This is a genomic window from Cupriavidus sp. 01L43, assembly GCF_056399925.1.
The window spans coordinates 56,520-111,877 of sequence record NZ_JBFTSH010000020.1; the positions used below are offsets into that span (position 1 = coordinate 56,520).

Here is a 55,358-nt window from a genome sequence, read left to right on the forward strand (position 1 = left end):
ACCGCGGATGCCATTGATCGCCAGCGATCCGTAGTAGATCGCGCCGTCCTTGCGGCGGTTCCATAGTTCTCCCCGCCACTGACCCCGCTCACGGAGCGCCTGCCACATGTCGCGATAGAACTCGGGCGAGTGTCGCCCTGAACTGAACAGACGCGGCGTGCTGCCGATCAGCTCCGATTCACTGTAGCCGGTAAGGCGTACGAACGCCGGGTTGACCTTTTCGATATTGCCGCGTGCATCGGTGATCATCACGCCATCCTGCGTGAGCTCGAATGCCTGCTCCACCAGCCAAAGGCTGTAACGCGATGTCCTGCGCGCGTCGTCGCGCTCCCGCAGCAGTCGCACGGTGAAGGCGAAGAATACGGCAAGGCAGATGCCGAGCAGCGCCACTGCGATCTCGAAGCTTCGCTCCAGCATCTGCGCGCTGTCTCGCGCCAGCCTGCCTGCTTGCTCGACATTGGCCTCGACGACCTCCAGCATCAACCGGTCGATCTGCTCCAGGAACTCGAGGTGCCCGTCCAGGTAGGTACGCGCGGCGTCATGCTGGCCAGCGGCAATCAGGTGCGCCGTCGTCAGGATCAGCTCGCGAAACCGTGGCAATCTGTTGAGTAGCGCGGCCGCGGCCATCTTCTCGCGATCGCTGCTGACGCCGGCGGGGAAGTATTCGGTCCAGGCGGTGTTCATTGTCGCCAGAGCACTGCTGACGGCTGGGACAATGGCGCGGTCATCGTGGGGACTGGGCTTGGCGATGGCTCTCCACAGTTGCCGACGCGCGTCAATACAACTCGCGCGCAGCACCGCAAGCTCGCCTACTGGCAACGTGTTGCTGATATAGATGGCGTTGACGTAGCTGTCGAACCGCTTCATGACCACAAGCCCGCCGGCCACGAGCAGCGCCGTGACGAGGACACCGCACGCCATCGTGCGGATCAACCCAAACCGAAGTGAGTAGAGATATGTCGTCTTCATTGCCACGCGCCGTGTCGATAGTGGCCATGACTTTCGACATTGGCCCGCAGAGACATTGCAAGTTAGCGACAAACCGCTGCACCCCCTATATGCCGGATTGACACAAGTCATAGGTCAGAAGTGTTTCAGCGTTGCGGGGCAAGCATCGTCCGGGAGCTATGGAAGACGTCTCACTGAAATCGTCACAACTTTGCGTGAGGTCAATCTTGACAATCCTTCTGCGCCGGTGGCTACCGTTAGAACAGGCATGACGACTGACTTCGCCGATGAAATGCCAGGAACAGTGACTGAACATGCCGAGATGAACGTGAGCGGACCAGACGATCGTCCCGCCACTGCGCGGCAACTGCTGGACGGAGAACTTGTCCGTAGCATCGAGATCCTCGCCAACACGTCGATACAACAGGGCGCCCACCTGCTCGTGATGCGGCAATTGTTGCTCGTGCTGTGCGATCACGCTCCCGCTTCCCTCAAGGCAGAGATCACGCAGGCATTCCGCTGCGGTATCGAGGACGTCCTGTCGAGGACGGACGACAAGGCAATGCCGGCGAGCTTCTACAGCACGCTGCTGGGGGAATTCAACGCCTATATGCGTTGCCTTTGAGAGCCTTCCATCCGGCGATCCTGCCCTGACGGCCACGATACACGGATTGTCCTGCAGCGCCGAAGTACTATGATCTGACATATGCACAACGTTAATGTCAGAACCTTCGACCTGAACCTGTTGGCCGTCTTTGTGGTGCTCTGGGAGACCCGCAGTGTCACGCGCGCGAGCGAGAAGCTGTCGCTGACGCAGCCTGCTGTCAGTCACGCGCTGCGCAGACTGCGTGAGGCCATTGGCGATGAGCTTTTCGTCAGCACGAAAGCGGGGCTGGTGCCGACCTCACGCAGCGAAGCCCTGATCGCGCCAATCCGGGCCGCCCTGGAGCAGATCGGAACGGCACTCAAAGCGCAGGCGTCTTTCGACCCTGCCCTCGCGCAACGCGCCTTCCACATCGCTGCGGGTGATCTGTTCGAATTTTCGGTCATGCCGCAGCTCGTGGAGCATGTGGCAGCGCAAGCGCCGGGTATCGTGATACGGCTCGCGCCGGTTCCCGAACACGGACAGGCGGCGCAAATGCTGGAGTCGGGTGAGCTCGATGCCGTGATCGGGGCGGAGCCGTTAGACGGGATGGGCTTTTGCAGCGAGATTCTCGACCAGATCAGCCTGACCACCATGATATGGAAGCGCGAGCACCTCACGCGCCGCCGTTTTCCCCTGCCGCTCTACCTGAAGCGGCCCCACGTCATCATCCGATCGCGGCAAGCCACAATCGTGGACCAGACGCTGGCCGCACGCGGAGAGCGCCGGCAGATCGGTGCAGTCGTTCAAAATTTCATGGCGATGCCCATGATCGCAGCGAGGACGGGATACATCTGCAACGTCCCGTCGCGCATGGCAGTGACCTTCGCCGAATTGTTCGACCTGAGCATGCACGCGCCGCCCATCGACTTCAGCCCCTCACCGCTCTACATGTCTTGGCACAAGCGCCATGAGTCCGACCCCGCTCACGCGTGGCTGCTCGCGCAGGTGCGCGCCATGGTGCCTGGCGACTGATTGTTCGGCTGAAAGCAAAACGAAAGCCATCGACAGATAACGATAGGCAATCTTATTCGTTGGCATCCCGCGCACCCGCGCCTACGATGGCGCCTTCTTAAGTGTTGCACGGCTGAAATCGCGCGTTGCGGTCACGCGCTGACCAATCCGCGCTGCAGCGCTGTTTTAAGCATCGAGAAGACATGACGCGCGACGGGATTGACCGCATTGGGACGTGCCCAAAGGTAATAGGTGACATCGGGCAACCGCGGCAGGCCGTCGGCTTCGCCGAGGATGCGCATGTCCGCCGCCAGCAGGTCGATGCTGCGTGCGGTGATGCCCAGCCCGCCGCGCAGCGCCGCCTTGATGCCGATCAGGCTGGGCGCCAGATACGCAATGCGCCAGGGCACGCCGGCCTGCGTCAGCGCTTCGAGCGACAGCTTGCGAAACAGGCTCGGCTCGTCGGCCAGGATCAACGGCACCGCCGTACCACGCTCGTAGACGAAATCCGCCGAGCAGACCCAGATCGTCGGGGTGGTCCGCAGCACGATGCCGTCGAGCGTGTTGTCCTCGCGCGTGGAAACGGTCAAATCGATCTCCCCGCGTCGCAGGGAATCCATCAGGAATGGGCTTCGCCCCACGTGGATCTCCAGCCGCAAGGCGGGCGAGGATCGCGCGATGTGCGACAGCAGCCCCGGCAGGATGGTGTCGGCCACGTCATGCGGCGCGCCGATGCGGAGGGAGCCGGTCAGGTCGCCCTCGCGCAGCATGCGCAGGGCTTCGTCGTTGATCGTCAGCAACTGCCGCGCGTACTCCAGCAGCTTCTTGCCATGACGCGTCAGGTGCTTGCCACGCCCCTGGCGTTCGAACAGCGGCAGCCCGATCTGCTCTTCCAGCCGCTGCATCTGCTGGGTCACGGCCGATTGGGTGCGCTGCACGGTTTCGGCGGCAGCGCCAAAGGTCTCGTGGTCGGCGATGGCCACCAGGGTGCGAAGCAAGTCCAGGTCAAGATTACGCATTCATTAGACCTGCTAATGGATTTTCGTTGCGCATTAAGTGGTTTTCAGGACAGGTGTTCATTACAGTGAAACTCGACACACCGTTCTACCCGTCAAAAACAACGATTGCAAGGATTGATCGCAACATGTCCATCGCACAACAGCGCCAGGCAGCCGTCGGAGACACCATTGAATCCATTAGGAAAATCGTAGACAGGGGCGGCGTGACTCGCGCCAGTCTGGCCGATGTCCTGACCCATGTGGAAGACCTGGCCGCGCACACCGAATTCTGGGCCGAGGCCGATTACCCGCCCCCGGAGCCCGGCGAGCGCCAGGCGCGCTACCTCATCGCCGAGGATCCGGACAAGACCTACGCGCTTTACCTGAACGTCATGCGCCCCGGCAAGCGCATTCCGCCGCACAACCACACCACGTGGGCCTGCGTGGCCGGCGTCAGCGGCGTGGAATTCAACGACGTCTACGCGCGCACGGACGATGGCAGCCAGCCAGGCGTGGGCACGCTCGAGCACTCGCGCACGGTAGAGGTGGGGCCGCGCCACGGCATCGCCCTGCTGCCGGATGACATTCACTCGGTCGAGATCCGCGGTGACGACGTCATCCGCCACCTGCATATGTACGGCCGCGCGCTGGAAACGCTGACCGACCGGCTGACGTTCGACCTCGAGACCGGACGCTGCCAGATCATGAACATGGGCGTACAGACCCGCCGGTAACCACAGCCGCCTGAGGGGGGCCTGCGCCAGACAAGGCCGCCCCCCGACTCCTGACACAGCACGCCGAATTTTCCTCTCTGCGGAGAGGACGGCCCCCTATCGCCCGGAATTTCATGAGCCATCCACACTACACCGCTGTCGACGCCGCCACCCTGAAAGGCTGGCTGCACGATGCCGACGAAATCGCGCTGTTCGACGTGCGAGAGCACGGCCAATACGGCGAAGGCCATCCGTTCTACGCCGTGCCGCTGCCATTCAGCCGCCTGGAACTCGATGTCGGGCGACTGGCGCCGCGCACTGACGCGCGCATCGTGCTGGCCGACAATGGCGACGGCGTGGCGCAAGCCGCCGCCAGTGCGCTGGCGCGGCTCGGCTACACGGCGCTGTTCGTGCTCGACGGCGGCATGCCGGCATGGCAGGCCGCCGGCTACACCCTCTTCGCCGGGGTCAACCTGCCTTCGAAGACGTTCGGCGAACTGGCCGAGCATCACTACGGCACGCCGCGCGTCTCGGCGGCCGAGCTTGCCGCGATGCAGGCCGGCCCGAACGCCCCGGTTGTGCTCGATGGCCGCCCGATCAGCGAATTCCGCAAGATGAACATCCCGGGCGCCATCTGCTGCCCCAATGGCGAGCTGGCCTATCGCCTGCGCGATCTGGTGCCCGATCCCGCCACGCCGATCGTCATCAATTGCGCGGGACGCACGCGCAGCATCATCGGCGCACAGTCGCTGATCAACGTCGGTGTCAGCAACCCGGTCTACGCGCTCGAAAACGGCACGCAGGGCTGGTATCTGAACGACTTCACGCTCGAACACGGCGGCACGGCCCGGTATCCGGACAACGCCACCCCGCGCGACCTCGACGCCGCGCGCCATGCCGCACAGTCGCTGGCCGCGCGCTTCAACGTGCCGCACATCGCTGCGGCGCAGGCCATCGGCTGGCTGGCGGACCGGTCGCGCACCACCTACCTGTGCGACGTGCGCACAGCCGAGGAATTCGCTGCGCAGACCCTGCCCGGCGCGCAGCACACGCCGGGCGGCCAGCTGATGCAGGCCACCGACCAGTACGTCGGCGTACGCCGGGCGCGGTTGGTGCTGTTCGATGCGGAAGGCGTCCGTGCGACGGTGGTGGCGAGCTGGCTGCGCCAGATGGGCCACGACGCCGTGGTCCTCGATGGCGGGCTGCAGGCCGGGCTGGCGGCCGGGGTCAAGGCCGCGCAGGGGCCCGCACATGGCGCGATCTCGTCGGAGACCGTCAGCGTTGCGGCACTGGCTGCCGGTCTCGTGGACCGGTCGATGCTGGCCATCGATCTGCGCGGCAGCATGGGCTTCCGCGCCGGCCATATCGCCGGGAGCCAGTGGACCACGCGCGCGCGGCTCGCGCATGACCTGCATGGCGTGCCGCACGACACCACACTGGTGCTCGTCGGTGATGCCGATGGCGACGATCCGGCCGACATCGCCGTGCGCGACCTCCATGCGCTCGGCTATCCCGATGTGCGGCGCCTGCAAGGCGGCCTGCACGCATGGCGCGCCGCTGGCCTGCCGATCCACCAGGGCGCCGACACGCTGCCCGATGCGCGCTGCATCGACTACCTGTTCTTCGTCCACGACCGCCACGACGGCAACAAGGCCGCCGCGCGCCAGTACCTGGCGTGGGAAACCGGCCTGATCGCGCAGCTGGACGCGCAGGAACTGGCCACATTCCACTTCCCGCCCATCGCCTGATTTCATCTCACCCCTGCACCGCCGCCCTAAACCTGCCATATAAGAACGAGGTCGCCCCATGTCACGCCCGATGTCATCCCGTCTTTCGCAGTACCTGGTTGCAGCACTCGCCGTCACCGCCGCTGTCACGACGAGCCTTGCGTCGGCACAGCAGCCGCTGGCCCCGGTGAATGGCTTCCCGACGCAGCCGCTGCGCATCGTGTCGCCCTTCCCCGCCGGCGGCGGCAACGATGCCGTCTCACGGGTGGTGGCCACGCGCCTCTCGCAGGTACTGGGCCAGAGCGCCGTCATCGACAACCGTGGCGGCGCGGGGGGCAACATCGGCACGCGCTATGCGGCGGAATCGAAGGCGGACGGCTATACGGTGCTGACCTCGCAAGTGTCGATCATGGCGGTGAACCCGACGCTCTATCGCTCGCCCGGCTTCGACCCCGTCAAGCAGTTCATCCCCGTCACGCAGATCAACGCGGCACCGCTGGCTATCGTGGTATCGGCCAACGCCCCGTGGAAGACCTTCGAAGAGCTGGCCACCCAGGCCAAGGCGCAGCCACAGAAGATCACTTACGCCACGCCCGGCAACGGCACGCTGTCGCATCTGGTGGGCGTGGTGCTGGACAAGGACAGCAACGTGTCGCTGCAGCATGTGCCCTACAAGGGGGCGGGGCCGGCCATCAACGACCTGCTTGGCGGACAGGTGGATGTGCTGATCACGTCGACCTCCTCGGTGGCGGGCTTCATCCAGACCGGCCGCATGCGGGCATTGGCCGTCACCAGCCCGCGCCGTCTCGGGGTATTCACCAAGGTGCCGACGCTTGAAGACCTGGGCTATCGCAATGCACGATTCGAGGACTGGTACGGCTTCTTCGTGCCGGCCGGCACGTCGCCGGAACGCGTGGCGCTGCTGAATCGCGCCATCGTGCAGGTGCTGCAGATGCCGGACGTGGTGAAGACAATCAACGAAGGCGGCAGCGACGTGGTGGGCAACACGCCGGAGGCCTTCGCGGCGCAGTTGAAGCTGGACATCTCGCGCTGGTCGCAGATCGTCAAGCTCTCCGGCGCGCACGTCGACTGACCCCCGATCCGGCATTAGCACAACAGGGCACGGTCCTTGCGACGTCCCGTACAACCATGAGCCATCCCCCCAGGCCAACCATGACACCATCGCTTCCTACCCGCCTTGCCCATGCCGGACGCACATATGCCGTGCAAGGCGGCCAGCCCGTGAACCCGCCGGTGGTGCGCGCCAGCACCGTCCTGTTCGATTCCGTGGCGCAGCAACGCGAAATGCGTGCGCGCCGCGATACCGAGCGGCTGTTCACCTACGGCGCGCGCGGCAATCCGACGAACTTCGCGCTGGAAGACATGGTGACCATGCTCGAGGGCGGCTATCGCACGCGGCTGTTTCCCTCGGGGCTGGCCGCTGCCGCGATGACCATCCTCGCCTACGTGCGGCCGGGACAACATGTGTTGCTGCCCGATTGCGTCTACGAGCCCGTGCGCAACCTGGCCAACGGCTTCCTCCGCCARCACGGCATCGCCACTGATTTCTATGCGGCGGATGGGTCCGATCTCGACGCGAAGCTGCGGCCCGAAACGCGACTGGTCTATGTGGAAGCGCCCGGCTCGCTGGTCTATGAGATGTGCGACCTGCCGGCACTGGCCGCCCGTGCCCACGCCCATGGGGCGCTGGTTGCGGCGGACAACACCTGGGGTTCTGGCCTGCTGTACCGGCCGCTGGAACTCGGCGCCGATATCTCGCTGATGGCGGCCACCAAATATCTCGGCGGCCATTCCGACGTGATGATGGGCACCGTCTGCACCACCGAGGCGGCGTGGCCGGAACTGGCGACGATGGCCGATGCGTTCGGCATCACGGTGAGCCCGGACGACGCGTATCTGGTGCAACGCGGCATCCGCACGCTCGGCGCCCGTCTGGCACAGCATCAGCAGAGTGCCCTCGCAGTGGCCCACTGGCTGCTCGATCGCCCCGAAGTGGCCGACGTCTTCTGCCCTGCCCTGCCGCACGATCCCAACCATGCCCTCTGGGAACGCGACTGCCACGGCACCAACGGCCTGCTGTCGTTCACGTTGCGCTCACAGGCAGCGGTGGCGCCGGAGCGGTTCGTCGACAGTCTCACGCTGTTCGGCATCGGCGCCTCCTGGGGCGGCTTCGAGAGCCTGGCCGTGCTGGCCGACATGCGCCGCGCGCGCAGCGTCACGGACTGGGCCGCCCATGGCACCGTGATCCGCCTGCACATCGGCCTGGAAGGCGTGCCCGACCTGCTGGCCGACCTCGACCGGGCCTTCGCCGCGATTGCCGATATGGCCGATCTACCCCTCACACATCAGGAGTCTTCCCATGCCCATCATCGGTGACTGGCTGCGCCAGCAATCCGGCCCGGCCCGCACCAGCGGGCAACTTCCCGTTGGCTCGATGGCCTCGGGGATGTCCGTCACGCTGCCCTATGTCGCGGTGCGCGGCGCACAACCGGGCCGCACGCTATGGCTGCACGGCCAGGTGCACGGCGACGAAATCAACGGCATGGTGGCCGCGCTGCGCTTCGCGCGCAGCCTCGATCCCGCCACCCTGCGCGGCAATGTCGTGGTGACGCCCACGGGCAATCCGCAAGCGCTGGACGCGCGCCGCAAGCGCAATCCCTACGACGAACTCGATCTCGACCAGACATATCCGGGTAACGCCGGTGGACTCGTCTCGGAACGTCTCGCCCATGCCCTGATGAGCGAAATCCGTGGCGTGGCGGACGTGCTGATCAACCTCCATACGATGAACCCGCTGTTCGACGCGCGGCCCTACACGGTCTACAAGGTGCACCCGGACAGCCGCGTCACCGAGGCCGATGTACTGGCCGCAATGGCGCCGTTTCATCCGCATGTTGCCTGCCAGCAGGACGTCGGCGGCAAGGGCGAACTTCCCGGCAATATCGCTGGCGCGCTCGACTATCAGTGCCTGGCCGCCGGCGTCTGCGCGTTCATGCTCGAACTGGGCAGCGGCAGCCGCTTCGAGGCCGACAACATCGCAGTGGCGGAAACCGGCTTCCACACACTGGCCGTGCAGATGGGCATCCTCGATGCCACGCCGGACAGACCGGCCAAGCCGGCTGCCACCAGCCTGCGACGCGTCAAGCGGCGCGGCTGGATCACGGCCGACGAAGGTGGTCTGTTCCTTCCGGCTGCGCGCGCGGGCGATCTGGTCGCGGAAGGCGCATCGATTGGCGACACGCTGAAGCTCGATGCGTCGCTCACACCCGTGAAGCCGCTATCACGCGATGGCGTGCTGATCGGCCTACGTAGCGATCCCGTCGTCCATACCGGCGAGCGCCTGGCGTTCGTGGCCTGGGAATGGGACACGGTGTCGATTCCCTGACTTGCAGCGTCCCGCCATGCGGCGAAGTGAAGTTTTACTGGTTGACCGGAGTTTGATCATGTTTGCACGCGCGTTGCGCCTTCTCGTTCCCTTCCTTGCCGTCACCGCGCCGCTCGCCGCCCATGCGGCCTGGCCCGATGCATCGAAGCCAATCCGCGTAGTGGTGGGCTTCCCGCCCGGCGGCGGCGCCGATGCGCTCGCGCGCGCCATTGCGCCCGCGCTGTCGGAGCACCTCAAAGCCAATGTCATCATCGACAACCGTCCCGGCGCGGGCGGACTGATCGCCACGGATCTGGTCGCGAAGTCCGCGCCGGACGGCTATACGCTGTACGTCGCCACGCCGGGCTCGTTCACGATCTGGCCGAACCTGCGCAAGCTGAACTACGACCCGCAGAAGGACTTCGCACCGATCAGCGTGCTGGTCACGATGCCCAATGTGCTGGTCACAGGCGCCGATGCGCCCTACAAGGACGTACACGGCATGCTCGCGGCCCTGCGCAGCGCCAATGGCAAGTTCTCGTACGCGTCGGGTGGCAACGGCACCATCGGCCAGATCGCGGCCGAGCAGTTCAAGATGCTGACGGGGCTGCAGATGCAGCATGTGCCGTACAAGGGCACCACGCCCGCGCTGACCGATGTGATGGGTGGCATCGTGCCGATCACGTTCTCGGATCCCTCGGCAAAGCCGCTGATCGCCTCGGGAAAGCTGCGTGCGCTGGCCGTGACCACCGCCACGCGCTCGCCGCAGTTCCCCGGCGTGCCGACCGTCGCGGAATCGGGCGTTCCCGGTTATGACGTCACCAACTGGTACGGGCTGGTGGCGCCCGCCGGCACGCCGGCCGAGGTCATCGCGCAGTTGAACAAGGCACTCGTGAAAGTGATGGCCGATCCGGACATCCGACAGCGTCTGGCGGTTTCCGGCATGGACGCCACGTCGGACACGCCGCAGCAGTTCGCCAAGCTGCTGAATACGGAGCGCGCCAAATGGGGCGACCTGATCCGCAAGGCTGGCATCCAGGGCGATTGAGACCGTGACGATTCGCCGCTACCCGCAACTGGCGCATTGGGGCGCCTTCACGGCAGTCGTGGAAGACGGCCGGTTGATCCGCTGCGAGCCATTCGCGGCGGATCCCAACCCCTCGCCGTTGCTCGAATCGATCGCGCCGATGGTCTACTCGCCCACCCGCATTCGCACGCCGATGGTGCGGCGCGGCTGGCTCGACAAGCGCGAGGCTGCCGATGGCCACGCACGCGGACGCGATGATTTCGTCGAAGTGTCGTGGGATGTGGCGCTCGATCTCGTCGCCAGCGAGATTACGCGGGTCCGCGACGCCCATGGTCCGTCCGGCGTGTTCGGTGGATCGTACGGCTGGTCGTCGGCAGGCCGGCTGCACCATGCGCGTTCACTGATCCGCCGGTTTCATTTCAGCGGCGGCGGCTGTGTCGATCAGGTCGGCAACTACAGCTGGGGCACGGCGCAGTTCCTGTTGCCGCATGTGATTGGCACTGACCGCCCGCTGACCGGCCGCGTGACCGCATGGCCCAGCCTGATCGCGAACACCGAGATCTTCATCGCCTTTGGCGGACTGGCGCTCAAGAACGGCCAGGTGTCATCCGGCGGCGCAGCCGAGCACACGCAGGAAGGCTGGCTTCGCAAGCTGGCCGCCAGCGGCGCCACGGTCATCAACATCAGCCCCACCCGCGACGACTGCCCCGACTTTCTTGGCGCCGAATGGATTCCGATTCGACCGAACACCGATGTTGCGCTGATGCTCGCGCTGGCCTACGAGTTGCGCCGCGCCGATGCGCACGACACGGCGTTCCTGCAGACGCACTGCAGCGGCTGGGCTGAACTCGAAGGCTATCTGCTCGGACACAGCGACGGCTCGCCAAAGACACCGGCCTGGGCCGCTGCCATCACTGGCATTCGCGCGGCGCGCATCGAACAACTGGCGACGCAGCTCGCGGGCAAGCGTAGCTACATCACCTGCAGCTTTGCCGTGCAACGCCAGCACCGCGGCGAGCAGCCGTACTGGATGGCCATTGCGCTGGCGGCCATGCTCGGCCAGATCGGCCTGCCCGGCGGCGGCTTCGGCTTCGGCCATGGGTCCATGAACGGCGTCGGCAATCCGCGCGTGGCCACACCGGGGCCGGAGATGCCGGTCGGGCGCAACCCGGCCCAGCTGGACATTCCCTGCGCGCGGCTCTCGGACATGCTGCTCCATCCGGGCACCCCCTATCGCTTCCGCGGCGAAACCCGCCACTACCCCGACGTGAAGCTGATTCACTGGGCCGGCGGCAATCCGTTTCATCATCACCAGCAGCTGTCGCGGCTGCGTGAGGCGTGGGCGCGGCCACAGACCGTCATCGTCCAGGACATCTGCTGGACTGCCACGGCGCGCCATGCGGACATCGTGCTGCCCGTGACCACGGCGCTCGAGCGCAACGACATTGGCGGATCGTCGCGCGACCGCTACGTGCTGGCGATGCATCAGGCCATTGCGCCGCTGCATCAGGCGCGCAGCGATCTCGACATCTTTACCGATCTGTCGGACCGGCTGGGGTACCGTGAAGCCTTCACCGAGAACCGCGACGAGAACGGTTGGCTCGCCGCCATCTACGCGCGATGCCGGGACGCCCAAGCGCAGGCCGGCATCGAACTCCCGGCATTCGAGGCGTTCTGGCGCACCGGCTACGTCGCGCTGCCGCCGCCCACGGAGGACTTCGTGCTGTTCGACGATTTCCGTCACGACCCCGCTGCACACCCCTTGCGCACGCCCAGCGGACGCATCGAACTCGCCAGCCCGACCCTCGGAACCCTGTCGGACGATTGCGGCACGCATCCCAACTGGCAACCGCCGGTGGAATGGCTGGGCGCCCCGGCGGCCGACACGTATCCGCTGCATCTCGTTTCCGTCCAGCCCGCCGACCGGCTGCACAGCCAGCTCGATCCTGCGCCGCTGGCGCAAGCCGGGAAGATTGCGGGGGCGGAGCGGATTACGCTCCATCCCGGGGATGCGGCGGCGCGCGGATTGCATCCCGGCATGCGGGTGCGCGTGCACAACGCGCGGGGCGCGCTTTCCGCCGGACTGGCGATCAGCGACGGCGTCACGCGCGGCGTGGCCGTGATGGCCACCGGCGCCTGGTACGACCCCGATCCGGATGGCGTGGACCGCGCCGGCGCCGCAAATACCCTCACGCTGGACATCGGCACATCAGACCTGACGCAGGGACCGAATGCCATGAGCTGCCTGGTGGAGGTGTCGCGGGATAGCTGAAGCAGCGGCGCCTCGTAAGTCCTGGATACTTCGTTGCCGTCGGCATTCCAGGCCCCTAGTTGTCGTTGACCGTCAGTTCCTTGTCGGCCGAGTCGACGACGAACACAGCCAGCAGCTTCGCGGGCTTTGTCTTGCTTGCATTGCGGCTTACCGGATGACGTGAACCCGGCGTCTCGAAGAAGCTCTCCCCCGCCTTGTACACACGTTCCGGCTCGTCATTCACCTTGCTCGCAATGCTGCCCGAGACGACATATGCATAGATGAACGACGACTTGGCGTGGCGCAAGGCCGGTCGCCGCACAGGCGCGTTCAGTCGAGACGGCCTGGACGAGCCCTTGATCGTGGCGGCGCTGGACGCGCTGACCAGGGTGTGGGGCTAGCATCGGCGCACTGTTGCGGGATGCATTTCGCATCATGTGCTGCCGCGCGGCACGACCTCGAAGCCCAGGTCTTCCGTCATCGGTTGCGCGCGCTCGTCCTCCTGCCGGGACACGATCAGCTCCGCACTCCGGACGCCGATGCGATAACGAGGAAAACGCACCGTTGTGATGGGCGGCACCATATGTTGCATGAGGTCGTTGTCGTCCGACCCCGCGATGGCAATATCCCGCGGCACGCGCAAACCACGGCGCGTGCACTCGAGGATGGCGCCGGCCGCAAGCACGTCACCGGCCAGGAACAGGGCCTGTACCGAGGTGTCCCGGCGCATAAGTTCCGCTAGTGCATGGCTGCCGTTTTCCAGGCCCTCGCCCACTTCCAGCACCATCGCCGGATCGACCTCGATGCCCGCCGCGCGCAGTCCGTCGAAAAAGCCGTCGCGCCGCTCGCGCAAGCGCTCGTTATCGCTGATGGGAAGACTGGCAAATCCAAACCTGCGATATCCCCGCGATAGCAGATGGTTCGCCATGGCCCGCCCCGCTTCCCGATTCGAGTAACTGACGGCCATATCGATCGGCTGCGTCGTCAGGTTGCCAGTTTCCACGCATGGCACGCCGGCATCCTGGAGCAGGTGGCGGGCCGCTTCCGTATGCGTGGTGTTGTGCAGGATGAGGCCACATGGCCGCTGGGACAGGTAGGCCGAGATCAACGCTTCCTCGCGCTCCAGCGAATACCCGCTGTCCGAAATCATCAGGTGCAGGCCGTGGCGCTGCAGGACATCGGAGATGCCCTGGATCGTCTCCGCATACAGCGCGTTCCTGAGGCTGGGGACGATCAAGCCGACCAGGCTGGTGCGCCGCGAAGCCAGGCTGCCGGCCACGCGATTGGGTACATAACGCACCGCGCGGATGACGGACTGCACCTGCTCGAGGGTCTCGGGCTTCACGAGGTGCGGCGCGCTGAGGACACGCGAGACGGTCATCGGCGAGACGCCGGCCAGGCGTGCCACCTCCTTCATGGAGAGTTGCCCCGTCGGCTGGGGCTGCGTTGGGTCAACTGGGGCAGACATTGAGATAGTGGACGTTAGACCGCTTGCGGCTTTCGCAGTGTAGCAGCAAGGTTTATCGGGAAATCACTTATATGGTAGCGCTACCAACTATTCCTATGATAGCGCTACCATTCCCTATACACCGGAGCTTTCCATGAGTCGCAACCAGCGCTTCCGAGCCTTGTTCCAGGCCGGCGCCCCCTTTGTCTGCATGGGTGCCTACGACGCGGTTACCGCGAAACTGGCCGAAGCGGCCGGCGCCAAGGCGTTGTTTGTCAGCGGCTTCGTCGCGTGTGGCGTCGAGGCTGGCGAACCGGATATGGGGGCGCTGTCCCAGCGCGACATGTTCGAGCACATCCGCCGTGTTTGCCGTGCCACCACCCTCCCCGTCTTTGCCGACGCCGACACCGGTTATGGCGGCATGCTCGACGTGCAGCGCACGATCCGGCTCTGGGAGGAGGCCGGCGCCTCTTGCCTGCACCTGGAAGACCAGTCGCTCCCGAAGAAATGTGGGCACTACGCGGGCAAACAGCTCATCAGCCGACACGAGATGGTGCAGAAGCTGCGCGCCATGGTCGATGCACGGCAGGATCCCGATTTCTTCATCGTCGGGCGGACCGACGCCATCGCGGTCAATGGCCTGGATGACGCCATCGCGCGCCTGATCGCCTATGCGGAGGCCGGGGCAGACGGACTCTATGCCGATGCGGTCGAAAGCACGGAGCAGATGCGGGAGATCAGCCGCCAGCTCAAGCCGCTTGGCAAGCCGCTGTTGTTCAACATGGTCACGTCGGGCAAGAGCCCTCGTCTCACGCTGAAACAGATTGGGGAACTCGGCTTCGGGTTCGCACTGTGTCCCGTCGAGCCGCTGCTGGCGATGCACAAGGCCGTGAAGGACATGATGGAAACGTTCCTGCGCAGCGGCGGCGACGTGAGCGCCATCGCCCACATGCTCACGCCATTCGAGGAATACAACGATTTTGTTGGCTTGCACGAGGCAATCGCGCAAGAAGCTCGCTACACCGAGGGCTAAAGCCCCATCGACCGAGGAGACAATGTATGAAGAATGCCCTGATGCCAGCCGTGCTCGCGGGCGCGATGCTCGTCAACTTTGCTCCCGGCGTTGCGGCCCAGGAGTGGCAACCCACGAAGCCCATCCGGATGGTGATTCCGTCCACCCCCGGCGGTGGCACAGACTTTATCGGTCGCACCCTCAGCGCCAGGCTATCCGAAGTCCCCGGGTGGCGGGTGGTGCCCGAAAACCGCCCGGGCGCGGCCGGCACCCTTGGGTTGGCCGAGGCCGCGCGCGCGCAGCCGGACGGATATGAGCTGGTCATTGGCCAGACCGCCAACGTCGCGCTGGCGCCCTGGTTGATGAAGCTGACGTTCGACCCGGTAAAAGACCTGACGCCGATCGCCTTTGCCGTGGAAGCGCCGATGGTGCTGCTCGTCAACGCTTCGTCGCCGTACAAGACCTGGGCCGAGCTTGCGACTGCCGCGAAAGCAAGCGGCAAGCCAGTTTCCTTCGCGACATCCGGCACCGGCAGCGTAGCGCACGTGGCCGGGGTGATGTTGCAGAACACGGCGGGCATCAAGCTTCAGCACGTGCCGTACAAGGGCTCGTCACCCGCCATTGCCGACCTGATGGGCGGGCATGTCGACCTCGCGGGAACGTCGGTGGCATCGGCCATCAGCCTTGTCCAGTCCGGCAAGGTGCGCGCGCTCGCCGTGACATCGCAGAAACGCAGCCAGGTCCTGCCAAACGTGCCGGCGCTGGCCGAACTCGGCTACCCGAATTTCCATCAGGTCGAGTGGTACGGCGTGTTCGCGCCACCAAACCTGCCGCCGGCGATTGCGGAACGCCTCAACAAGGAGATCAACAGGGTGCTGCAGGACCCGGACGTGCGCAACACCATTGTGGTCCAGGGCCAGGAACCGCGAACGGAAACCCGCGCGGCATTCGGCGCGTTGGTGCGGAACGACAGTACGAAAGCGAAGGAGATCGTCTCGCAAGCCGGCATCAAACTCGAATGAACACGGCACTGCCGTGGCCGCGCCCAGGCTTGGATCCGTTCATCGTGATGAACGGCGCAGGTAACACTACGAGCGGCCGTCCGGTCAATCCCTGCAGTAGCCTTCGCCCTGGCGAACCGTCAGACAGTTCTTCTTCTCGGCGAGCCATTTCATACCGGTCTCGGCGCCGTTGGTGGCGCGAATGACCTCCTTGGTCCCGTCGCGCTCGAACTCGATCGCGCCGTCGGCATACCGGCCCTCGAACTGGCGCGGGCCATCGAGGTTCTGCACGGTGACGTCGTACTTGCCATGGCCGCCGGCAAGCTCGAGTAACGTGCCTTCGGGGCCGGTCCACTTGCCGAGCCATTCGTCGGTGCGCGGTGCGCTGGCCGTAGCTGGCGTGTCTGCCGTCTTCTGTGAAGACGCGTTGCGGTCCGAGCATCCTGCCACGGACACGATGGCGATCAGCAATGCGGCGAGGGATAGATGGGTTGTCTTCATCAGTCGATTGACGTGGGAATGCATGCGCGAATTCTCGCACGGCTGAAAACGAGATGATGCGCGTCTACCACTTGCGGGCGAGCCATCTGACACTGTATATTTATACAGTAGTCACGACCCCGGAAAACTGGCCGCCCAAGCCCAGCCCGAGCGTCGTCTCCGCTTTCCCCCCACATCGAAAGGCAATCATGTTCGTGGACCGCACCGAAATCATCAACGCCGCCAAGACACTGCGCGCCAGCCAGGAAGAATCCAGGTACAGCAAGCTCGTCGCGCTCGCGAACAAGCAGCTCAAGGCTATGCAGGCAGCGATCCAGAAGGGCAAGGAAGAATTCGAGACCACTCTGGTACTCGATATCAACGAAGACAATCCGCAGGCAGTGGTGGAACCACGCGCGCAACGGCTGGCCGACGACCTCCGGGCACAGGGCTACACCGCAATGGTTACCACGTTTGCGGACGCCAGCACCGACCGCAAGGACTGGATGCCCAATATCACGATCGTCATCGGCCTGGGCGACATGGGCGCCGAAGCCGATAACGCGATCGCCGAAAGCACGGTGACCGAGGAAACCGAAGCAATGTCCTGACAGTTGCCCGGCAATGCAGGATGCCTGTTCCCTGCTGCTTCGATCCCAGTTCTTACGCCTGCATGCCTCCTGCTCTTCCCGGCTTGACGGAATAAAAAACGGCGCCAATCGATGGCGCCGTGAGTACTGCATGGTTCTGCGATTATCGGATCAGAACCGATGACGCATGCCGAGAAACACCCCAACGCTGTCGTCATGCCCGCCGTACGGGCCGTTCATGCTCGCGCTGACCTTGTTGTAGGTCGCCGCGAGGTAGGTGTCGGTCCGTTTGGAGAAGAAGTAGTCGCCCACGAGGAATGCGGACAGCTTGTGGCCACTCCCTCCCGCCGCGTTGACGTTGTTGGCGGCATCGTAGATTGCGGCCGCCTTCACGACCACGGCTTGCGTGACCTGGTACGTGGTGCCGAACTGGAACACGTGGTCCGTTCTTGCGGCCGTGCCAGTGCCGATGTTGGTGATACCCGGGTTGGCGTAGAACTGCGCATTGGTGCCGTAGGTCGGCGCGAAGTCCTGGCTGGCGGATGGGGCGAACGCTGCATCCCGCCGCGTGTAAAGGTAGTAGCTGTGGAGCGTAACGGGACCCATCACGTATGACGCGCCAACGCCGGCGTTGGTCTGCTTGTTCCTGGCGGGATCTCGCGCCTGCTGGCCCACCAGACCCAGACCGAGCGGCCCGCGGGTATAGCCCACGCCCGCCGCATAGGTCGAACCCGCCGATGCACCGCCTGCAAGTTCGCCAGCCGAGTAGGCCGCCTCCACCTTCAGCGGTCCCACGACCTGCTGATATTTGAGCGAGTTGTCGAGCCGCGAGCCTTCCAGCAACTGCACCCAGACATCACTCGCGCCGGTATTGCCCCAGCCAATGGTGTCGAACGGGAGCAGGATATCGAACGGCACGCTGTACTGGCGGCCGAGCGTGATCTGCCCGTAGTCTGCATTGAGCCCGACCCAGGCCTGACGGCCGAACAACCGCCCGCCCTGCAGCGACACCCCGGCATCCGGGCTAAACCCCGACTCCAGCCTGAAGACCGCAGAAGTACCGCCGCCAAGGTCCTCGCTGCCCAGAATCCCCCAACGCGATCCGTTGAAGAAGCCCGGCACGATGCCCACAGCGCCGCCACTGCCCGTGGCGCGCCCCGCCGCGTTCGTCGCAGCCACCTGATGCGATTGATAGGCAATCGCCGTATCGATCAGTCCGTATAGCGTGACCGATGTCTGAGCATGCGCGGCACCCGCAACCGTCAGCATGATGCCAAATGTGGAAATCCTCTTCATGACGTCAGCCCACCCTTCGTGCTGGCCTTTGTCATGGCTCCCTTACCGTCCATTCCGTCTCCTCCTCTTGTTTTACCGCCCTTGAATTGGTTTCCAATGTAAATTACATGATGGACATCGTCAACTATATGGGCGTGGCAATCTGTCGCTTGCTGTGGACAATGCAGTTAGAATCGTTGACAGATTCAACTAACGGGAACCTTCGCCAATGAGCGCAACGAAACGCAACGCCGGTGCCGCGCCGCGGATCATTACCGACCTGCTTTCCTCACGTCTGCACAACCTGGCAGGCCTCTCCGCCGCGAGCGCATCGTTGCGCGTGCAGCGCAAGTTCGGGCTGACACTGCTGGAATGGCGATCGATTGGCATGCTCGGCGCGCACGCACCGCTTTCCTTGAAGGAGCTCGCACGACGCGCCGCATTGGACAAGAGCTATGCCAGCCGCACCGTATCGGGTCTGATCGAGCGCGGACTGATCGTCAGCGAGCGTAGCGATACCGATGCCCGCGCGGTGCTGCTGAGCCTGACCAAGGCCGGCGATGCGCTCTACCGAAAGGTGATCGTTGACGCCAACGCGCGTAACGAGCGGCTGCTGAGTCCGCTCAGCGCCGAGCAGCGCAAACAGTTGATGGAAATGCTGTCGATGCTCACCACCAGCGCGCGCGACGTGCTGGACGAAGAGCGGCGGGCCGCCGCGGGAGAGACCATCGACGAAGCGGAGACCCCGGCGCCCGCGGCTGACGCCGCCACGGAACAGGGTGGCGGCGCCGACCTCGATCTCGCCGAAATCCGCTCTCTGGTGTCGCGCCTCAACCGGCTGGTGGGTGGCTCAGGCGGCGTGTAATACGGCGCGTAGCGGGTTCAGGCCGCTACGCAACACCCGGCTGTGCAACGGTCGACCGAGCACGGCTTCGCATTGCTGCGCAACCGCCAGCATGCCGTCCAGATCGATGCCGGTTCGGACGCCCATCGCGTCAAGCAGCGCCACCCAGTCCTCGGTGCACACGTTTCCGGTATGTCCGCCCCCGTACTGCACCTTGGCGGGATGACCGCCCACGCCGCCCATCGCGCAATCGAAGTGAGTCACCCCGGCTTCCAGCGCGGCAACATAGTTGACCAGGCCAGTGCCACGTGTGTCATGGAAATGCGCAATCGGGGTAACGTCCGGGAAGGCCTTCCGCATGGCGCGGAACAACGCACGCACGGTTAGGGGCGTCGCCATGCCGGTCGTGTCGCCGAGCGTCACGAACCTGACACCGGCATCGCGAAACCGCCCCACATCGCGCAGGACTTCCTGCGGATCGACATGGCCCTCGAACGGGCAGCCGAACGCGACCGAGATCGTGCCGATCATGCGGAAGCGCCCGCGCGCCGCATCTGCCATCGCGCGAATGTTCAACCATTGATCGTCCCGGCTGCGCTTGAGGTTGCGCTCCGAGTGCGACGACGAGGCCGACACCAGCAGGCTCACCTCGGTGGCCCCGAAACCGGCCTCCAGGTCCGCGAGCGCGCGTTGCACCGCGTGGCCGTTAGCGCATGTCGCCTTGTACATCACGCCTTCTCGGCGTGGCAGCGTACGCAGTAGCTCGGTAGCATCCGCAAACTGCGGCACGACCTTCGGATTCGAGTACGACGTGGCCTCCACGCGGGGAAAGCCGATGGCCGCAAATCGATCGACGAGGGCCACCTTGGTTTCGGTGGGCACAAAATCGGGCTCATGCTGCAACCCGTCGCGGGCAAAGCACTCACAGAGGACGACTTCGGCAGTCATGGATGTCTCCGACGCGGGATTCATGGGTTCGACGGGTGAAACAACGCGATGGCGTGCTCGCGCAGCTTGTTCTTCTGCACCTTGCCGCTGGCGGTCATGCCGATGCGCTCGAAGTCCGTCACGATGGCGGCGTAGCGCGGGGTACGGAAATTTGCCATGCGCGGCCTGGCCCATGCGAGCAACGTCTCGGCATCCAGCGTCGCGCCGGCCTTGAGCGTGACGAACGCGGCCGGCACTTCGCCCAGCCTCGCGTCGGGCACCCCCACCACCTGGGCTGATGCCACGGCGGGATGGGACAGCAGGGCCTGTTCCACTTCGGCAGGCGCCACGTTCTCACCGCCGACGCGGAACACGTCCTTGAGCCGGCCGACCAGCCGCAGGCGTCCATCGGTGCGCAACGCCCCAAGATCACCGGTGCGCAGCCAGCCGTCCGCGGTGAATACCTTGGCGTTCGCCTCGGGCTGCTTGTAGTAGCCCCGCATGACGCCCCAGCCCTTGACCTGGATCTCGCCCACCTCATCGGGGCCACAGACGACGCCCGAGGCCTCATCGAGGATACGCACCGCCACGCCTTCATGCGGGAGCGCGAACCCACCCACGCGCAGCGCTGCTTCGTCGCGCCAGTCATTGATCGCGACGTTGGGTGACGCCTCCGACAGCCCATAGGCCCAGCAAATCGTCTCGATGCCCATCTCGTCGATGATGCGCTGCATCGTGTCGGCGCCTGCCGCGGCCCATCCACCGCGCAAATGCAAACGCGAGCGGTCGAACGACGGGTGGGAGATCAGCATTTGGAACAACGTCTCATTGCCCGAGATGAACGTGCAGCCCTCCCGCTCCATCATCGCCAGCGCGGCGCCGGCATCGAACGTCGGCAGGGTGGCGATGCTCGCGCCCGCGCACAGCGCGCAAAGGAGCGACAGCGTGGAGCCGGCCACATGAAAGAACGGCCGACAGTTGAAATAGCAATCCGATGCTTGGATGCCAAGCCGCTGCCCGACAGCCGAAGCGTTGCGCAGCATATTGTCGTGCGTGAGCATCACGCCCTTCGGGTACGCCGTGGTGCCCGACGTGAACTGGATCAGCAGCAGGTCATCCGGCGTCACGGCGCGCATGGCATCCGCGAGCGCTTCATCGCTTAGGGCATCGCCGGCGGCGAGAAATGCCTCCCAGCCGAGCCCAGCGCGCGGCACATCGTTGCCGACCACTACCACGTCGCCGAGCAGTGGCAGCGCCTGCCCCGGCAGTTCATGGTCGACAGCGGGTTCCACCTCACGGAGGAAACCCATGAAATCGATCTTCAGGAAGCGGTCCGCCAGGATCAGCAGCCGCACATCGGACTGGCGCAGGCAGTACTCGATTTCCGCAGCCTTGAAGCGGGTGTTGACCGGCACGGTCACGGCACCGATCAGCGCAGCGCCGTAGAAGCTCGCCACCCAATTCACATCGTTACCGCACAGCAGGCCGACGAAATCTCCGCGCTTCACGCCGCGCGCCAGCAGCGCCTTGGCAACGCGGCGCGATTGCGCTTCGAGGTCGCGCCACGTGGCGGCCCCGTCAGGCGTGACCAGCGCGCGCCGCGCCCCACCCAGGCTGGCCTGCTGCGCCAGCACCGCTGCCAATGTGCGAGGTTCCCACGTCATGCTCTACCTCCAAATCCACCAATTCCCGCCCGCCAGTCGGAGCGGGCCAGGTTCTCTTCGATTGCCAGAAGTTCTTCCGCCAGCGCACCGCGCGGGCCCAGCTCGATGCCGCGATCGATGCAGCGTTTGGCCAGGCGCATGCCCAGCGGCGGTGCCTTGGCGATGCTTGCCGCCATGGCGGCCACTTCGGCGTCCAGGCTCTCAGGCGCGACAATGCGCGTGACGAGGCCGACGTCCTGCGCTTCCGCCGCCGTCAGTCGTCGTCCGGTGAACATCATGTCCTTGGCCAGCCGCTTGCCGACGATGCGCGCCAGTCGCTGGGTTGCACCCACGGTGCCCCACTGCGCCTCAGGCGTCCAGAAGGTAGCGTCGGGCGTGGCCACAGCCAGGTCGCAGGCGGCAGCAATCTCCACGCCAGAACCGGCCGCCGAGCCGGCTACCACCGCGATCACTGGCATCGGCAGGCGTTCCAGCGCGTCGTAGGCAAAGAATCCACGCATGCGGCGGGCCAGCACCTGCGCTTCATCCATCGTCTTGCGCTCCTTGAGGTCGGCGCCGGCGCAGAACGCCGGACCGGCAGCGCGCACCAGCACCACGCGCACGTCCGGATCGGCGGCAGCCGCCGTGGCGGCGGCCTGCAACCCCTCGCACATGGCCAGGTTCAGCGCATTGCGGCTATCCGGCCGGTTCAGCGTGATGGTGGCAACGCCGCCTTCCACCGCGTAGAGCACGGCGGGGGCTGTGCCCGTTTCGTTCGATTCAGTCATGGTTATCTCGATACGCCTCGGTTTGGCTACACCTTAGATGGCCTTGGCTTCGCGCAGGGCCTTCACGCGTTCGGCGTCCATGCCCAGCCAGTCGCGCAGCACGTCGCCCGTATGCTCGCCAAGCAGCGGGGGCCGTCCCACCTCGGGGTTGTCCCAGCCGTCGAAGCGCAGCGGCACTGGCAGCGCCTGAAACGTGCCGATGACAGGATGGTCGAATTCCGCCACCATGCCCCGCGCTTGCACATGGGGATCGGACAGGACTTCATCCACCGACTTGATCGGGCCGGCGGGCACACCCGCGTTGTCCATGGCCTCGCACAGCGCGGCACCCTCACACGCCGCGATGGCCTCGGTCAGCCGCTGCATCACTTCATCGCGCCGGCGCACGCGGCCCGCGTTCGTCTGGAGTTCCGGATCGGCGCCCCATGTCTCGAGTTTCAGCACCTGGCAGAGCGGCACCCAGTGCTGGTCGCTCGCCGTAATATGGAGCCAGCGGCCGCACGCAGCCTGGAAACTCGCCGATGGCACGCGGCCGGGGTGCTCCGTGCCCATGCGCGGCGGCACTTCGTGCAGCGTGAACCAACGCGCCGCAGCCAGCGTGAGCAGGCTGACCTGTGCGTCGAACATCGAAAGATCGATGTGACAGCCCTGCCCTGACGCACTGCGGCCTTGCAGCGCCGAGAGCACGGCGATGGCGGCCCACAGGCCGGACGTCAGGTCTGCCATCGGCAAGCCGGGCTTCACGGGCCCACCGCCGCGCTCGCCGGTCAGGCTCATCAGCCCGCCCATCGCCTGGAACACGGTGTCGTAGCCCTTGCGCGCGGCGTAGGGGCCGGTCTGCCCGAACCCGGTACAGGAAAGATAGACCAGCTTCGGATTGATCTCGCGCAGCGTCTCGGGGCCGAGTCCATAGCGCTTGAGCGTGCCGACCGGGAAGTTCTCGATCACCACATCGACCTTGGCCGCCAGATCCCGCACGATCTGTTGCCCCGCCTCATTGCGCAGGTTGACCGTGATCGACTGCTTGCTCCGATTGAACGCCATGAAGTAGGCGCTTTCGCTCCCCCCCTCGGCCTCCACCTGCGGTTCGAAACTGCGGGTCTCGTCACCGGCGCCGGGCTGCTCGACCTTGATCACCGTGGCACCGAGTTCCGCAAGGATCATCGAGGCGAACGGGCAGGCCAGCACCCGCGAGAGGTCGAGAATCGTGATGTGTTCGAGTGGCTTGCTCATGGCGCGCTACCGCTCCGTCCGCACAAAGCTGCGCATGCGCTTGTTGGCTTCGCGCCCGACCTCCAGACCCGCTTCCAGCGGCAGGTCCACCACGCGGTGGAAGGTCTGCTTGGTGGTGGCCATGGCCGCACGACTGACCTCTGCCAGACGACTGGCCAGCGCCATGGTCTCCTCCATCAGCAGGTGGTCGTCATGCACGGCGTTGACCATGCCCAGCGCGACAGCGCGCTCCGCATCGATCGATTCGCCGGTGGCCACGAGGTGAAATGCCGCCTTGCGGCCAATCTGCCGCGTCAGATTGGGCAGGACGATCGCGGCCACGATGCCATGCTTCACTTCCGGATAGCCGATGCGGGCCGAGCGCGCGGCGAGGGCCAGATCGCATGCAATGGCCAGCCCTGCACCACCGCCCATCGCGAAGCCGTTGATGGCGGCAATCACCGGCTTGCTCATCCGCGAGACGCTGAGATGCAACTGCATCGTCAGCGCGGCGCGCTCTTCCACGCGCGACATCTGGTCCGAGGTCAGGTCCTTGAACTCGCCGATGTCGGCACCGGCGCAGAAGGCCGAGCCATTGCCCGTGAGCACGACGACGTGCACGGCATCATCGGCTTCGGCCGCCGCCAACGCCTCCACCAGCCCACGCGTCAGGGCATTGTTCAGCGCGTTGCGCTTTTCCGGGCGGTTCATGCGCAGCACGCGCACCTGGCCGACATCCTCAATCTGCAGTTCACTCATGTCCCCACCTCTCTACTTCCATTGATTTGCCATACGCGCCATCGCTTCGCGCGTCTCTGCCGCAATGCGTTCGACCAACACGCCGGCGGGCACTAGCCCATCGATCAGCGCGGCGCTCTGGCCCGCCTCGACCTTGCCCTGCTCGACATCGCCATCCAGGGCGGCCATCTTGAGCGACCGGCTGCCGAACAGCGCCTCCAGCGCCTCGCGCGGCTGACCTGCCCGCTCCGCCGCCTCGTATTCGTCGGTGAACGCATTGCGCACCGCGCGAATCGGCAGGCCCCGCCAGCCCACGAGCGTGGTATCGCCCACCCCGGCCGCCAGCACCTTCTCCTTGTAGGCGTCGTGCAGCGAGGCCTCGGGGGTCAGGAGGAAGCGGGTGCCCATCTGCACGGCATCCGCGCCGAGGCAAAGCATGGCCGCAACGCCCGCGCCATCGGCAATCCCGCCGCCGGCCACGATCGGCAAGTCAACGGCACGCGCAATCAATCGCACCAGCACCAGCGTGCTCGTACCGCTGGGCGGCGGATGTCCACCCGCCTCGCCGCCCACCACGACCAGCCCATCGACGCCGGCGGACGCCGCCTTGCGCGCATGGTCGGGATGCGCCACCACGTGTAGCCACTTGACCCCGGCGGCCTTGAAGCGGTCGATGTGTTCGCGCGGACTGCCTTGTGACGCGATGAGGATCGGCACGCCTTCGTCCAGCACGATCTGCAGATGCTCGGCCGCCCGTTTGTTGTACAGGGCGACGTTGACCGCGAACGGCGCATCGGTGATCTCGCGCACTTCGCGAATCGCACGGCGCAGGTCGTCGGGCCGCATCGGGCCAGCCGCGATCACGCCCAGGCCGCCGGCCTTCGACACCGCCCCGACGAGCGGAGAACTCGACGACGCCCAGCTCATGCCCGCCTGGATGATGGGGTAGCGGATCCCAAGCAATTCGGTGATTCGCGTCTTGATGCTCATCTGTTGATTCCTCTGCAAAAGCGGTTACTCCGCGGTGATGCCTGCTGCCTTGATCACCGGCCCCCATCGCCCCTGCTCGGACTTGATCAGCGCGCGGTAGGCGTCGGGGGTGCTGGACTGTGCGATACCGCCCTGCTCGGCAAACTTCTCGATGAGGTCGGGGGTACGCAATGCGGCGGTGACGGCATCGACGATCTTGCGGGACACATCGTCGGGCAGGCCACGTGGCGCGACGATGCCGTACGCCCCAGCGGCAAGCACCTTCGGCAAGCCGGCTTCGGCCGCCGTGGGCACATCGGGAAGCGCCGCGAGCCGCTTGGTGTCCGTCACCATCAGCGCGCGAAGCTTGCCGCCCTTGATCAGGTGCGCGACCGCCGGGACTTCGGCGATGAACATGTCCACCTGTCCGCCCATCAGGTCCTGCACGGCGGGCGCGCCGCCCTTGTATGGCACGTGGCGCAGGCGGATGCCCGCTTCGCGCTGGAATAGCGCGCCAACCACGTGCGTGCTGCTACCCACGCCCGCAGACGCAACGGTGAACTTCTCCGGCTCGCGCTTGGCCGCCGCCTGCAGATCGGCAACCGATTTGAAGGGAGAGCTGGCATTAACGACCAGCAGGTTCGGGGTGGAGACCATCGTGCTCAGGTAAGCCACGTCCTTGAGCGGGTCGAATGGCATCTTGGGAGAAATGAACGGTGCGTAGACCATCGCGCCCGTACCGGCCATGCCCAGCGTATAGCCGTCTGCCGTGGCACGCGTCACGCCCGAGATACCCACGAGCCCCCCGGCGCCGGGCCGGTTCTCCACGACGATCGTCTGCCCGATCCGCGTGGTCATGGACTTGGCGAGCGTGCGCGCCATCACGTCAGCCGGCCCGCCGGCCGCGAACGGCACCACCAGAACGATCGGCCGGTCCGGATAGGCCGCCTGCGCAGGGCTGACCGTCAACAGGGCAGCCGTCCACAGCGAGTACATCATCAGGCGCAACATCATGTCTCCTTTATTAGAACTGCCTGGATATTTGTGGACATAGTATTTTATATCGTTGCGTTTGTCCACTATATGGTTGTACGCATCTCGCTCTATACTTCATCCGTCGTTTCACTCCGCACTGAACTATGGAATACGCTCCTGGCATCAGCCAGCTTGCTGGGCTGCTGGCCGACCCCGGCCGTGCGGCCATGTTGTGGGCGTTGATGGATGGCAGCGCGCGGCCGGCCGGCGAACTGGCGATGATTGCCGGGCTGTCGGCCTCGTCCACCAGCGGCCATCTCGCCCGCATGTCCGAAGGCGGCCTGCTCGCCGTGGAGACGCGTGGGCGCAATCGCTATTACCGGCTGGCCACGCCGGAAATTGGTGTGGCCATCGAGGCGCTTGCGTCGGCGTCGCTGGCCAGCCAGCCGCCGCGCGTGCGTGCCGTGCCGGTCTCCCGCACCGCGCCGCCGGCGCTGCGGCAGGCGCGCACCTGTTATGACCACCTCGCTGGGGAACTTGCGGTGGGTCTTTTCGAACGAATGTCCGAAGCGGGCTGGCTGATCGTGTCGGGCAGCGCCGTCGACCTCAGCGCCCCCGGCGCCGAGGCGATGGGGCAGCTTGGCATCGACCTGGGCGCCACCCGCCGCAAGCGCCGGCAGTTCGCCTGCACCTGCCCGGACTGGAGCGAACGCAAGCCCCATCTGGGCGGGGCGCTCGGCGCGGCGCTGCTCGACAGCCTGCTGGCACGCGGGTGGATCGAGCGTACGGACACGTCGCGCGCCCTGCGCGTGACGCCGCGCGGCCAGCGCGAAATCGTGAACGTGGCAGCCTGACGGATATGAATACCGAAGCCAGAGGAGGAGCAGATGGCAATTGAACTGGACGACGACGCGCAAGACGCCATCAGCCGGCTATTCGCGCTGATTAACCTCGGCGACAGCGCCCAGACCAGCCGGCAGTTTTCGCTGTTCGAGGAAGCGCTGGAAGACGCCGAGGAAGACGAGATCGATGCCGCCGGCCTGCTGTGGCAGGTCAAGGACATCATCGATTGGGAATCCGGCTTTTATGTCGACTGGAAAGACGCCGAGTCCTTTATCGGCTGCCTGAACCAGCTTTGCGAGCGGATCGACCTCGAAGTGGACTGGGGCACCGAGGACACCGAGGACGAAGACTTCCTGGAGGGCACGAGCGTGCCCGAGCTGATGGAGATCGTCGCCACGCAGCTACGCATGGCCGGCTACACGCTCTGGAACTGGGATACCGGCGGCGACGCCTACGGCGGCTGGATCACGCGCAGCGAAGACGACGAAGAGATACTCGAGATCGCCGACACGCTCGGCTTCGACATCCGTCCCGGCGACCAGCCCTACTGACCGACCGGCTCGCCTGGAAACTCAGTCGAGCCCGATCACCACCGCGCCGCCGTCACCGTCCGGGGTATCGGCGATGTCGGCGCTGTCCGATCCATCCGTGCCCGCCAGCGCCTTGGCGCGCGGCGCCGGGCGCCGGGTCTCCGGCACGCCCAGCGTTTCCTCCAGCACAGTGAGGAAGGCCCGCACACTCGGCGGCATCAGCTTGCGCGCGGGCATCAGCACGTACACCTTCAGCGGCGACGACGTATAGCCGGGCAGCACGCGCACCAGTTGGCCGTGCACCAGATGCTCGTGCACGAAGCGGGGCGACATGCGCGCCACGCCCAGCCCATCCAGCGCGGCCTTGAGGCGGACTTCAGCGTTATGCGTGGAGATGCGCGGCGAGACGTCCATGGCGAAGGTTTCCACCCCATCGCGCAGGAATTCCCATTGCACATCGTCGAGGTTGCCGAGCGTCGGCCAGCCCTTCAGGTCCTGCGGCGCGCGCGGCAGGCCGTGCTCGCGGATCAGCGCGGGCGCCGCATAGAACGCACGCTCGATCAGCACCACGCGCTTGCTCGCGAACGAGCTGTCGTGGAGGTTGGTGTCGGTCATGACGAAGGCGAGGTCATAGCCGTGGCGAATCAGGTCGGGCTGGTCCCAGCTCATGTCCAGTTCCACATGCAGCGACGGGTGCAGCTTAAGTAACCTGGAGAGCGAGGCGGACAGGTGCTGCGAACCCACCTCGTATGGCGTGGCGATGCGCAGCGTGCCGCTGACCTCGGCACTCACCGAGGCGGCCTCGGCGCTGATCTCGCGCAACTCGCCAAACAGGGGCGCCACGCGGTCATAGAGCTGCTGGCCGCGCTGGGTCACGCGCACGCGCCGCGTGGTCCGCTCGAACAGGCGCACACCAAGCTGGGTTTCCAGCCGGGCAACCGCCGCGCTGGCCGATGACTTGGGCACTTCCGCCAGTTCGGCGCCCTGCGTGAAGCCGCCCCCTTCCACCACGCGGCAGAAGATTTCCCAGTCTTTCCAGTCTATCGATTTCATGCAGACACCTTCGTCACCCACGCCCTGTGGGCGAGGCGGAATTGTCCCACAGCCCGGACAATCCCGCTGCCGACGTTCACGCCGATAGCCGCCGCGCCGGGCGGCGAGCACGGCATTTGATGCAGGTCATCGTGCGGGAAAACATTGATTGGGAATTGTTCTTGTTACCGCGTACGATTCCGGCATCCGCCCCGGATGGGGCTTCTTGCGGGAGCTGCAATGCTGAAAGTGGCCGTACTTCTCATCGCCGGTGCGTTTTCCACGGGGGCCTTCGCGGGCGCCAAGTGCGACAAGCATCCGAAGTCCGAATGGATGCCCGAGGCCGACGCCAAGGCCAAGATCGCGGCCCAGGGCTACAACATCAAGAAGTTCAAGGTGGACGGCAACTGCTACGAGATCTATGGCACCACCAAGGACGGCAAGAAGGCCGAGATCTACTTCGACACGAAGACGCTCGACATCGTGAAGTCCGAGATCGAGAAGTAAGCATGTCGGTGCCGGCCGGCCATCTGCGCGAACCCACCACGCTCCGCGTCTGGGACGTGGTGGTGCGGCTCACGCACTGGAGCGTGGCGGCCATCGTCTGCTACGACCTCATCGACGATTCCGGCGACCAGTTGCACCGCGTGCTGGGCTACGTGGCCGCCGGACTTGTGCTGTTTCGCATTCTCTGGGGCTTCATCGGCAGCGAACACGCGCGCTTCCGCGCCTGGCTGCCGCGCCCCGCCGGCGTGCTGGCCCATGCCCGGGCCATGGCCCGGCGCCGCACGCCGCGCTTCATCAGCCACACCCCGCTCGGCGCGGTGATGATGCTGGCGATGTGGACCCTGATCCTGCTGCTCGCCGTTACCGGCTGGCTCTCCCGCCTCGACGCGTTCTGGGGCGAGGACTGGCCCATCGACATCCATCGCTGGCTCTCCAACACGCTGCTCGGGCTGGTGGTGGTGCACGCGCTGGTGGCCATCGTTACCAGCGTGGCCGGCAAGGAAAACCTGGTCGGGGCGATGATCACCGGCCGCAAGCCGCGCGACCTCGACTAGCCGGGGGTTGCCGCGCCGGCGCCGCCCGTGGCATAGTGCCCCCGTCGTACCCGTTTTACCCGCGTTATCGGGAGAGACTGTGCCTGCCGCCCGGCAGGCCGGCGCCGAAGGAGCAACCGCCCCGGAAACTCTCAGGCCAAAGGACCGGTAACGCCATTGCACTCTGAAGAACCCCGGCTCGCGTCAGCCGACGGTACCGAAGGAGCAAGCGATGCGCCCGCGCGCATCGTGAATCTCTCAGGTCAAGGACAGAGGGGGCGTGCGTCGCGCATGGTGCGCCACGTACCCCCCATCCACGACGTCCTGGAAGACCTGACAACATGAAGACAATCGCTGTCATCGGCGGTGGCATCACCGGCGTGACGACCGCTTACGCCCTCGCCAAACGTGGTTTCGCGGTCACGCTGCTCGAGCGCCATCGCTACGCCGCCATGGAAACCTCGTTCGCCAATGGCGGCCAGCTCTCCGCGTCGAACGCCGAGGTCTGGACCCACCGCTCCACGCTGGTCAAGGGCATCAAGTGGATGCTCCGCAACGACGCGCCGCTGCTCGTGAACCCCCGCCCCACCTGGCATAAGCTGAGCTGGTTCGCCGAGTTCATCGCCGCCATGCCGCACTACCGGGCCAACACGATCGAGACCGCCCGCCTGGCCATCGCCGCCCGCGCGCACCTGTTCGGCTGGGCCGAGGCGGAAGGCATCGACTTCGATCTCAAGCGGCAGGGCATCCTCCATATCTACCGGGACAAGGCCGGCTTCGACCATGCCGGCGAGGTCTCCAGGCTGTTGGCCGAAGGCGGACTGCCGCGCCGCGCGGTCACGCCCGAGGAAATGCGTGCGATCGAGCCGACGCTGGCCGGCCAGTACTACGGCGGCTACTACACCGAGAGCGACGCCACCGGCGACATCCACAAGTTCACCTCCGGCCTGGCCGCGGCGGCCCAGCGGCTGGGCGTGGTCACGCGCTACAGCCAGGACGTGCAGTCGGTCAACTCGGACGGCCGCACGGCCACCATCACCGTCCGCGACGGTAATCAGACAAGTTCGACAACCTTCGACGCCGTGGTGGTCTGCGCCGGCGTGGCCAGCCGGCAGTTCGCCACGCAACTGGGCGACCGCGTGAACATCTACCCGGTGAAGGGCTATTCGATCACGGTGAACCTGCCCGACGCCGCCAGCCAGGCTGCGGCGCCCACGGTCAGCCTGCTCGACGACGAGACCAAGCTCGTGACCAGCCGGCTCGGCGTGGACCGTTTCCGCGTGGCCGGCACGGCCGAGTTCAACGGCATCGACCGCGACATCCGCGCGGACCGCATCCGGCCCCTGATCGACTGGGTCAACACCTGCTTCCCCGGCGTGAGCACGCGCAGCGTGGTGCCGTGGGCAGGGCTGCGGCCGATGATGCCGAACATGATGCCGCGCGTGGGGCGCGGCCGGCAGGCCAACGTGTTCTACAACACGGGCCACGGGCATCTGGGGTGGACGTTGTCGGCGGTGACGGCCGAGATGGTGGGCGATGTCATCCGGCAGGCGGCGGTACCGCGTGCTTTCTCCCCTCTCCCGCTTGCGGGAGAGGGGTTGGGGGAGAGGGCCGGCGTGACCGGACGCGATATCGCTGCCTGAACCGCCAGCCCTCTCCCCCGCCCCTCTCCCTGAGGGAGAGGGGAGACAACCATCGCGCCAACGAAAAAGGCCCCGCTTGCGCGGGGCCTTTTTCTTCAATCTTGGTGCCCAGGAGAGGACTCGAACCTCCACAGTGTTGCCACCGCTAGGACCTGAACCTAGTGCGTCTACCAATTCCGCCACCTGGGCAAGGTGAGCGGCGCATTCTACATGAGCTTGCGGATTTTGCAAGCCCCTGCGCGTGCCACTATGCCTGCAGGCCCATGTAGATCTTCCCGTCCTGGACGAAGCGATTGCGTCCGGCGCGCTTGGCCTGGTACATCGCGCTGTCCGCGCGGTGCAGCAGCGGCTCCAGCCGTGGCGCGTCCGGCACCGCACAGGCCGCGCCCACGCTGATCGTGACGAAGGGCTGCACTGGCGTGCCGTTGTGCGGGATCTCCAGGTCGCGCACCGCCGCCACCATGCGGCGCGCCACGTTGCGCGTCTCGTCCTGCGAGGCGTCCGGCAGCACCACCGCGAATTCCTCGCCGCCCAGCCGCGCGCAAAACTGCTCGCCCACCAGCACGCTGGTCAACGCGGTAGCCACCCGGCGCAGGCAATCGTCGCCGCAGGGGTGGCCGTACAGGTCGTTGTATTGCTTGAAGAGGTCCACATCGAGAATCAGCAGCCCGATCGGCTCGCCCGCCTCGAAGGCCCGGGTCACGGCCAGCAGCGACTCGCGCTGGAAGAAACGCCGGTTGGGGATGCCGGTCAGCGCGTCGATGTCGAGGTCCGCCTCCACGCGCGAGAGCTTCGCCTCGGTCTGGCCGAGCTGGGCCGTCAGCGCCAGTTCGCGCGACTGGTAGCGGCTGATGTCGCGCATGAAGACCAGCGTGCCGATCCGCTTGCCGTCCAGCCGCATCACCGGCTCCGCCGTCACCTCGTAGTGCGCGCCCTGGGGAATGTAGGGGATGGCGCCGACGTCGGCCCCTGCCTCGCGCGGCTGGCGCAGCGCCTCGTCCCATACGGCCGGCATCGGCTGCCCCCGGCGCAGGTCGGGCACCAGCCGCAGGGCGGCCGGGTTGAACTCGACGAGCCGTCCCTTCGCGTCGACGATCACGCAGCCGTCGCCAATCGTGTCGAACACGCGCAGCCGCGCGTAGTGGCCGATGTCGTCCAGATGGGTACGCAGCGCACAGATCCAGACCACCACCGTCATCAGGGAAAACGTGGCCGGGGTCAGGTCGCCGCCGAGGGGGCTGGTCCAGCGCTGCAGGTAGGCCATGTGGGTGAGCAGCGGCAAGGTGAGGCTGCTGGCCACGATGGCCCGGCCCCGCCGGGTCAGCGCCGCATTGGGCACCTCGGCCGTGAGCAGGAAAACCAGGCTTAGCAGCAGCATGAAGTAGGTCCACGCCGCCACCACCACGTAGCCGGGGCCATGGTGGAAGATCGCGCCCGGCGAGACGCCGGCCGGCATCAGGTCGATGCGCGTCCAGATCAGGTGATGCCGCTCGTTGGTCAGCACCAGCACCACCGACGCCACGGCGGCCAGCACCGGCAGCCACAGGCGCGACCACGGCACCACGTAGCGCGGCCGGCTCAGGTGGATCATCGCCACCAGCCAGCCGATGGGCACCATCACGATGCCCGCGTACTGGGCCTTGGCCCAGAAGATGCGCCCGTCCAGATCGGTCGAGCTGACTTCGAGCAGCCGGCCGCCGCTCCAGATGGCCACGCCGCCGGCCAGCACGAGGAAAGCCTTGATCGTGGGATCGTCGCGGCGCGGCCAGGTGGCGATAACCATGCCCACGCTGCACACCACGGCTATGGTCAGGCAAAGGACAAGAGGGTACGAGGGCATGAGAACGGCGGGGAACCTGATAATAGCCGCCGCGCCCGACATGGCGGAGGCGCCCCATTATAGGGGCTAGCCGGGGCGCCACCCCATCGCCCTCACTTACTTGGAGCGGCTGCGGTCCCCGCCGCGCGAGTCCATGATGATCATGGTGCGGTCCAGCACGCCGGCGTCATCGAAATAGACGCTGAAGTGCGCCGGCAGGTTGCCGGCCATGTACATCCGATAGCTCCATGCCTCGCGCTTCATCAGGGCGAAGTACTGCACCGGCTCGCGCGGGAGGCCGAAGCGCTCGGCGATGTCGCGCTTGGTCCAGATCCCGGGGCGCGCCTCGTAGATCTCCTTCTCGGTCAGGGTCTGGCGGAAGCCGGCCAGCTTGCCGGCGGCGTCGAAGTCGGCCGCGTAGACCTCGAAGCCGTAGGGCTGCTTGGAATAGATCCAGCGCTGGGTGCCGTCGGCCAGTTGGTAGGTCTCGGTCGGGTTGCCGAATGTCTCGCGTACCGAGCTTTGCGGGCTGCCGAGCATCGACTGGGCGGTCTGCACCGGCTGGAGCGTGGCGCAGCCGCCGAGGACCACGGCGGCCAGGGCGGCAAGGAGGGCGACGCGGACGGCGCGCCCGGAAATCGGGTTGGGCATGGCATGTCTCCAGAGTCCATGCCAAGCATAGCCCAGGCGGCCGAACTCAGCGTTGCGGCTGCGGCCAGCCCGCGCGGACGATCTCCCGGTCGTCGATCGGCCAGTGCAGCGCGGCGGCTACCACCCCGAGCGCCATCGCCCCCATCCACACCAGGTCGTAGGAGCGCGTGGCCTCGAACACCACCCCGCCCAGCCAGACCCCGAGGAACGAGCCAAGCTGATGGCCGAAGAACACGAAGCCGAACAGCGTGGTGATGTAGCGCACGCCGAAGACCTGCGAGACGATGCCGCTGGTCAGCGGCACGGTGCCGAGCCAGAGGAAGCCCATCACCGCCGCAAACCCGTAAAGCGTGGCGGCGCTGAGGGGCAGCAGCACGAACAGCGCCATCGCCGCCGTTCGTACTAAATAGATACCGGCCAGCAGATACTTGCGCGAATGCCGCCCGCCCAGCACGCCGAACCAGTACGTCCCGGCGATATTGGCCAGCGCGATGATCGCCAGCGCCGCCATGCCTTCGGACGGCTGCATGCCCTTGTCCCGCAGGTAGGCCGGCAGGTGATTGGCGATAAAAGCCAACTGAAAGCCACATGCGAGGAAGCCGAGGTTGAGCAGCCAGAAGCCCGAATGGCGGAAGGCCTCGCGCACCGCCCCGAGCAGCGGCGGCTGGGCGCCCCCGGCACCGGCACCGCTGGCGGGGTGCGTCCGATCCTGGAATGGCAGCGCCAGCGGGAGCATGGCGGCGGCGGTCACGGCCAGGATCACCAGCGCGCCGCGCCAGCCGGCCTGGAGGATCATCACCTGCGCGCCCGGCACCAGCAGGAACTGGCCGATGCCACCCATCGCCCCGGCGAGCCCCAGCGCCCGGCTGCGCTGCGCCGGCGCGATCATCCGGCTCAAGGCGCCGTAGACCACGCCGAAGGTGGTGCCGGACAGCGCCACGCCCACGCACAGCCCCGCCGACCAGACGAACGCCGCCGGCGTGGCCGCCTGCGCCATCAGGAACAGGCCGACCGCGTACAGCGCCAGCCCGGCCAGCATCACCCGGGCGGAGCCGAAGCGGTCCGCCACCATGCCCGTGAACGGCTGGGCCAGCCCCCAGGTCAGGTTCTGCACGGCCATGGCGAAGGCGAAGGTCTCGCGCGTCCAGCCCCGGTCCGTGATGATCGGCAGCATGAACAGGCCCTGCACGTGGCGCGCACCGAGCGCCAGCCCCATCACCAGCCCGCCGGCCAGCAGCAGGAACCAGGCGGTGCGCCACCAGGGTGGCGAACCGGTCGGCAATGCGCCGGCGGCATGGGAGGCGGGGCGTTGGGTCATGTCGGGAGGATGGGACGATCGGGTTGGGAGATCGCTCTATTTCAGGCGATCGGGGGCGCAGGCTCAAGCGACATTTCCGCCCTCCTGCCATGCGTGGTGGTCATGGCAGCGGGGGCCGAGCCGTGCTTTAATCCCAACACCTTCCCCACCCATCCCGCCATGTCCGTCCCGCTCGCCCGGCTGTTCCCGCTCGATCTGCTCAAGGGCTTCGTGGCCGTGGGCCGGCGCATGAGCATCACCCAGGCAGCGGACGACCTGTGCCTGACGCAGTCCGCCGTCAGCCGGCAGATCCGCGCGCTGGAAGACCATCTGCAAGTGCGGCTGTTCGTGCGCCAGCATCGCGGCGTGGCCTTCACGCCCGAAGGCGAGCGGCTGTTCCGCAGCGCAGATGGCGCGGTGCAGCAACTCCAGGACGTGGCCGGCGAACTGCGCAAGCGCGATGGCCGCCAGCCGGTGACCGTGACGGCCAGCATCGGCGTGGCGGGGCTGTGGCTGCTGCCGCGCCTGGGCAGCCTGCAGCGCGCCCATCCGCAGTTGGACGTGCGGCTCTCCGCCAGCAACCAGATCAGCGACCTGCGCGCGGATGGCATCGACCTCGCCATCCGCTATTGCCGCGAGGCCGACGCCCCGGCGGACGCGATCCGCCTGTTCGACGAAACCATCGCCCCGGTCGCCCATCCCTCGCTCGGCGCGCACCGGCTGACCGCCGTGGAAGACCTCGCCCAACTGCCCCTGCTGGAATTCGATGACCCGCGCCCGTGGCTGCACTGGCGCAGCTGGCTCGGCGCGCACGGCTACCGGCAGGCCAGCCGGCGCGGCATCCTGCGCTTCAACCAATATGACCAGATGATTCACGCGGCGCTGGCCGGCCAGGGCGTGGCGCTGGGGCGGCTGGAACTGATCCAGCCGCTGATCGCGGGCGGGCAACTGGCGGTAGTCGATATGCCCGGCGCCGCGCTGGCCAGCCCCAACGCCTTCTGGCTGATCCACGCCACCGACCACCCACGCGAAGACGTGGCGCGCGTGGCCGCCTGGATTCGCGCCGAGGCGGCCCGGGTGGCGCCCGCCTCAGCGCAGCGGCAGGCTGTGCCAGCGCCACCGGGCCCGTAGCGGCGGGGCAGGCGGGGCGATGACCCGGCACACGGTCACGGCGCCATGGCCCAGCGCGGTCAGGAAATAGGTGGCGTCCTCGGTCACGCGGTGCCGCTGGCCAGCCGTCAGCACGATATCCGGCGAGCGCCGCGGCCGGGCGCCTTCCAGCGTCAGCCACAGCGTGCCCCCGGCGCAGGCCAGTTCGGCCCCGGCGCGCAAGGCCATGGGCAGGCAGTCATTCTCGATCATCAGGGTGTAGGTCATCATGGGCTCCGGCAACGCTTTTATCGTCGCCGACCGGCCGGGCCGGTGCCATGAGGGTTGCGGCGCGCTGGCATGACTTTCGCGCCGACTTTTACGCTGACTTTCGCGCACCGGCTGTCAACTTCCGGCTGGAGATGCCGATAGAATGCGGTGTCGGCGCGCATTCCGCGCCGTCTTGCCACCGATTGCCATGGACCCGATTTCGTTCGAATTTGTCACCGTCGAGGAAGCCAGGAAGATTCTCGACGGCGAGGTGCCGACTACCGGCACCGTGGACTGGCGCGACGCCCGCCAGCCGCCGGACCCGGCCACGCAGGCGCTGACGCCCGCCGCGCTGAAGTGGCTCGCGCAGCTACCGCGCGAGGTGCGCCCCTTCGAGCTGTTCCACACCTATCCGCGCATCGCCAACCAGCTTGCCGCGCTGGCTGGCCAGCAGGGCTACCCCACCCCGGTCACGCTCTTCCTGGCCGACCTGCTGATCGACAAGCGCGGGGGCCGGCAAGGCTTTCCGGGCGGCATCGCCCCGGAACTGTCGCGGCTGCAGGAGCACCTGCTCCAGTCCGCCGAGCCACCCGGCGCCGATCCCACCCTAGCCCTATAGCTGATCCTCCACCGGCAGCACGCGCAGGATGCCGATGCCCATGTGCTGCCACACGCTCATGCCGGGCTCGCTGTCCACGGTGGAGAGCTGCCCCTTCTCGCGCGTGGTCCAGGTCATGGACTCCCCGCCACCCTCGCTCTTGCGCAGTTCCACCTTGTAGGCGATGTCTAGCAGCCCGTCATCCATGCTCTTGACCAGCCGTTCGGCCAGCGCGGGGCTGTCCAGCACCACGCCCATCTCCGTATTGAGCTTGATCGAGCGCGGATCCAGGTTCAGGGAGCCGATGAACAGCAGCCGCCGGTCCACCACATAGGTCTTGGCGTGCAGGCTGGCGCGGCTGGAGGCGAACATCCGGCTCTTGCGCGCCTGGCTGCGCGCCAGTTCGGCGTTGGCGGTGGGCTTCAGTTCATAGAGGTCGATGCCGGCCCGCAGCAGCGCCTTGCGCCGCGGCGCGTAGCCGGCGTGCACGGCGGCCACGTCCGTGGCGGCGAACGAGTTGGTCAGCACGCGGATCTTCACCCCCCGCTTGGCGATGCCGGCCAGCCAGGCCATGTTCTCGTCGTCGGGCACGAAATAGGGCGACACCAGCACCAGCTCGCGCTCCGCCTTTTCCATCATCGCGCGCAACTGCGGAATGGCGTGGGAGGTGGGGTCGTCGGGGTCTTCCTCCACCTTCTCGGCCTTGTCCGAGATGACGCGCGCCCCGCCCCAGTAGCCGGGCAGATGGCCCAGCTCGATGCCGCGCACCAGCCCCGAGTCGAGCAGCTCCTGCACGAACTCGCTGGCGCGCACCTGGTCTCCGCGCGCCTCGATGGCCTTGCGGAAGGCCCGCAACTCGTCCGGCGCCTCCTTGCCCTCGGGCACCAGCGTGGCCACCGGGTAGGCGCTCTCGCTGTTCCAGTATTCGTCGAACACGGCGCTCGCGGCCGGCACGGCGGGGCCGGCCACCATCACGTCCAGATCGCTGAAATCCATGTCCGGCTTGGCCGAGAAATAGGCGTCGCCGATATTGCGCCCGCCGACGATGGTGACCAGGTTATCCACCGTCATCTGCTTGTTGTGCATGCGGCGGTTAAGCCGGCCGAAATCAAACGCCAGTTCGAACCAGCGCGCGCGGCGGCTGGCGAACGGGTTGAAGATGCGCACTTCGATATTGGGATGGGAATCGACCGCCGCCCAGGTCTTGTCCTGCTTCTCGGTGTGGATGTCATCCATCAGGATGCGCACGCGCACGCCCCGGTCGGCCGCGTCGATCAGGTCGCCCATCAGCACGCTGCCGGTTTGGTCGATGTCGAAGATGTAGTACTGGATGTCCAGCGTCTTCTGGGCGGCGCGCGCCAGCGCCATGCGGGCGGCCAGCGCGTCCGGCCCGGCGCCGAGCGGGTAGAAGACCGACTTTCCGGGGTTCTGCGCCAGCCGGGGCGCCAGGGTGCGGGCCAGCAGCGTGCCGCTGGTGTCCTTGGCCGCGTAGCTGGGGGTGCGGCCGGCATTGGCCGGCAGGCTCGCGCAGCCGGCCAGCACGGCCAGGCAGAACGAGGCCAGCAGCAGCGCCACCAGCGAGCGGCCGCGCCGCCAGCCGGTCCAGTCCGGCCCGCCCACCCCGTCCATCCAGAGCCTCAGCATCGGCGCCATGGTCCGCTCTCCTCGAAGATCCCCGTCCGGCCATCTTGCTGCATTGCGGGATCGGCTCTGCGTCCGATCCCTTTTTCATCTTCCTTCCACCTTATACCGCCGCCTCCGCCTGCGGGAGGGTGCACGCGCGGTAGTAGCCGCGCACGATCTGCTGGGCCACCGGCAGGCGCGCGCTCACGGGCACCGGGAACCGTACGATGGCGTCCACCCGCTCCGCGTCCACGGGATCGAACAGCACGCGCGGCTCGAACTGCGACAGGTCCACGAAGCGCATGTCGCCGTAGCGGCGCAGCGTGCGGCCGGCCTCTTCCATGAACGGCTCGCACGCCTGGCGCGCCACGGCCAGCAGCTGCGCCTCCACCACGTCCGGGTCCATGCCCACCGCCAGCGGAATGCGCACCATGTCCAGCGTGTACTTGCCGGCCTGCGAATGGTTGCGCACGGCCGTGGTCATCAACAGGCTGTTCGGCACCTGCACCGTGAAACCCGTGTACTGGCGCGTGGGTGCCACCTCCACCAGCGTGGTCGACATGACATCCATGTCGATGACCTCCCCGCCGAACGGCCCGATCTCGACCAGATCGCCCAGCTGGTAGGGGCGCGTGATCATTCGCATGAACGCGCCCAGGAAACACATCACCAGTTCCTTGCCGACCAGGATCAGGGCCGCCGCGAACGCCGCCAGCGAAATGGCCACGCTCTTCAGCTCCGACACCCAGATGCCGAGCAACAGCAGGAACATCACCGCCGCCACCACGTTGCGCGACGCCACGGTCCAGGCGCGATAGGCGCCCCGGTTGTCCGCCTGCAGCCGCCCCGAGAAGAAGCGGTTGATCAGCTTGACCACCAGCGTGCCGGCCAGGACCACCACCATGCTGGCAACCACGTTGATCAGGAGACTGTCGTTGGCGTTGAAGTGCATGGGGGCGTCCGGGGCACGCGCCGATGGGGTCTGTAACACATTGTTGCAAACCGCGGCGCGGGGGCGGCGCCAGCTAATCCGATGCCGATGCCGCCCACCCGGATTCTATCCACACGCCACTGTGCCGGGCGCGCGATGGCGCCGACAGGGGTCGGCGTCTGGTTTGCGTGTAGGCGTTTTCTTAGGTGCGCCAGCCCAGTCCGAGCGCCTTCTGCAGCGAGACGTAGTCCTTGAGCAGGTTGGCATCGCCCGAAATCCGGTCCTGCTGGGCCACCACGCGGGTGCGCTCCACGTCCAGCCATTCGAGCATGCTGGCGGTGCCCGCCCGGTAGCGCTGCTGCTGGAGCGTGGAGGCGCGCTCGGCGGACGCCTCCACGCGGCGCAGCACCACCACGTTGTCGCGCTGGTGCCCGTAGCGGGAGAGCGCCACGTCGGCGTCGCGCAGCGCCTTGAGCACCGCGCTTTCGTAGCTGGCCTCGGCCTCGTCCCGGCCGGCCTCGGCGTTATCGACACTCGCCGCCACCCGGCCAAAATCGAGGATGTTCCATTGCAGGCGCGGCAGCGTCAGCCACGTGCCGTTTTCCTTGCGGACGAGGTGGCCCGGGTCCATCGCACTGAAGCCGAGCGAGCCCAGCAGCGATACCTTCGGGAACCAGTCCGCCTTGCGCTCGCCGATCTGCGCCGTGCGCGAGGCCAGCCGGCGTTCGGCCACGCGGATGTCCGGCCGGGCCTTGAGCAGCGTGGCGGGATCGCCCACGGCCACGGTCTCGGGCAGCACCGGCAGGTCTCGCGAGGGACCCAGCGCGGTGTCCAGCGTGCCGGGCGGGCGGCCGGTCAGCAGTGCAAGTTGATCGAACGATTCGATCAAACCCGCTTCCACCGGCGCGATGCGGGCGCGCGTGTTCTCCAGTTGCGTCAGCAGCCGTTCCACTTCCAGTTCGGAGGCCACGCCGCGCGCGCGGCGCTGGCGGGTCAGGTCGAGCATGTCGGCTTCCAGCGTCTCCGACGCGCGCAGATGGGCCAGGCTGGCCTGCTGCTCGCGCAGCGTGACGTAGGCCTGCGCCACTTCGGCGGCCAGTTGCACGTGGGCGTCGGCCAGTTCGGCATCGGCGGCCTCGGCCTCGGCGGATGCCGCTTCGATCGCGCGGCGCGTGCCGCCGAACAGGTCGAGTTCCCAACTGGCATCGAACCCGGCGATATAGAGCGACAGCGGCCCCCGGCCACCACCGCCCCCGCCCTCTCCGCCGAACGAGGCGAGGTCCGGCTCGCGCGTGCGCAGCATGGCGGCGCTGGCGTTCACCTTCGGCATCAGGTTGGCGCGATTGCCGGCCAGCCCGGCGCGGGCTTGCCGCACGCGGGCGCGCGAGGCGCGGATGTCCGGGCTGTCACGCAGCGCGGTTTCGATCAGGTTGGCCAGCAGCGGGTCGCCCAGCGCGCGCCACCAGTCGGCCACGTCAGGCTGGCGTGCCTCGGCCAGTTTCGGTGCGTGCGGGAAGGTGCCGGCCGCCACCGCATTGCCGGCCACTTCCGGGGCGGTGCGGTAGTCGGGGCCCACGGTGCAGCCGGCGGCGGCCAGGGCGGCCAGGGCGGCCAGGGCGGCCACAAGGAGAATCAGCGCCGGCCGGGCGGCGCGAAGGGGTGCGTACATATTAGGTACCGCTTTATTTATCGATTTAGTGACCGGCTTCGACCGGGGCTGCGCCCGGACGGGGCGCCTTCAGCAGCAGCGCCAGCGGCACGCAGCACAGCAGCGCCAGCCCGAGGGCATAGAAGGTTTCCGAGAACGTCATCACCGCAGCCTGCCGGGCGATCTCGCCGGACAACTGCGCCACGGCCTGCAGGCTGGCGTGGGCGTAGTCGCCGCCCTGCGCCACGAAGCTGGCGATGCTGGAGGACATATGCTCCTGCCCGATCGAACTATTGCCCGTGACCGATTCGCGGATCACCGCGTCGTGGTAGGCGTTGCGGCGGTCGATCAGCGTGCCGAGCAGCGCCAGCCCGATCGAGCCGCCCAGGTTGCGGGCCATGTTGTAGAGCCCGGCAGCATCGCCGGCCTCATGGGTGGCCACGGCCGCCATCGACGCCTGATTCAGCGGCATCATCGCCAAAATCTGCCCGAAGCCGCGCAGGATCTGCGACAGCGTGAAGTCATGCCCCACGCTGTCCGTCGTCAGGCTGATATCGAGCATGCAGCTGCCGAAGAAACACACCAGCCCGGTGATGACCAGCCAGCGGCTGTCCACCTTGCCGAGCAGGCGCGGCAGCACCGGCATCATCAGGAACGCCGGCAGCCCGGACAGCAGCATGATCCCGCCGGCCTGCTCGGCGTTGTAGCCGGCAATCGTCGCCAGGAACTGCGGCAGCAGGTAGGACACGCCGTACAGCCCCGCCCCGACCACCGAGACGATCAGAATCACGCTCGCGTAATTCTTGTTCAGCAGCAGGCGCAGCCGCACGATGGGCGTCTTGGCCGTGAACTGGGCGACGAACATCATCCCCAGCCCGATGGCCGACAGCGCGGAGAGGTAGACGATAGTCGCCGACTCGAACCACTGCTCGCGCTGGCCCTCCTCGAGCACCACGGTCAGCGAACTGAGGCCGATGGCCAGCCCGATAATGCCGAGCCAGTCCGCCTTGATGAAGGCCGACAGGTCCGCGCGTTCCTGCTTGAGCCCGAAGTACAGCAGCGGCACCAGCACGGCGGTCACCGGCAGGTTCAGGAAGAAACACCAGCGCCAGTTCACGTTCTCGGCCAGCCAGCCGCCCACCACGGGGCCCAGCAGCGGCCCGAGCAGCACGATCAGGCCGAACATCGACATGCCGATCGGCATCTGGTGGCGCGGCAGCCGGGTGCGGACGATGGTCTGCGCGGTGGGGATCATCGCCCCGCCGGCAAAGCCCTGCCCGATCCGGCCGATGACCATCTCCGGCAGCGAATGGGACAGGCCGCACATCATCGAGAACGCCGTGAACAGCAGCGCGTTCCACATCAGGAAGCGGCGCAGCCCGAACACCCGCGTCAGCCACGCGGTGAGCGGGATGATGACGATCTCGGCCATCAGGTAGCCGGTGGAGACCCACGTGCCCTCGGTGCCGGCCGCGCCGATCTGGCCCTGGATCTGGGGCAGCGCCGAGTTGGTGATGGAGATGTCGAGCGTGGCCAGCAGTGCGCCGAGCGAGCCGGCGGCCACGGCGATCCAGTCGGCGGCGGTGGCGTTGGCGGGCTTGTCGTTCGGTGGCGTGGCGGGGGCAGCCCCGGCGGGGAGCGCCGCTTCAGCCATGGCGGGCCTCGCCGGCGCGGGCTTGCACCGGATGCATGTCGCGCGTATCGACATCCACCACCACGGAGAGGCCCGGCATCAGCACCGCGCGCGCCTCCGGCGTCACATCGATATGAATCCGCACCGGCACGCGCTGGACGATCTTGGTGAAATTGCCGGTGGCGTTCTGCGCCGGCAGCAGCGCGAACTGCGAGCCAGTGCCGGGCGAGAGGCTGTCCACCACGCCGTGGAGGTCTTCACCGGGCAGCGCATCCACGTGCAGCGTCACGCGCTGGCCGGGACGCATGCGGCCCACCTGCGTTTCCTTGAAATTGGCGGTCAGGTAGAGGTCCTGCACCGGCACCACGGTCAGCAGGCGGGTGCCGGGCTGGGCGAACTGGCCCACGCGCACGCCCTTGTCGGCCACGCGGCCGGCGTTGGTGGCGCGAACCACGGTGTCATCCAGGTCGAGCCGGGCCTGCCGCGCGCTGGCCTGTCCCACCTCCAGTTGCGCCTGCGCCTGCTGGAGCCGCGCCTGCAGCGTCACCACCTGGCTCTGCTCCACACGCAGCGCGGCCTCGTTGGCGGCCAGCGTGGTACCCGCGCGGGTCTGGGCGTTACGCAGTTCGGCGGTACGTTCCTCGGTCTCGGCACCGGACTTCACCAGCGGCGCGTAGCGCTCCACCTGCGAGGCGGCGTAGCGGGCGTTGGCGCGCGCCCCTTCCACCTCGGCGCCGGCCTGGGCGATGCGGGCCTTCTGCTGGGCGAGGTCGGCCTCGGCCCGCGCCACGTCCGCCTGGCGCGAGGCCACGGTGGCCTGCGCCTCATCGAAGGCAGCCTGGTACTGGCGATTGTCCAGCCGCACCAGCGCCTGGCCGGCGATGACCTGCTGGTTGTCGCGCACGAAGACTTCGGCCACGTAGCCGCTTACCTTCGGCGCCACCGTCACGCTGTCCGCCTGGAGGTAGGCATCGTCGGTGCTTTCGATAAAGCGGCCTATCAGCCACCAGCGCACGCCAAACACCACGGCGGCCAGCAGCGCGAGCGCGCCCAGGGCGAGCAGCACGGTGCGGCGGCGGGAGACGGCACGCGGCTTGCGCGCAGAGGATCCAGCGGAAACGGGGAGGCCGGCAGCCGGATTGGCGGCGGCAGTAGATTGGGGGGCGGACATGGGGGCGCGGGGCTTCGACAGCACTATTGAGGGCGATCGCGCAATTATTCCACTTGGAATAAATGTGTCAACTGATATATTTCTGCCTGCCCACGGACTGAGGAAAACGCAACATGGCCCGACACAAGCCCGCAACCGAAGGCGGCTACCAGCGCGGCGAGGAAACGCGCGCGCGGATCATCGACGCCGCGCTGCGGCTCTTTGGCGCGCACGGTTTCGACGGGGCCTCCACGCGCGACATCGCCCGCGAGGCCGGGGTCAACGCGCCCGCGCTCCAGTACTACTTCGACAATAAGGAAGGCGTGTACCTGGCGTGCATCGACTACTTCGTGGACCGCGCCTGGGGCCTGCTGGCCGATGTGGTGATCGCCGCCGAGGCCGTCGTGGCCCGTCCGCACGCCACCGACGCCGAGTTGATCGATGCCTACCTGGGCCTGCAACTGCGCTTCACCACCTTCCTGCATGAATGCCCGGACACCGACCACTGGCGGCAGTTCATGGCGCGCGAGCGCGCCGGGCTCGGGCCGCCGGCCGCGTTCGAGCGCATCGACGCGGGCATCAACCGCCGCATTTTCGCGGTGACTTCGCAGGTGATCGGGCGCCTGACCGGTCAGCCGGCCACGGACGAGGCGACGCGCATCCGCACCATCGCCATCGACAGCCAGGTGGCGGCCTTCAAGGTCATGCGCCGCCACGTGCTCAAGGCGCTGCACTGGGAGTCCTTTGGTGAAGCCGAGACCGCCCGGGTGCAGGAAGTGATCCGCGAGCAGACGCAAACGTTGCTCGAAGCGCTCGTTGCGCAGCGCAATGCAAAGGATCTGCGAGGCTAGAGCATTTACTCTAATTCTCGACGTGGCAGGACGGAACCTTTATGGTTATGTATAAAAATCAATGACTTAGCTCGTCACACCATCCAGCCTGCCGGGGCAAATCGCCCACTTTTCCAAGGAAATACGATGGCGCGGCGCAAAAAGTCCTTGCCTGTCTATCTAGTAGTAGATAATATTCGAGCCATGGACAGCACTGCATCACCTGGCAAACAGAAACAAGCCCCGCGATGCAGTCCCCGTCCACGCAGTACAAGTAGTCGATCAGTACCGGAAGGCGGTCTTTTTTTTAGCGCTGAATATCTACCTACCAGTAGATAGCAACTGAGAAAAAACCCGCCACAATGCAGCAAAACAACGCAGCACCGACGGCCCCGCGATCCACCTCCAAACGAGATCGCCCGGCCCAAACGAAGACAAGGAGCCACACCATGAACGCCAAGACCATCCTTACCGCCGCCGCCCTCGCCGCCGCCTTCGTCACTGGCGCTGCGCAAGCCGCTCCCGCCAACAAGACCGGCGAAGTCTACGGTTACAGCTACCGTGTGAACGACGCCCGCAACGCCTTCACCGATGGCGCCCGCGCCAGCGGCGTGAACGAACCGCGTAGCCCGTATGTCGATGGTGCCCGCGTTGGCAAGGCTGACCCGTTCACCGACGGTGCCCGCACCGTTGCCGGCCTGGATCGTACCGGTGTCTCGGCCAGCCCGGCCCGCACCGCCGACCCGTACCTGGACGGCGCCCGCCAAGGCAAGTTCGACACGTTCAGCGAAGGCGCCCGCACGGTAGCCGGCCTGGATCGCACCGGTGTCTCGGCCAGCCCGGCCCGCACCGCTGATCCGTACCTGGATGGCGCCCGCCAAGGCAAGTTCGACCCGTTCACCGAAGGCGCCAACGCCTGAGTCCCGCCCGATGACGGCGGATTGGAAGTACGTCAGACAAACGGAGCAGTAGCCTCGGGGCTCCCCGAGGCGGGCTCCGGGTTGTCATTCCTGGAGTCCATCATGACTTTCCGTAACAGTGCAGTACTCGTAGGCGGCTGGGTGGCCGTCGTCGTGGCGAGCGGTTCCGCCGCCGCCGTGGTCGCGCAGACGCTGATCTGAGCGCCAGCGTGATTTGCTCCCCTCTCCCGCGCGCGGGAGAGGGGAGAAAGGCATCAGCCCTGCAAGACGCCGAGAAATGCCGGCAGCGCGTAGGGCTTGCGCAGCGTGACCGCGTTTGGCAAGGCGGCACGCTGCACGGGCGTGAGCACCACGTCGTAGCCGCTCACGAAGATCACCCGCAGCGCCGGTTGCAGCCGGCAGGCATCCATCGCCAGGTCCACGCCCGAGGCGCCGGACAGGCCCACATCGGTCAGCAGCACATCGACCGGCCCTTCGCGCAGCACGGCCATCGCTTCGGCATCGGTGCTCGCTTCCACCACACTTAGTCCGAACGTCCGCATCAGCTCCGCGGTGCTGGCGCGCACCAGCGCGTCGTCCTCGACGAAGAGGATGCGTTGCGGTGCCAGTTGCACCACGGGTGGCATCTCCGGCATCGCCAGATCCGGCGAAGCCAGGGCCTCCGCCGGCGCCGGCCCCAGTTCGGCCCCGCCGCTCACCAGCACGTGGCGCACCTTGCGCGCGAGCGCTTCGCGCGTGTACGGCTTGCTCAGCAGTTCGATGCCCTCGTCGAGCCGCCCGCTGTGGACGATGGCGTTGTCCGTATAGCCCGAGGTGAACAGCACCGCGATGCCGGGCAGCCGTTCGCGCACCTTGCGCGCCATTTCCGTGCTGCGCAGCGGGCCGGGCATGACCACGTCGCTGAACAGCAGGTCCACCGGCACGCCGCTTTCGACGATGGCCAGCGCGCTCAGCGCGTCGCGCGCCTTCAGCACGCGGTAGCCCAGGCTGGCCAGCATCTCCACCACGGTCGCGCGGACGTCCTCGTCATCCTCCACCACCAGCACGGTCTCCGTGCCGCCGCCCGCCGGGCCGGCCTCGACATCGGTCTCGAGGTCTTCCTCCTCGCGCACGCGCGGCAGGTAGAGCCGCACCGTGGTGCCCTGCCCCGACTCGCTGTAGATCTTCACATGCCCGCCGGACTGCCTGACGAAGCCGTACACCATGCTCAGGCCCAGCCCGGTGCCCTGCCCCTCGGGCTTGGTGGTGAAGAACGGCTCGAACACCTGCGCCTGGATCTCGGGCGACATGCCCGTACCGGTATCGGTCACCGCCACCATCACATACTGGCCGCGCGCCACGTCGGCATTGCGGCGCGCGTAGTCATCGTCAAGCACCGCGTTGCCGGCCTCGATGGTCAGCCGGCCGTGGCCGCTCATCGCGTCCCTCGCGTTGATCGCCAGATTCAGCAACGCGTTTTCCACCTGGAACGGGTCCACCAGCGTGTTCCACAGGCCGCCCGCCACCACGGTCTCGATCTCGATGCCATCGCCGAGCGCCCGCCGCAGCATGTCGTCCAGCCCGCGGATAAAGCGGCCCAGGTTCACCACCTTCGGCGCCAGCGGCTGGCGCCGGCCGAAGGCCAGCAGTTGGGACGCCAGCTTGGCCCCGCGCGCCACCCCGGCCAGCGCGTTGCGCACGCGTGCCTCGGGGCGCTCGTTGCCGGACACATCGCGCGCCAGCAGTTGCAGGTTGCCGCCAATCACCTGGAGCAGGTTGTTGAAGTCGTGCGCCACGCCGCCGGTCAGCTTGCCGATGGCTTCCATCTTCTGCGCCATGCGCAGCGCCTCGTCGGCATGGCGCAGCGCCTCGGCCGCTTCCTTGTCGCTGGTGACGTCGCGGCCCACGCCGTGGATGCGGCCCGTGGCGGGGTCCACCGTGAGCGTCCACGCCACCCAGCGCAGCCCGCCATCGGCCCGCGCCATGCGGCATTCGTAGCGCACCGCCGTGCCATCGTGGCGCAGCGCGATCATCTGCTCGGTCACGGCCACGAGGTCGTCCGGGTGCACGAAAGCCATGCACGAGCGGCCCAGCAGCGCGCTATCCGCATAGCCGAGCGTGCGTCGCCAGGACGGGCTGAAGCGCTCCAGCACGCCGTCGAAGCTGGCCACCATCAGCAGGTCTTCGCTCAGCTCCCAGAGGCGGTCCCGGTCTGCCACGGTCTCCGCTACGCGGCGTTCGAGCGAGTCGTTCAGCTCGCGCAGCGCCTCCTGCGCCCGGGTGCGCATGGCGATTTCCTCGCGCAGGCGGCGTTCGGTGGTGCGGCGCAGGTGCGACAACTGGAGATTGCTGGCCACACGCGCCAGCAACTCGCGCGAGGTGAACGGCTTGGTCAGGTAGTCGTCCGCGCCGGTGGCCAGGCCGCTGACGCGCGCTTCCTCGCCCGCGCGGGCGGAGAGCAGCACCACGGGGGTCTCGCGCAGCGCCGCGTCGGCGCGCACGGCCTGCACCAGGCCGAAGCCGTCCAGGCGCGGCATCATCACGTCCGAGACGATCAGGTCCGGCGCGCGCGTGCGGGCCATGTCCAGCGCCTCCTGGCCATCGGCGGCCACCTCCACCGTGTGGCCGGCCCCGCCCAGGATGCGGCGCATGTATTCGCGCAGGTCGGCGTTGTCATCGACGATCATCACATGTCCGCGCACCGCGCCGGGCACCGCTTCCTGCGGGGGGGCGCGCATGGCGAGCGCCGCAGCCGGCATCACCTCCGCCTCGGGGGTCCAGCGCCGCGCGGCTTCCACGTAGGCCAGCGCCTGCTGGCTGGCGTGGGTCGACAGGTTTGACGCAGCCCCGGGCGCGGCGGGCTGCGGCGCGGCCGCCCGGGCCGTGCGCGGCAGGGTGACCACGAAGCGCGTGCCTTCGCCCACCTCGCTTTCCACGCGGATCACGCCGTCGTGCAGGCGCACCAGTTCCAGTACCAGCGCCAGGCCGATGCCGCTGCCCTCGATCGACCGGCCCACCGCGCCGGACACCCGGTGGAAACGCTCGAACAGCCGGGGCAGTTCATCCCCCGCAATGCCGATGCCGGTGTCGCGGATGCTCAGTTCCACGCCGCCGTCCTCCGCCTCGCGCACCGCCACCGCAATCGCCCCGGTGTAGGTGAACTTGAACGCGTTGGAGAGCAGGTTCAGGACGATGGTCTCCCACATGTCGCGGTCCACCGCCACCGCGAAGCCCAGCGGCGCGCATTCCACCACCAGCTGCAGGCCGGCGCCCTCGATGGCCGAGCGGAACAGCGAGGCCAGTTCGGCCGTGAACGCGGGCAGGTCGGTGGGCTGGGGATGCTTCTGCACCCGGCCGGCCTCGATCCGCGAGAAATCGAGCAGTGCATTGACCAGTTTCAGCAGCCGCAGGCCGTTGCGGTGGGTGATCTCCACCAACTGGCGATCGGCGTCGTCAGGGCTGGCGGTCTCGTCCGCACGGTTCAGCAGTTCCTCGAGCGGCCCGAGCATCAGCGTCAGCGGGGTGCGGAACTCATGGCTGATATTCGAGAAGAAGGTGGTCTTGGCGCGGTCGATCTCGGCCAGCGCCTCGGCGCGGCGGCGCTCTTCCTCGTAGGCGTGCGCGTAGCTGATGGCCTGGCCGATCTGGCCCGCCACGAGGTCGAGGAAGGCGCGGTAGCGGTCGCCAAACAGCCGGCACGGGTTCAGGCCCACCACCAGCACGCCGCTGCGCGTGGTCTCGCCCGAAGGCGTGACCGGCACCACGGCCGCGTGGCGCGGCGTGAACTGCCAGGCGCCGCCGGGCAGCGTCGCCCCCCCGAAGCGCGTGGACAGGTCTTCCACCAGCATCACTTCGCCCTGCGCCAGCACCTCGGCAAACGGCCAGGGGCCGCCGCCGGTGCGGATCTCGGCCGGCGCGGCCGGGTGGCCCACCTCGATGCCATGGTGGCCGCACAGCGTGGCCGTGCCGGCGCCGCGCTCGCCCAGATAGAGCAGCGCGAAGGGAATGTCATAGGGATTGGCGCCCAGCGCGCGCAGGCTCAGCGCGCAGGCTTCGTCCCAGGAACGGGCATTGGTGGCCGACGAGGCCAGTTCGCGCAGCAGCTTGAGCTGGCGCTCGGCCACCACGCGCTCGGTGTCGTCGCTGTTGGCGCAGATGATGCCGCCCGTGCCGCCGTGGTCGTCGGGCACAGGGCTGTAGGAGAAGGTGTAGTAGGTCTCCTCCGGGTAGCCGTTGCGCTCCATGATGAGCAGCTTCTGCTCGACGAAGCTGCCCTCGCTGCCCTCCATGGCCGTGGTCAGCATCGGCCCGATCTCGTGCCAGATCTCGCTCCAGACGCGCTCGGTCGGCTCGCCCAGCGACGCCGGATGCTTGCCGCCGATGATCGCCTTGTACGGGTCGTTATAGAAGAAGCGCAGATCGGCGCCCCAGCCCACCCAGATCGGCTGGCGGGACGTCAGCATGATGCGGATGGCTGTCTTCAGGCTCTGCGGCCACGTCTCGGGCGTGCCCAGCGGCGTGCGCGACCAGTCGAAGTCGCGGATCAGTGCGCCCATCTCCCCGCCACCCGCGAGGAAGGCAGGGGCGATGCCCTCGGCATGCAGCGGCGGCACATTGCCCACCGTGTTCTTCATGGAACCTCCGGATTCCGGCATGTATCTTTTTCTTCACTTTCTCGGCATGCGCCGCATGGTGCATTGTCAGCGTGCGGGCGCTTCTATAGTCTGCCGGGAAACACTGCGTCAGAAAACCACCCTTGCCGACTATGGAAGCCACGGCCTCCCCATACCTGATCGCCATCCTGATCACCGCCACGCTGACCATCATCTGCGTGGCCGTGCACTACGAAGCCCTGCGCCTGATCTCGGCCATGCACCCGCGCCACTGGAGCGGCAAGGTCAACATCGGCGTGATGATCCTGCTCATCATCCTGGCCCACGTGCTGGAAGCCGTGCTGTTCAGCACCGGCTACTGGCTCGGGGCGGACGTGTTCGGTATCGGCGAACTCAAGGGCCTGCACGATCATGGGGCAGCGGCCTATGTCTATTTCTCGCTGGAAACCTTCACCACGCAGAGTATCGGCGACGTCATCCCGATGGGCCAGTTGCGGCTGCTGGCGTCGGTGCAGCCGCTGGTGGGGCTGATGCTGATCGGCTGGTCCACCTCCTTTACGTTCCTGGTGATGCGGCGCGACTGGCGTACGGACGAACTGGCTGACCGCGACTAAGATGCGGCCACGGTGACTGGATGGTAGGCAACGGGGGCCGCCGGTGAAATGGGCGTCCTTCCTACACGCTTGTGGGATTCGAGGAAGTTGCGCGGGCGGCGCGCCGGTGAAAAGATGATTTGCCGTCATGCGAACCACAACAATCAACGGGAGGACCCTGACGTGTCCAGACATCCGGAAGCCCACACACCACCGCTGGCCGGGTGGCTCGCCGCGCTGCTGCTCGCGCTGGCCCTGCTGCACGCGCCGGCCGCCCGGGCGCAGACGCCCGCGCCGCTGGCCGAATGGCAGTACTCGGTGGGGGTGCCGCTGGTGGAGATGTTCCAGGGCCAGCCCGAGGGCTGGAAATTCCGGCTCGGCGCGGCCATGACCGTGCGGCCGCGCTACGACGGCGCGCACGACTACTACGTCTTCGGCGGGCCGACCATCGACATCCGCTACGCCGACAAGTTTTTCGCCTCCACCGGCGAAGGGCTGGGCTGGAACATCGTCTCCAACGACCACTGGCGCGCGGGCATCGCCCTGACCTACGACCTGGGCCGCCGCGAGAAGAAGGACCACGACAACCTGGCCGGCATGGGCAATATCGGCATGGCGGCGGAGACCAAGCTGTTTGTCGACTACGTGGTGTCGAAGTCGTTCCCGCTGGTGATCCGGGCCAACGCGCGGCGCCAGTTCGGCGGCGCCAACGGCTGGATTGGCGACCTGGGCGCCTATATGCCGCTGCCGGGCAGCTCCGAGAAATTCTTCTGGTTCGCCGGCCCGACCATGACCGTGGCCGATTCGGCCTACATGGGCCGCTGGTTCGGCGTGACGCCCGAGCAGGCGGCACGCTCCGGCCACCCGGAATACCGTGCCAGCGGCGGGATCAAGTCCTATGGCGGCGGCGTCTCGGCCATCTGGTTCATCAACAAGCACTGGTTCGCCACGGCGGACTTCGGGGTATCGGCGCTGGTCGGCGATGCCAAGAACAGCCCGATCGTGCAGCGCACGACCAACCTGACCGGGGATATCTCGGTGGTTTATCAGTTCTGACCAGACGCCCCTAGGCCGGGCGGCGCAGGTACCCCTCCACCACACTGCGCAGGCCCGGCAGCTTGCCGGTGAAGAAATGCCCGGCGGCCGGCAGGACCACCACCGGCAGTTCCTGCGGCCGGGCCCAGTCGAAGACATTGATCAGCGGCACGCGCTCGTCGCGCTCGCCATGCACCACCAGCGTGTGGGCCGGCACGGGCGGGGTGTCGTAGCGGAGCGTCTCGGACAGCGCGCCAGCCGGCATGCCGGTCAGGATCAGATGCTGGATCGATTCCACGGACGAATCTCCCGCCTCGGTCAGGCGCGCCACCATCAGCGTCTGCACGAAAGCGCCGAACGAGAACCCGGCCAGCGCCACTGGCAGGCCCGGATATTCGGCTTGGAGATGGCGCAGCACGGCTTCCACATCGGTAGATTCGCCGGGGCCGCCATCGTAGCTTCCCTCGCTTTGCCCGACGCCTCGGTAGTTCGGCCGCATCGTCACGAAACCATGGGCCTGGAGCATGCGCGCCAGCAGTTGGGGAATCTTGTGCTCGGCGGTGCCGCCCTGCCCCGGGTGGGGGTGCGCGACCACGGCAATGCCGACGGGCGGGCCGGCGGGAGTGTCCAGCAGGGTTTCGATCTGGCCGGCGGGGCCGGCAATGAATAGGGAGGTGGAAGCGGACGTGGTGTAGGCGGAAGACATAAAGCGGGGGCGACGGATGGATGTGCATCCGCAGCATACCCGGTCCCACCGGGAACGATCAATGGTGCTGACTGGCCTTGACCACCGACGCGATCTCCTGGCGCCGCACGCTGACCACGTCGTCCAGCTCCAGGCCTTCGGCCACGACCAGCATTTCGGCACCGCGCGTGATGGCATGAATCACGCCGTACCACAGCTCCGGTCCGGCCACCGCCGTCAGGCGGACGCTGAACTCGGTTTCCATATCCTGGCTGCAAACCGTCACCAGGTCGCCGACCTCGGGCATGGCGGCCTTCTCCGCCAGCAGGGATTCCCGGGCCGCCACCGTCAGTGGCATCTGCGCAATGCCGCGCGCAAACCTCGCTTGCATGGCTGTCTCTCCTGCGCGTTGTTTTCCCTACAAGAATATATAGGCGTGTCCCGAAAAGGCACGGTAAACCGTCACGCGCCGGACATAAGCGATGCGGACGCCGCCCCCCGGCGGGTGCCCGGCGCCTTCCCGGCGCCTCTCAGGTGGCGTGTCAGACGGCGCCGGATTGTGCCCTGCGCCATGGCATCCATAATGGAAGGATCATACGATCCAGGAGAACCATCATGCAGACCAACCTCCATGTCGTGCCGCACGGCACCGGTTGGGACGTGATCCATGAGGGCGCCCGCTACGCCGAGTCGCACCATGCCACGCAGGATGAGGCCATCCAGGCCGGCACCGGACTGGCCCGGCGCCAGAAAGTGGAGTTGCTGATCCATGGCGTCGACGGCAAGATCCGCGCACGCGACAGCTACGGCCATGATCCGAGGGAGGTGGCTGGCTAGGTGGGGTCGGAGCCACATCCGCAGTTTTCGGCTATCCCTTCGGCACCGTAGCAGGAACGCTGCGCACCAAGCCATGCGGCTCCCGACCCAAAAAGATCCGCGACGGCAGGACGAACCCGCGTAGCGCCAGCAACTCCAGCGGTCCCTGGCCGACATCGGTGCGCATCAGGTACTTCAGCGGGTAGACCATATCCGCCGGCGGTGGGCGTTTGGCGGCGCGTGCCATCAGGCTTTCCGCATCGGCATCGGCGCTATCCGGCCCGGTGGCCGCCGCGCGCGTCTCCGGCATGCCGTGCCAGGTCAACTGGTAGGTCGCGCTGTCCAGCGGCTCAATACTTGCCCGCTCCAGCATTCGCACCCATCCCCAGTAGCCGCCAAACTCGTAGTGTCGGTTCGTGCCGGCGCCCTCGCTCTGCCATTGCAGGCGAGCACCCGGTTCCTCCACCGTATTGGCCGGCCAGCGCATGGCCTGCCAGCGCTCGCGCTGGTTGTAGTAGTGGAGCTTTTGACCATCCAGGGTCAGCACCGTTTCGGTCAGACCCGGAGACGGGATCGGCTTGACCTCGAAGCGATACTGGGGCTCGCTCTGCGCCATCATGTGGGCCGCCACACGCTGCAGAGCGTTCACTGCCCTGAGGAAGGCCGGGTCGAAGGCGAGTACCTCGCCCCCCGTCTGCCCGCCGGGCGTCACCGGTACCCATTGGTCGCCCTGCAATTCCAGCGCGGCGGCCAGATGGGTGCCGAGGAACGCCGCGAGCAACCCGGTCTCCGGATGCAGGAAGCGCGCCAGCTCCGTCAGCGAGGCATCATTGGCCGTGTCCGCAAAGGGGTAGCGCCCAGCGAACGATCGGCCCCACGCCGTGGCGATGCCCTGCCGCCAGGCAGCGTTCAGGCTCGCCTTCGCGGGTTGCAGCACGGTTTGCATGGCCTGGGCGATGGGGCGTACGAACAGCGCCTCGCCCATCCCGGCCCATTCGCTGCCAAGGCTGGCAGCCACCAACTGCGCATAGGACTGGGTATCGGCCAGCGCCGACGCCTTGCCCTGGAACAGCGCCTGCGCCATCTGCCGCGCCTGTGCATCGGCATCGGCGCTGTGGCTGATCTGTTGCAACCGTAGCCGCAGCGCGGTGGCGCGGTCGAGGAAACGTTGGAGGCTCAGGTCGTCGTTAGTGCCCGGAGCCTGAGCCGTCAGCCGCAGCACCGGGCCGAAGGCGGCGCCAAGCGGCCCTGCCGGATCTGGCTGTGCGGCCTCGGCCCCCGCCGCCTTCCTGCCGAGCAGATCCTGAGCCCTGGCCACGAGCGTATCGGACAGCGAATCCTTGCGCGCGCCAGCACCACCCTGGTAGGCGAGTGATTTCATCAACGCGATCACCGGCGACTGACGTGCATCGGCCATCAGCTTGAGTTGGTCGATGGCTGCGGGAAGCGTCGGCGCCTGCGCCCACTGCATGCTGTTCATGAAGCCGCGCCAGTGGTCCGCATAGTCCGCAAAATACTGTTCGGTCAGCGCGGCCTGCAGGGC

51 protein-coding genes, 1 tRNA gene, 1 pseudogene and 1 riboswitch (2 of these 54 cut by a window edge) are annotated in these 55,358 nt (G+C 67.0%); of the genes and pseudogenes, 25 read left to right on the plus strand and 28 right to left on the minus strand.

Going from position 1 to position 55,358, the window contains the following annotated elements; all coding sequences use genetic code 11:
• Positions 1 to 969 carry the 5' portion of a diguanylate cyclase domain-containing protein gene (locus tag AC1DP9_RS24975; RefSeq protein WP_477108777.1) on the minus strand. Its footprint begins 597 nt before the window's first position, so the window shows 969 of its 1,566 coding nt (coding positions 1–969); its start codon is at positions 967 to 969; its stop codon lies beyond the left edge, outside the window.
• A 247-nt stretch (positions 970 to 1,216) separates the two neighbouring features.
• On the opposite strand from AC1DP9_RS24975, the gene AC1DP9_RS24980 reads away from it, so the two are divergent.
• Positions 1,217 to 1,573 (plus strand): hypothetical protein, encoded by a 357-nt coding sequence (locus AC1DP9_RS24980; protein WP_477108778.1) that lies wholly within the window; start codon positions 1,217 to 1,219, stop codon positions 1,571 to 1,573.
• 81 nt (positions 1,574 to 1,654) lie between these two features.
• Positions 1,655 to 2,566: a LysR family transcriptional regulator gene (locus AC1DP9_RS24985; RefSeq protein WP_477108779.1), complete on the plus strand. Its 912-nt coding sequence runs from the start codon at positions 1,655 to 1,657 to the stop codon at positions 2,564 to 2,566.
• Positions 2,567 to 2,697: 131 nt separating this feature from the next.
• Here the strand turns inward: AC1DP9_RS24985 and AC1DP9_RS24990 are convergent, their stop codons facing one another.
• A complete protein-coding gene (locus AC1DP9_RS24990; protein WP_092293593.1) occupies positions 2,698 to 3,564 on the minus strand; it encodes a LysR substrate-binding domain-containing protein in 867 nt (288 codons plus the stop codon).
• A 125-nt stretch (positions 3,565 to 3,689) separates the two neighbouring features.
• Between AC1DP9_RS24990 and AC1DP9_RS24995 the strand changes: the two genes are divergently transcribed.
• From AC1DP9_RS24995 to AC1DP9_RS25025, 7 genes are all read left to right on the plus strand, one after another.
• Complete coding sequence (locus AC1DP9_RS24995; RefSeq protein WP_477108780.1) at positions 3,690 to 4,277, plus strand: cysteine dioxygenase family protein; 588 nt, start codon at positions 3,690 to 3,692, stop codon at positions 4,275 to 4,277.
• 113 nt (positions 4,278 to 4,390) lie between these two features.
• Positions 4,391 to 6,004 (plus strand): rhodanese-like domain-containing protein, encoded by a 1,614-nt coding sequence (locus AC1DP9_RS25000; protein ID WP_477108781.1) that lies wholly within the window; start codon positions 4,391 to 4,393, stop codon positions 6,002 to 6,004.
• A 70-nt stretch (positions 6,005 to 6,074) separates the two neighbouring features.
• Positions 6,075 to 7,076 (plus strand): Bug family tripartite tricarboxylate transporter substrate binding protein, encoded by a 1,002-nt coding sequence (locus AC1DP9_RS25005; RefSeq protein WP_441591332.1) that lies wholly within the window; start codon positions 6,075 to 6,077, stop codon positions 7,074 to 7,076.
• 80 nt (positions 7,077 to 7,156) lie between these two features.
• A complete protein-coding gene (gene metC / locus AC1DP9_RS25010; RefSeq protein ID WP_477108782.1) occupies positions 7,157 to 8,380 on the plus strand; it encodes a cystathionine beta-lyase in 1,224 nt (407 codons plus the stop codon).
• Positions 8,364 to 9,389: a M14 family metallopeptidase gene (locus AC1DP9_RS25015; protein WP_477108783.1), complete on the plus strand. Its 1,026-nt coding sequence runs from the start codon at positions 8,364 to 8,366 to the stop codon at positions 9,387 to 9,389. Before metC ends, AC1DP9_RS25015 begins: the two co-directional genes overlap by 17 nt.
• 58 nt (positions 9,390 to 9,447) lie before the next feature.
• Positions 9,448 to 10,416: a Bug family tripartite tricarboxylate transporter substrate binding protein gene (locus AC1DP9_RS25020; RefSeq protein ID WP_441591329.1), complete on the plus strand. Its 969-nt coding sequence runs from the start codon at positions 9,448 to 9,450 to the stop codon at positions 10,414 to 10,416.
• Positions 10,417 to 10,420: 4 nt separating this feature from the next.
• Positions 10,421 to 12,667 (plus strand): molybdopterin-dependent oxidoreductase, encoded by a 2,247-nt coding sequence (locus AC1DP9_RS25025; RefSeq protein ID WP_477108784.1) that lies wholly within the window; start codon positions 10,421 to 10,423, stop codon positions 12,665 to 12,667.
• 55 nt (positions 12,668 to 12,722) lie between these two features.
• Here AC1DP9_RS25025 and AC1DP9_RS25030 read toward each other — a convergent pair.
• A pseudogene (locus AC1DP9_RS25030) lies at positions 12,723 to 12,947 on the minus strand (cupin domain-containing protein); the annotation flags it as partial.
• Between the two features lie 132 nt (positions 12,948 to 13,079).
• Positions 13,080 to 14,063: a LacI family DNA-binding transcriptional regulator gene (locus AC1DP9_RS25035; protein ID WP_477108785.1), complete on the minus strand. Its 984-nt coding sequence runs from the start codon at positions 14,061 to 14,063 to the stop codon at positions 13,080 to 13,082.
• A 184-nt stretch (positions 14,064 to 14,247) separates the two neighbouring features.
• Here AC1DP9_RS25035 and AC1DP9_RS25040 point away from each other — a divergent pair, with 184 nt between their 5' ends.
• Positions 14,248 to 15,126 (plus strand): isocitrate lyase/PEP mutase family protein, encoded by an 879-nt coding sequence (locus tag AC1DP9_RS25040; RefSeq protein WP_477108786.1) that lies wholly within the window; start codon positions 14,248 to 14,250, stop codon positions 15,124 to 15,126.
• A gap of 26 nt (positions 15,127 to 15,152) precedes the next feature.
• Positions 15,153 to 16,127, plus strand: a complete 975-nt coding sequence (locus AC1DP9_RS25045; protein WP_441644946.1) for a Bug family tripartite tricarboxylate transporter substrate binding protein — start codon at positions 15,153 to 15,155, stop codon at positions 16,125 to 16,127.
• A gap of 84 nt (positions 16,128 to 16,211) precedes the next feature.
• Here AC1DP9_RS25045 and AC1DP9_RS25050 read toward each other — a convergent pair whose 3' ends face one another.
• Positions 16,212 to 16,631, minus strand: coding sequence for a hypothetical protein (locus AC1DP9_RS25050; protein WP_477108787.1), 420 nt, complete (start codon positions 16,629 to 16,631; stop codon positions 16,212 to 16,214).
• Between the two features lie 164 nt (positions 16,632 to 16,795).
• Here AC1DP9_RS25050 and AC1DP9_RS25055 point away from each other — a divergent pair, with 164 nt between their 5' ends.
• Complete coding sequence (locus AC1DP9_RS25055; RefSeq protein ID WP_441591325.1) at positions 16,796 to 17,197, plus strand: hypothetical protein; 402 nt, start codon at positions 16,796 to 16,798, stop codon at positions 17,195 to 17,197.
• A gap of 150 nt (positions 17,198 to 17,347) precedes the next feature.
• On the opposite strand, the gene AC1DP9_RS25060 is transcribed toward AC1DP9_RS25055, so the two are convergent.
• Positions 17,348 to 18,472, minus strand: a complete 1,125-nt coding sequence (locus tag AC1DP9_RS25060) for a porin (RefSeq protein ID WP_477108788.1) — start codon at positions 18,470 to 18,472, stop codon at positions 17,348 to 17,350.
• A gap of 208 nt (positions 18,473 to 18,680) precedes the next feature.
• Between AC1DP9_RS25060 and AC1DP9_RS25065 the strand changes: the two genes are divergently transcribed.
• Positions 18,681 to 19,316 carry a MarR family winged helix-turn-helix transcriptional regulator gene (locus tag AC1DP9_RS25065; RefSeq protein ID WP_092293617.1) on the plus strand — a complete coding sequence of 212 codons (636 nt, stop codon included), beginning with the start codon at positions 18,681 to 18,683 and terminating at the stop codon, positions 19,314 to 19,316.
• Here AC1DP9_RS25065 and AC1DP9_RS25070 read toward each other — a convergent pair.
• From AC1DP9_RS25070 to AC1DP9_RS25100, 7 genes are read right to left on the minus strand one after another with little or no spacing between them, the layout of a single operon-like run.
• The gene (locus tag AC1DP9_RS25070) at positions 19,302 to 20,243 is read right to left on the minus strand and encodes a hydroxymethylglutaryl-CoA lyase (RefSeq protein ID WP_477108789.1); all 942 of its coding nucleotides are present in this window, start codon (positions 20,241 to 20,243) and stop codon (positions 19,302 to 19,304) included. The two genes, AC1DP9_RS25065 and AC1DP9_RS25070, sit on opposite strands and share 15 nt — an antisense overlap.
• 20 nt (positions 20,244 to 20,263) lie before the next feature.
• Positions 20,264 to 21,886, minus strand: a complete 1,623-nt coding sequence (locus tag AC1DP9_RS25075) for an AMP-binding protein (RefSeq protein WP_477108790.1) — start codon at positions 21,884 to 21,886, stop codon at positions 20,264 to 20,266.
• Positions 21,883 to 22,653, minus strand: a complete 771-nt coding sequence (locus tag AC1DP9_RS25080; protein WP_092293624.1) for an enoyl-CoA hydratase/isomerase family protein — start codon at positions 22,651 to 22,653, stop codon at positions 21,883 to 21,885. Before AC1DP9_RS25080 ends, AC1DP9_RS25075 begins: the two co-directional genes overlap by 4 nt.
• Positions 22,654 to 22,686: 33 nt before the next feature.
• A complete protein-coding gene (locus AC1DP9_RS25085; RefSeq protein WP_477108791.1) occupies positions 22,687 to 23,886 on the minus strand; it encodes a CaiB/BaiF CoA transferase family protein in 1,200 nt (399 codons plus the stop codon).
• A gap of 6 nt (positions 23,887 to 23,892) precedes the next feature.
• Positions 23,893 to 24,624 (minus strand): enoyl-CoA hydratase/isomerase family protein, encoded by a 732-nt coding sequence (locus AC1DP9_RS25090; RefSeq protein WP_092293628.1) that lies wholly within the window; start codon positions 24,622 to 24,624, stop codon positions 23,893 to 23,895.
• A gap of 12 nt (positions 24,625 to 24,636) precedes the next feature.
• Positions 24,637 to 25,593 carry an NAD(P)H-dependent flavin oxidoreductase gene (locus AC1DP9_RS25095; protein ID WP_092293630.1) on the minus strand — a complete coding sequence of 319 codons (957 nt, stop codon included), beginning with the start codon at positions 25,591 to 25,593 and terminating at the stop codon, positions 24,637 to 24,639.
• Positions 25,594 to 25,617: 24 nt separating this feature from the next.
• Complete coding sequence (locus AC1DP9_RS25100; protein WP_092293633.1) at positions 25,618 to 26,586, minus strand: Bug family tripartite tricarboxylate transporter substrate binding protein; 969 nt, start codon at positions 26,584 to 26,586, stop codon at positions 25,618 to 25,620.
• A gap of 125 nt (positions 26,587 to 26,711) precedes the next feature.
• On the opposite strand from AC1DP9_RS25100, the gene AC1DP9_RS25105 reads away from it, so the two are divergent.
• The gene (locus AC1DP9_RS25105; protein ID WP_092293635.1) at positions 26,712 to 27,401 is read left to right on the plus strand and encodes an ArsR/SmtB family transcription factor; all 690 of its coding nucleotides are present in this window, start codon (positions 26,712 to 26,714) and stop codon (positions 27,399 to 27,401) included.
• Positions 27,402 to 27,434: 33 nt separating this feature from the next.
• Positions 27,435 to 27,941, plus strand: a complete 507-nt coding sequence (locus AC1DP9_RS25110; RefSeq protein ID WP_092293637.1) for a DUF6630 family protein — start codon at positions 27,435 to 27,437, stop codon at positions 27,939 to 27,941.
• A 21-nt stretch (positions 27,942 to 27,962) separates the two neighbouring features.
• On the opposite strand, the gene AC1DP9_RS25115 is transcribed toward AC1DP9_RS25110, so the two are convergent.
• Positions 27,963 to 28,973 (minus strand): LysR family transcriptional regulator, encoded by a 1,011-nt coding sequence (locus AC1DP9_RS25115; RefSeq protein ID WP_454758053.1) that lies wholly within the window; start codon positions 28,971 to 28,973, stop codon positions 27,963 to 27,965.
• 219 nt (positions 28,974 to 29,192) lie between these two features.
• On the opposite strand from AC1DP9_RS25115, the gene AC1DP9_RS25120 reads away from it, so the two are divergent.
• The 3 genes from AC1DP9_RS25120 (at position 29,193) to AC1DP9_RS25130 (ending at position 31,635) form a co-directional block, all read left to right on the plus strand.
• Positions 29,193 to 29,459 carry a PepSY domain-containing protein gene (locus AC1DP9_RS25120; protein WP_092293641.1) on the plus strand — a complete coding sequence of 89 codons (267 nt, stop codon included), beginning with the start codon at positions 29,193 to 29,195 and terminating at the stop codon, positions 29,457 to 29,459.
• Positions 29,460 to 29,461: 2 nt separating this feature from the next.
• A complete protein-coding gene (locus tag AC1DP9_RS25125; protein WP_477108792.1) occupies positions 29,462 to 30,013 on the plus strand; it encodes a cytochrome b/b6 domain-containing protein in 552 nt (183 codons plus the stop codon).
• Between the two features lie 58 nt (positions 30,014 to 30,071).
• A riboswitch (glycine riboswitch) is annotated at positions 30,072 to 30,170 on the plus strand.
• A gap of 163 nt (positions 30,171 to 30,333) precedes the next feature.
• Positions 30,334 to 31,635, plus strand: a complete 1,302-nt coding sequence (locus tag AC1DP9_RS25130) for a D-amino acid dehydrogenase (RefSeq protein WP_477108793.1) — start codon at positions 30,334 to 30,336, stop codon at positions 31,633 to 31,635.
• 102 nt (positions 31,636 to 31,737) lie between these two features.
• On the opposite strand, the gene AC1DP9_RS25135 is transcribed toward AC1DP9_RS25130, so the two are convergent.
• From AC1DP9_RS25135 to AC1DP9_RS25150, 4 genes are all read right to left on the minus strand, one after another.
• Positions 31,738 to 31,824, minus strand: a tRNA-Leu gene (locus AC1DP9_RS25135).
• A 58-nt stretch (positions 31,825 to 31,882) separates the two neighbouring features.
• Positions 31,883 to 33,475, minus strand: a complete 1,593-nt coding sequence (locus tag AC1DP9_RS25140; RefSeq protein WP_477108794.1) for a histidine kinase N-terminal 7TM domain-containing protein — start codon at positions 33,473 to 33,475, stop codon at positions 31,883 to 31,885.
• 96 nt (positions 33,476 to 33,571) lie between these two features.
• Positions 33,572 to 34,105, minus strand: coding sequence for a hypothetical protein (locus AC1DP9_RS25145; protein WP_441644937.1), 534 nt, complete (start codon positions 34,103 to 34,105; stop codon positions 33,572 to 33,574).
• Between the two features lie 46 nt (positions 34,106 to 34,151).
• The gene (locus AC1DP9_RS25150; RefSeq protein WP_477108795.1) at positions 34,152 to 35,423 is read right to left on the minus strand and encodes an MFS transporter; all 1,272 of its coding nucleotides are present in this window, start codon (positions 35,421 to 35,423) and stop codon (positions 34,152 to 34,154) included.
• Between the two features lie 159 nt (positions 35,424 to 35,582).
• On the opposite strand from AC1DP9_RS25150, the gene AC1DP9_RS25155 reads away from it, so the two are divergent.
• On the plus strand, positions 35,583 to 36,533 hold the full coding sequence (locus tag AC1DP9_RS25155) for a LysR substrate-binding domain-containing protein (RefSeq protein ID WP_441644935.1): 951 nt from the start codon (positions 35,583 to 35,585) through the stop codon (positions 36,531 to 36,533).
• Here AC1DP9_RS25155 and AC1DP9_RS25160 read toward each other — a convergent pair.
• Positions 36,492 to 36,782: a DUF2917 domain-containing protein gene (locus AC1DP9_RS25160; protein ID WP_255370774.1), complete on the minus strand. Its 291-nt coding sequence runs from the start codon at positions 36,780 to 36,782 to the stop codon at positions 36,492 to 36,494. The two genes, AC1DP9_RS25155 and AC1DP9_RS25160, sit on opposite strands and share 42 nt — an antisense overlap.
• A gap of 187 nt (positions 36,783 to 36,969) precedes the next feature.
• On the opposite strand from AC1DP9_RS25160, the gene AC1DP9_RS25165 reads away from it, so the two are divergent.
• Positions 36,970 to 37,380 (plus strand): hypothetical protein, encoded by a 411-nt coding sequence (locus AC1DP9_RS25165; RefSeq protein WP_092293654.1) that lies wholly within the window; start codon positions 36,970 to 36,972, stop codon positions 37,378 to 37,380.
• Here AC1DP9_RS25165 and AC1DP9_RS25170 read toward each other — a convergent pair.
• The 5 genes from AC1DP9_RS25170 to AC1DP9_RS25190 form a co-directional block, all read right to left on the minus strand.
• On the minus strand, positions 37,375 to 39,003 hold the full coding sequence (locus AC1DP9_RS25170; RefSeq protein WP_255370800.1) for a phospholipase D family protein: 1,629 nt from the start codon (positions 39,001 to 39,003) through the stop codon (positions 37,375 to 37,377). The two genes, AC1DP9_RS25165 and AC1DP9_RS25170, sit on opposite strands and share 6 nt — an antisense overlap.
• 100 nt (positions 39,004 to 39,103) lie before the next feature.
• A complete protein-coding gene (locus AC1DP9_RS25175) occupies positions 39,104 to 39,934 on the minus strand; it encodes a mechanosensitive ion channel domain-containing protein (protein WP_092293656.1) in 831 nt (276 codons plus the stop codon).
• A 181-nt stretch (positions 39,935 to 40,115) separates the two neighbouring features.
• Positions 40,116 to 41,582, minus strand: coding sequence for an efflux transporter outer membrane subunit (locus AC1DP9_RS25180; protein WP_477108796.1), 1,467 nt, complete (start codon positions 41,580 to 41,582; stop codon positions 40,116 to 40,118).
• A gap of 25 nt (positions 41,583 to 41,607) precedes the next feature.
• Complete coding sequence (locus AC1DP9_RS25185) at positions 41,608 to 43,215, minus strand: MDR family MFS transporter (protein WP_477108797.1); 1,608 nt, start codon at positions 43,213 to 43,215, stop codon at positions 41,608 to 41,610.
• Positions 43,208 to 44,365 carry an HlyD family secretion protein gene (locus AC1DP9_RS25190; protein WP_477108798.1) on the minus strand — a complete coding sequence of 386 codons (1,158 nt, stop codon included), beginning with the start codon at positions 44,363 to 44,365 and terminating at the stop codon, positions 43,208 to 43,210. The genes AC1DP9_RS25185 and AC1DP9_RS25190 overlap by 8 nt, the downstream gene beginning before the upstream one ends.
• A 113-nt stretch (positions 44,366 to 44,478) precedes the next feature.
• Between AC1DP9_RS25190 and AC1DP9_RS25195 the strand changes: the two genes are divergently transcribed.
• Complete coding sequence (locus AC1DP9_RS25195; RefSeq protein ID WP_477108799.1) at positions 44,479 to 45,195, plus strand: CerR family C-terminal domain-containing protein; 717 nt, start codon at positions 44,479 to 44,481, stop codon at positions 45,193 to 45,195.
• Positions 45,196 to 45,623: 428 nt separating this feature from the next.
• On the plus strand, positions 45,624 to 46,094 hold the full coding sequence (locus AC1DP9_RS25200; protein WP_477108800.1) for a copper resistance protein CopQ: 471 nt from the start codon (positions 45,624 to 45,626) through the stop codon (positions 46,092 to 46,094).
• Positions 46,095 to 46,348: 254 nt separating this feature from the next.
• On the opposite strand, the gene AC1DP9_RS25205 is transcribed toward AC1DP9_RS25200, so the two are convergent.
• Positions 46,349 to 50,707, minus strand: coding sequence for a response regulator (locus tag AC1DP9_RS25205; protein WP_477108801.1), 4,359 nt, complete (start codon positions 50,705 to 50,707; stop codon positions 46,349 to 46,351).
• A 131-nt stretch (positions 50,708 to 50,838) separates the two neighbouring features.
• On the opposite strand from AC1DP9_RS25205, the gene AC1DP9_RS25210 reads away from it, so the two are divergent.
• Both AC1DP9_RS25210 and AC1DP9_RS25215 read left to right on the plus strand, forming a co-directional pair.
• Positions 50,839 to 51,300: an ion channel gene (locus tag AC1DP9_RS25210; RefSeq protein ID WP_092293668.1), complete on the plus strand. Its 462-nt coding sequence runs from the start codon at positions 50,839 to 50,841 to the stop codon at positions 51,298 to 51,300.
• Positions 51,301 to 51,414: 114 nt separating this feature from the next.
• Positions 51,415 to 52,335, plus strand: coding sequence for a MipA/OmpV family protein (locus AC1DP9_RS25215; RefSeq protein WP_477108802.1), 921 nt, complete (start codon positions 51,415 to 51,417; stop codon positions 52,333 to 52,335).
• Between the two features lie 10 nt (positions 52,336 to 52,345).
• On the opposite strand, the gene AC1DP9_RS25220 is transcribed toward AC1DP9_RS25215, so the two are convergent.
• Positions 52,346 to 53,020 (minus strand): alpha/beta hydrolase, encoded by a 675-nt coding sequence (locus AC1DP9_RS25220; RefSeq protein WP_477108803.1) that lies wholly within the window; start codon positions 53,018 to 53,020, stop codon positions 52,346 to 52,348.
• Positions 53,021 to 53,078: 58 nt separating this feature from the next.
• A complete protein-coding gene (locus AC1DP9_RS25225; protein WP_092293674.1) occupies positions 53,079 to 53,390 on the minus strand; it encodes a hypothetical protein in 312 nt (103 codons plus the stop codon).
• Between the two features lie 224 nt (positions 53,391 to 53,614).
• Here AC1DP9_RS25225 and AC1DP9_RS25230 point away from each other — a divergent pair, with 224 nt between their 5' ends.
• On the plus strand, positions 53,615 to 53,836 hold the full coding sequence (locus tag AC1DP9_RS25230) for a DUF2188 domain-containing protein (protein WP_092293676.1): 222 nt from the start codon (positions 53,615 to 53,617) through the stop codon (positions 53,834 to 53,836).
• A 31-nt stretch (positions 53,837 to 53,867) separates the two neighbouring features.
• Here AC1DP9_RS25230 and AC1DP9_RS25235 read toward each other — a convergent pair whose 3' ends face one another.
• Positions 53,868 to 55,358: the 3' end of an ImcF-related family protein gene (locus AC1DP9_RS25235; protein WP_477108804.1), read on the minus strand. 1,998 nt of this gene lie beyond the right edge of the window; 1,491 of the gene's 3,489 nt are visible here — the last part of the coding sequence; the start codon falls outside the window, past its right edge; its stop codon occupies positions 53,868 to 53,870.

What these genes read in the sequence shown, in the direction of transcription:
- AC1DP9_RS24995 (WP_477108780.1), top strand. Translation starts at nt 3,690, where the DNA reads ATGTCCATCGCACAACAGCGCCAGGCAGCCGTCGGAGACACCATTGAA.
- AC1DP9_RS25040 (WP_477108786.1), top strand. Translation starts at nt 14,248, where the DNA reads ATGAGTCGCAACCAGCGCTTCCGAGCCTTGTTCCAGGCCGGCGCCCCC.
- AC1DP9_RS25045 (WP_441644946.1), top strand. Translation starts at nt 15,153, where the DNA reads ATGAAGAATGCCCTGATGCCAGCCGTGCTCGCGGGCGCGATGCTCGTC.
- AC1DP9_RS25160 (WP_255370774.1), bottom strand. Translation starts at nt 36,782, where the DNA reads ATGATGACCTACACCCTGATGATCGAGAATGACTGCCTGCCCATGGCC.
- AC1DP9_RS25075 (WP_477108790.1), bottom strand. Translation starts at nt 21,886, where the DNA reads ATGACGTGGGAACCTCGCACATTGGCAGCGGTGCTGGCGCAGCAGGCC.
- AC1DP9_RS25190 (WP_477108798.1), bottom strand. Translation starts at nt 44,365, where the DNA reads ATGTCCGCCCCCCAATCTACTGCCGCCGCCAATCCGGCTGCCGGCCTC.
- AC1DP9_RS25230 (WP_092293676.1), top strand. Translation starts at nt 53,615, where the DNA reads ATGCAGACCAACCTCCATGTCGTGCCGCACGGCACCGGTTGGGACGTG.
- AC1DP9_RS24980 (WP_477108778.1), top strand. Translation starts at nt 1,217, where the DNA reads ATGACGACTGACTTCGCCGATGAAATGCCAGGAACAGTGACTGAACAT.
- AC1DP9_RS25155 (WP_441644935.1), top strand. Translation starts at nt 35,583, where the DNA reads ATGTCCGTCCCGCTCGCCCGGCTGTTCCCGCTCGATCTGCTCAAGGGC.
- AC1DP9_RS25020 (WP_441591329.1), top strand. Translation starts at nt 9,448, where the DNA reads ATGTTTGCACGCGCGTTGCGCCTTCTCGTTCCCTTCCTTGCCGTCACC.
- AC1DP9_RS25175 (WP_092293656.1), bottom strand. Translation starts at nt 39,934, where the DNA reads ATGCACTTCAACGCCAACGACAGTCTCCTGATCAACGTGGTTGCCAGC.
- AC1DP9_RS25180 (WP_477108796.1), bottom strand. Translation starts at nt 41,582, where the DNA reads ATGTACGCACCCCTTCGCGCCGCCCGGCCGGCGCTGATTCTCCTTGTG.
- AC1DP9_RS25080 (WP_092293624.1), bottom strand. Translation starts at nt 22,653, where the DNA reads ATGACTGAATCGAACGAAACGGGCACAGCCCCCGCCGTGCTCTACGCG.
- AC1DP9_RS25065 (WP_092293617.1), top strand. Translation starts at nt 18,681, where the DNA reads ATGAGCGCAACGAAACGCAACGCCGGTGCCGCGCCGCGGATCATTACC.
- AC1DP9_RS25130 (WP_477108793.1), top strand. Translation starts at nt 30,334, where the DNA reads ATGAAGACAATCGCTGTCATCGGCGGTGGCATCACCGGCGTGACGACC.
- AC1DP9_RS25070 (WP_477108789.1), bottom strand. Translation starts at nt 20,243, where the DNA reads ATGACTGCCGAAGTCGTCCTCTGTGAGTGCTTTGCCCGCGACGGGTTG.
- AC1DP9_RS25125 (WP_477108792.1), top strand. Translation starts at nt 29,462, where the DNA reads ATGTCGGTGCCGGCCGGCCATCTGCGCGAACCCACCACGCTCCGCGTC.
- AC1DP9_RS25205 (WP_477108801.1), bottom strand. Translation starts at nt 50,707, where the DNA reads ATGAAGAACACGGTGGGCAATGTGCCGCCGCTGCATGCCGAGGGCATC.
- AC1DP9_RS25170 (WP_255370800.1), bottom strand. Translation starts at nt 39,003, where the DNA reads ATGCTGAGGCTCTGGATGGACGGGGTGGGCGGGCCGGACTGGACCGGC.
- AC1DP9_RS25050 (WP_477108787.1), bottom strand. Translation starts at nt 16,631, where the DNA reads ATGCATTCCCACGTCAATCGACTGATGAAGACAACCCATCTATCCCTC.
- AC1DP9_RS25100 (WP_092293633.1), bottom strand. Translation starts at nt 26,586, where the DNA reads ATGATGTTGCGCCTGATGATGTACTCGCTGTGGACGGCTGCCCTGTTG.
- AC1DP9_RS25090 (WP_092293628.1), bottom strand. Translation starts at nt 24,624, where the DNA reads ATGAGTGAACTGCAGATTGAGGATGTCGGCCAGGTGCGCGTGCTGCGC.
- AC1DP9_RS25185 (WP_477108797.1), bottom strand. Translation starts at nt 43,215, where the DNA reads ATGGCTGAAGCGGCGCTCCCCGCCGGGGCTGCCCCCGCCACGCCACCG.
- AC1DP9_RS25005 (WP_441591332.1), top strand. Translation starts at nt 6,075, where the DNA reads ATGTCATCCCGTCTTTCGCAGTACCTGGTTGCAGCACTCGCCGTCACC.
- AC1DP9_RS25195 (WP_477108799.1), top strand. Translation starts at nt 44,479, where the DNA reads ATGGCCCGACACAAGCCCGCAACCGAAGGCGGCTACCAGCGCGGCGAG.
- AC1DP9_RS24990 (WP_092293593.1), bottom strand. Translation starts at nt 3,564, where the DNA reads ATGCGTAATCTTGACCTGGACTTGCTTCGCACCCTGGTGGCCATCGCC.
- AC1DP9_RS25115 (WP_454758053.1), bottom strand. Translation starts at nt 28,973, where the DNA reads ATGAAATCGATAGACTGGAAAGACTGGGAAATCTTCTGCCGCGTGGTG.
- AC1DP9_RS25085 (WP_477108791.1), bottom strand. Translation starts at nt 23,886, where the DNA reads ATGAGCAAGCCACTCGAACACATCACGATTCTCGACCTCTCGCGGGTG.
- AC1DP9_RS25215 (WP_477108802.1), top strand. Translation starts at nt 51,415, where the DNA reads ATGATTTGCCGTCATGCGAACCACAACAATCAACGGGAGGACCCTGAC.
- AC1DP9_RS24985 (WP_477108779.1), top strand. Translation starts at nt 1,655, where the DNA reads ATGCACAACGTTAATGTCAGAACCTTCGACCTGAACCTGTTGGCCGTC.
- AC1DP9_RS25165 (WP_092293654.1), top strand. Translation starts at nt 36,970, where the DNA reads ATGGACCCGATTTCGTTCGAATTTGTCACCGTCGAGGAAGCCAGGAAG.
- AC1DP9_RS25055 (WP_441591325.1), top strand. Translation starts at nt 16,796, where the DNA reads ATGTTCGTGGACCGCACCGAAATCATCAACGCCGCCAAGACACTGCGC.
- AC1DP9_RS25145 (WP_441644937.1), bottom strand. Translation starts at nt 34,105, where the DNA reads ATGCCCAACCCGATTTCCGGGCGCGCCGTCCGCGTCGCCCTCCTTGCC.
- AC1DP9_RS25060 (WP_477108788.1), bottom strand. Translation starts at nt 18,472, where the DNA reads ATGAAGAGGATTTCCACATTTGGCATCATGCTGACGGTTGCGGGTGCC.
- AC1DP9_RS25015 (WP_477108783.1), top strand. Translation starts at nt 8,364, where the DNA reads ATGCCCATCATCGGTGACTGGCTGCGCCAGCAATCCGGCCCGGCCCGC.
- AC1DP9_RS25140 (WP_477108794.1), bottom strand. Translation starts at nt 33,475, where the DNA reads ATGCCCTCGTACCCTCTTGTCCTTTGCCTGACCATAGCCGTGGTGTGC.
- AC1DP9_RS25150 (WP_477108795.1), bottom strand. Translation starts at nt 35,423, where the DNA reads ATGACCCAACGCCCCGCCTCCCATGCCGCCGGCGCATTGCCGACCGGT.
- AC1DP9_RS25035 (WP_477108785.1), bottom strand. Translation starts at nt 14,063, where the DNA reads ATGAAGGAGGTGGCACGCCTGGCCGGCGTCTCGCCGATGACCGTCTCG.
- AC1DP9_RS25105 (WP_092293635.1), top strand. Translation starts at nt 26,712, where the DNA reads ATGGAATACGCTCCTGGCATCAGCCAGCTTGCTGGGCTGCTGGCCGAC.
- AC1DP9_RS25120 (WP_092293641.1), top strand. Translation starts at nt 29,193, where the DNA reads ATGCTGAAAGTGGCCGTACTTCTCATCGCCGGTGCGTTTTCCACGGGG.
- AC1DP9_RS25095 (WP_092293630.1), bottom strand. Translation starts at nt 25,593, where the DNA reads ATGAGCATCAAGACGCGAATCACCGAATTGCTTGGGATCCGCTACCCC.
- AC1DP9_RS25110 (WP_092293637.1), top strand. Translation starts at nt 27,435, where the DNA reads ATGGCAATTGAACTGGACGACGACGCGCAAGACGCCATCAGCCGGCTA.
- AC1DP9_RS25220 (WP_477108803.1), bottom strand. Translation starts at nt 53,020, where the DNA reads ATGTCTTCCGCCTACACCACGTCCGCTTCCACCTCCCTATTCATTGCC.
- AC1DP9_RS25000 (WP_477108781.1), top strand. Translation starts at nt 4,391, where the DNA reads ATGAGCCATCCACACTACACCGCTGTCGACGCCGCCACCCTGAAAGGC.
- AC1DP9_RS25225 (WP_092293674.1), bottom strand. Translation starts at nt 53,390, where the DNA reads ATGCAAGCGAGGTTTGCGCGCGGCATTGCGCAGATGCCACTGACGGTG.
- AC1DP9_RS25210 (WP_092293668.1), top strand. Translation starts at nt 50,839, where the DNA reads ATGGAAGCCACGGCCTCCCCATACCTGATCGCCATCCTGATCACCGCC.
- AC1DP9_RS25200 (WP_477108800.1), top strand. Translation starts at nt 45,624, where the DNA reads ATGAACGCCAAGACCATCCTTACCGCCGCCGCCCTCGCCGCCGCCTTC.